Genomic DNA, 44,151 nt, shown 5'->3' on the forward strand with positions numbered 1-44,151 from the left:
GATGCCAGAGGGCAGCAGCGACAGTTTGTAGACTTTGCCTGCAATCACCAGCGTGTGACCGGCATTGTGACCGCCCTGAAAGCGCGCAATCACATCGGCGCGTTCGCTGAGCCAGTCAACGATCTTGCCTTTTCCCTCGTCACCCCATTGGGCGCCCACAACAACGACGTTGGCCATTTCTATATCCTAGTGTTCAGGAAAACCGCGGCCCGTATAGCCGCCGACGGGCGTCTATGAAACAGCTAATTCGATGCAAGGCTGGACACAGGCCCCTGATTTCGTCAAATCATAGGCAAAACAGGGCAGAACGGGAGACAAGATGTTCGGATTTTTCCTGCGATGGCTGTTTGCCTTTGCTCTTTTGGCGGTCACTTTCAACCCGACGCGCTGGAATTATACCCGCTGGGCGATGGAAAATTACCAGAGCCAGCTGTCGGTGACCGTGCTTGCGGGGCTGATATTGTTTATCGGCTACATCATCTACCTGCGCGCCACGCTACGCTCTATCGGTGGATTGGGCATGTTTCTTGTGGCGGCCGTGGTGGGTGCGCTGATCTGGGTGTTGATCGACTGGGGCATTCTGGCGCTTGGGAACCGCGACCAGAAGGTCTGGCTTGGACTTCTGGCGCTGTCGGTCGTTCTGGGCATCGGTCTGTCCTGGAGTTTTGCGCGGCGCGCGATGTCGGGACAGTTCGATGTGGACGAGACCGACGAATAGCCGCAATCTTGGGGTTGCGGGCGGGCGGCTGTCCGACTAGATAACCCCATCACAAGTAATAGGGCCGGTTTTCATGGAAAACGTCATCCTCGTCATCCACCTGATCCTCGCGATCTGCCTGATCGGCGTCGTTCTTTTGCAGCGCTCCGAAGGCGGCGGCCTGGGTATGGGCGGCGGTGGCGGTGGCGGTGCGATGTCCAGCCGCGCTGCGGCGACGGCATTGGGGAAACTGACCTGGATCTTTGCCATCGCCTTTATCGGCACATCCATCGCGCTGACGGTTGTTGCGGCCAAGAACTCTGCCGGTGGATCGGTTGTCGACCGTCTGGGCATTCCTGCGCCGGTTCAGCAGACCGCGCCTGTCGCACCGCTGGGGACAGACCTGCTGCCCCCGACAACGGGCGATGCCCCCCTGACGCCACCGCGTGCAGATAACTGATATCACACTATAGTTTGCCCGCAGGGCAGTCTTGCTCACATCATGTTGCGGTCTGGTTGCGGGCAGAGCGCAAATAGTCTATGTCTTAAATCCCGTGATACATCGATTCTGACGGATCGGCGCGATCAACAAAAAATGCAAAAGTTCACGGGGGCTTCCGACACATGGCACGCTATATTTTCATCACGGGCGGGGTTGTGTCGTCTTTGGGCAAAGGCCTTGCATCGGCGGCTTTGGGTGCCTTGTTGCAGGCGCGCGGCTATTCGGTCCGCCTGCGGAAACTTGACCCCTACCTGAACGTCGATCCCGGCACGATGAGCCCGTTCGAGCATGGCGAAGTCTTTGTCACCGACGATGGCGCAGAAACCGATCTGGACCTTGGCCACTACGAGCGGTTCACGGGTGTCTCGGCCCGCAAAACCGATTCCGTGTCGTCCGGGCGGATCTATTCCACCGTTCTGGAAAAGGAACGCCGCGGCGATTATCTGGGCAAGACCATTCAGGTGATCCCCCATGTCACCAATGAAATCAAAGACTTCCTGCATGTCGGTGAAGACGAGGTTGATTTCATGCTGTGCGAAATCGGTGGCACCGTCGGCGACATCGAGGGCCTGCCCTTTTTCGAGGCGATCCGCCAGTTTGCTCAGGACAAACCCCGTGGCCAGTGCATTTTCATGCACCTGACCCTGTTGCCCTATCTTGCTGCCTCAGGAGAGCTGAAAACGAAACCGACGCAGCATTCGGTCAAGGAACTGCGGTCCATCGGCATCGCGCCGGACGTTCTGGTGTGCCGGTCAGAACATCCGATCCCCGAGAAAGAGCGCGAGAAAATCGGGCTGTTCTGTAACGTCCGCAAGGAAAGCGTCATTGCGGCCTATGACCTTAAATCGATCTACGAGGCGCCGTTGGCCTATCACCGCGAGGGGCTGGATCAGGCGGTTCTGGATGCCTTTGCCATCAGCCCTGCGCCCCGCCCCGATCTGACTGTCTGGGAAGACGTGGCGGACCGCGTGTTCAACCCCGAAGGCGAGGTCAAAATCGCCATCGTCGGCAAATACACCCAGTTGGAAGACGCCTATAAATCCATCGCCGAGGCGCTGACCCATGGCGGCATGGCAAACCGCGTGCGGGTCAAGGTGGAATGGGTCGACGCAGAGCTGTTCGACCGCGAAGATCCCGCTGCCCATCTTGAAGGCTATCATGCGATCCTGGTGCCGGGCGGCTTTGGCGAGCGCGGAACAGAGGGCAAGATCAAAGCGGCGCAATTCGCCCGAGAGCGCAAGGTGCCCTATCTGGGGATCTGCCTTGGTATGCAGATGGCCGTGATCGAGGCTGCGCGCAATCTGGCGCATGTGGCCGATGCAGGGTCCGAGGAATTCGACCACGAATCCGGGAAAAAGCGTTTTACGCCCGTTGTTTACCACCTGAAGGAATGGGTGCAGGGCAACCATGTGGTCGAACGCAAGGTTGGCGATGACAAGGGCGGCACGATGCGCCTTGGGGCCTATACCGCCAAACTGTCCGAAGGGTCGCGGGTTGCCGGTATCTATGGCGCGACCACGATCGAGGAACGCCACCGCCACCGCTATGAGGTGGACACAAAGTTCCGCGAGCAGCTGGAGGCCTGCGGCATGGTCTTTTCCGGCATGTCGCCCGACGGCAAACTGCCCGAGATCGTCGAGATCAGGGACCACCCGTGGTTCATCGGCGTTCAGTATCACCCCGAACTGAAGTCGAAACCCTTTGCCCCGCACCCGCTGTTCGCCGATTTCGTGCGCGCCGCTGTGGAAACCTCGCGTCTGGTCTGACGCGTCACCGATCAGGCGGCGTCCAATCGGTCTGGACCGCCTTGCGCGCGCGCAGCCGCAGCGCAAGGCCGATCGACACGCCGACCCCGATGGCGACCGTCAGATCCACCAGCACCGTCAAGACAAGCGTCACCAACAGCAACATCTTGTCCGGCGTGGGCGCGGCCAGATAGCCCGCCCATTTGTGCGGCTCGCTCATATTCCATGCGGTCAGGATCAGCAGCCCCGCCAGCGCGGGCATCGCCAGCATCCCCACCGCAGGCCCGGCGACCAGCATGAACCCCAGAATAACCACGGCATGGATGATCCCGGCAACCGGCGTCCTCCCGCCCGCGCGGATGTTCGTGGCGGTGCGTGCGATGGCGCCGGTCACGGGCATCCCCCCGAAGACCGACGATGCGACATTGGCCACGCCCTGCGCCAGCACCTCTGCATTGGGGCGGTGCCTTGTCCCGATCATCCGGTCCGCAACCATGGCCGACAACAGCGATTCCACCCCCGCCAGAAAGGCGATGACAATGGCCGACGGCAGCAGCGATGTGATCCGGTCCAGCGACAGTGCCGGCAGATGCGGCGCGGGCAGGCCGGCGGGCAGCGCCCCGAACCGCGATGCGATGGTATCGACCTGCAGGGCCCCGGCCGCCACCAGCGCCGACCCGATGGCGACCGCCACGATCAACCCCGGCAATTTGGGTGCGGCGCGCCGAAAGGTGACGATCAGCACCATGGTCAACAGGCCCACCCCCAGCGCAGGCAGGTTGAAGGTGTCTTTTGCCCCCCATAATGCGGGCAGCTTTTCCAGAAAATCGGCGGGCACCGCGGCCATCTGCAACCCCAAAAGGTCCTTGACCTGCGACACCGCGATGATCACAGCGATGCCGATGGTAAAGCCGTTCACGACCGCCTCTGGCACGTATTCGATCAGGTTGCCGACCCGCAGGTATCCGGCCGCGATCAGGATCAGCCCCGCCATGAAAGTCGCAATCACCAGCCCGTCATATCCATGTGTGGCAATCACCCCGTAGATCACAACGATGAACGCCCCCGTCGGCCCGCCGATCTGCACGCGGCTGCCGCCCAATGCCGAAATCATGAAACCACCGACGATCGCCGTCACCAGACCTTGCGCCGGTGTCGCCCCCGAGGCGATGGCAATGGCAAGACTAAGCGGCAGCGCCACCATTGCCACGGTGACACCCGCGATCAGATCGGCGCGAAACAGCGCCCGGTTATAGGATTTCAGGCTTGAAACCAGTTCTGGCAACAACATTCGAACAGCCTCGCTTTATGGATGTGACCCGACGGCCATGGCCGCAACCTCTGCCCCTTTTTCCGGAATAGCAATCGCTGCAACATGGATGGTGCGTTGCAATGGCTGCGGAATTCCGGCTAGGTCAGGGCAACGCAAAGGGGTTAACATGCTTTCCTACCAACACAGCTATCACGCCGGAAACATGGCGGATGTCCACAAGCACGCGCTGCTGGCGTGGGTTCTGGATTATCTGACCCGAAAGGACAAACCGCTGTCCTATATCGAAACCCACGCGGGGCGCGGCCTGTATGATCTGACCGCCGAAGAGGCGTTGAAAACAGGCGAGGCGGCGCAGGGGATCAACCGCGCCGAGGGCTGGTTCGCCAAGGATCACCCCTATCTGCGGATGCTGTCGGAAACCCGCGCCGTGTTCGGGCCGGATGCCTATCCCGGCTCGCCCCTGATCGCGACTTTGGCGTTGCGGGCGGGCGACAGCCTTCAGTTGGCAGAGCTTCACCCGCAGGAAAACGCGGCACTGCGCGGCAATCTGGCGATGTATTCCGCCAAGGTGCACGACACCGACGGGTTCGCCATGGCGCAGGCCATCTGCCCGCCGACGCCGCGCCGTGGCCTGATGCTGATCGACCCGAGTTTCGAGGTAAAGGCGGATTACGACGCGATGCCGCGCTTTATCCAGACCATCCACCGCAAGTGGAATGTGGGCACGATTATCTTGTGGTATCCGATCCTGACCTCTGGTGCGCACCGTGTGATGGTCGCCGATCTGGAGAACATGGAGCTGAAGGACAGCTTTCGCCACGAGGTCACATTCGGCCCCGCCCGCGACGGCCACCGCATGACCGGAAGCGGTTTGTTCGTTGTCAACGCCCCCTACGGCATGCAGGATGAGGCAAAGCGCCTGACCAAGATGTTCGCCAAAGCCTGAAAGGACTGCCGATGCCCAAAGCCTATTGGATCGCCCATGTCGATGTGCGCGACGCGGCAGTCTACGACACATACCGCGCCGCCAATGCAGCCCCGTTTGCCAAATACGGTGCCAAATTCCTGATCCGGGCCGGTGCGCAACAGGTGCACGAAGGCGCGGCAAAGCCCCGCACTGTGGTCATCGAATTCGCCGATCTGGCCACGGCACAGGCCTGTTATGACAGCCCCGAATACAAGGCCGCGAAGGCGCTGCGCGATCCGGTGTCGGACGCGGATCTGGTGATTGTCGAAGGGTATGGCGACTGATCCCCGCCCCTGCTCCGCAAATATTTACCGGCGAAGGCCGTGAACCGTCTTTCCGCAGCCGCACCACCACTCTATATCTTTGGCCATGTTTGCAGATTTCCTGAAACGGCTGATCCAGCCGCAGCCCGCCCGCCTGAACGATATTGACGCCCGCCTTGCGCTGGCCGCCCTTCTGGTGCGCATCGCGCGATCGGACGGCGACTATGCCCCCGAGGAGGTCGGGCGGATCGACCGCATCCTGATGTCGCGATACGCCCTGTCGGCCTTCGAGGTGGTGTCACTGCGCAGAAATGCCGAAATACTGGAATCAGAGGCCCCCGATACCGTGCGGTTCACCCGCGCGATCAAGGACGCTGTGCCCTACGAGGACCGCGAAGGCGTGATCGAGGCGCTGTGGGATGTGGTGCTGGCCGACGGCGTGCGCGACACGGACGAAGACACACTGCTGCGCCTTGTGGCGAATCTGTTGGGGGTCAACGACCGCGACTCTGCGCTGGCGCGCCAAAGGGTCGAGGCAAAGCGCCCGTGATCGCCGCATTGCCGATGTACGACAGGGTCGAGACGGCAGCGGCAAACGACAGGTTCTGGGCGCTGATCCGCGACGCGCTGGGATACGGGCCTGCGGGCCTGACCCGCAGCGCTGATTTGCACGCCACATGGCTTTGCCCCGATCTGGTGCTGTCGCAGACCTGCGGCATGCCCTACCGAACCTTTCTGCATGGCAAGGTGTCGCGCATCGGCACGCCGGATTACGGCGTCGACGGGTGCCCGGCGGGCTACTACCACAGTGTGTTCATCAAGCGCGCCGATGATCCGCGCGACACGGTTGCCGAACTGGCCAACGCCCGGTTCGCCTATAACGACGCGGGGTCGCAATCGGGTTGGGCAGCCCCCTTTGCCCATGCGGCAGGCCTTGGGGTCACGCTAAGGACCACCATGCAGACCGGCGGGCATCGGGCATCCGCCCTGGCCGTTCATGAAAACCGTGCCGATTTCGCGGCGATCGACGCGGTGACATGGGCGATGATCCGGCGCTATGACGCCTATGCCAAAGACCTTGTGGTGTTTGACAGAACCACCCCCACCCCCGGCCTGCCCTATATTGCGGCCCTTGGCGCGAATACACAGGATCTGCGCCGCGCCATGGGTGCCGCAATCGACGCGCTTTCCCGCGAGGATCGCGACACGCTGTTGATAAAAGGGCTGGTGGCGATTCCCGATGACGCCTATCTGGCCGTTCCCAACCCGCCTGCGCCGTAATCTTTTGCCCGGAAATCGGGCGAAACTGTCGCGTTCCCTTGCGTCACCGGCGCTTTGAGCGTTGCAATTATGACTGTTTTACGACGTAATCCGGCGTGAACGGACCTAACAAAGACGAACAAGTGACTGCGAACACGCCCCCCGTCATCCAGATCAAGAACCTGCACAAGGCCTATGGGTCGTTAGAGGTGCTGAAAGGCGTCGACATCGCGGCAAAGCGCGGCGATGTGGTGTCGCTGATCGGGTCGTCGGGGTCCGGCAAGTCGACGCTGCTGCGGTGCTGCAACCTGTTGGAGGACAGCCAGCAGGGCGATATCCTGTTCGAGGGCGAGCCGATCACATGGCGCGGCAAAGGGCTGGACCGGCACCCCGCCGACAAGGCACAGGTGCTGCGGATCCGCACGAACCTGTCGATGGTGTTCCAGCAGTTCAACCTATGGGCGCATATGACCATCCTTCAGAACGTGATGGAGGCACCGGTGACGGTGCTGGGACAGGATCGCGCCGTGGTCGAAAAACGCGCCCGCGACCTGCTTGCCAAGGTCGGTATCGGCGACAAATGCGATGCCTTTCCCGCGATGCTGTCGGGTGGCCAGCAGCAACGCGCCGCCATTGCGCGTGCGCTGGCGATGGAACCCAAGGCCTTGTTGTTCGACGAGCCCACATCGGCCCTTGATCCAGAACTGGAGCAGGAAGTTGTGAAGGTTATCAAAGATCTGGCGAACGAGGGTCGGACCATGATCCTTGTGACCCATGACATGCGGCTGGCAGGCGACGTGTCCGATCACGTCGTATTCCTGCACCTCGGCAAGATCGAGGAGCAGGGCCCGCCGTCAGAGGTTTTCGGCAACCCGAAAACCGAAAGGCTGCAACAGTTCCTGAGCGCGACTGTCTCTGCCTAAGCAAAATAAAGCGTTCTATGATTGGGAGCTACCACGTGAAAAAACTGATTCTGGCGACAGCCCTTCTGGCCCTGACCGCGGGTGCATCGATGGCACAAACCGTGCGTCTTGGCACCGAGGGCGCCTACCCTCCGTACAACTTCATCAACGACAAGGGCGAAGTCGACGGATACGAGCGTGATCTGGGCGACGAGCTGTGCAAGCGCGCTGCGCTGACCTGCGAATGGGTCACCAACGACTGGGACAGCATTGTTCCAAACCTTGTCTCCGGCAACTATGACGTGATCATCGCGGGCATGTCGATCACCGACGAGCGTGATGCGGTCATCGACTTCACCCAGAACTACATCCCGCCTGCCGCCTCGGCCTATGCAGCACTTTCGGCTGATGTCGATGTCGCGGGTATCGTGGCTGCACAGGCCGCCACCATTCAGGCGGGCCATGTTGCAGAATCCGGCGCGACCTTGCTGGAATTCGCAACCCCTGACGAAACCGTCGCGGCGGTGCGCAACGGCGAGGCCGACGCTGTGTTCGCCGACAAGGATTTCCTTGCGCCAATCGTCGCTGAATCCGGCGGCGCGCTGTCGTTTGCCGGCACGGACGTGCAACTGGGCGGCGGCATCGGCCTTGGCCTGCGCGAGTCCGACGGCGAACTGAAGGGCAAACTGGACGCCGCCATCGGCGAGATGAAGGCGGACGGCTCGTTGAATGCGATGATCGTCAAATGGTTCGGCGCTGACGCCACCGTTTACTGATCAGGCAACGGGGCGGGGCCGAATGCGGTCCCGCCCCTCAGGCACCCATGTTCACCTATTGCACAGATCCCGCTGCCCTTGATGGCCTGACATGGCTTTCCTGTTATTTGACAACGGGAAAGCATATGGCGTTCTATTGGTCGTTCCTGACCGTTATGGCGCTGATGCTGGTCACCGCCCCCAGTGCGATGGTGCTGGGGTTTGGTGGCGCAATGGCGGCGCGGTCGCATATCGCTCCGCTGCGTTGGATCGGCAAAATCTATACCGCGATGGTGCGCGGCATTCCCGACATCGCGTTCTTCCTGTTTGTGCCGATCGCCATGGATCAAGGGTTCGAATACCTCCGCCACAAGGTGAAATGCCCCGACTGGGATCAGCCGATCCGGCAGGGCAGCGATTTCGTGGTCTGCGCGCAGGCGAAACTGCCGTTATCCTCGTCACCGCAATGGGTCCATGAATCCTATGGGTTTTTCCTTGCCGTGCTGGCATTTGCCATTGTGTTCGGCGCCTTTGCCGCCAACGTCCTGTCCGGCGCGATGCAGGCGGTTCCGCGCGGGCAGCTTGAAACAGCCGAGGCCTACGGCATGTCCCGCCGCCAGACATTCTGGCGGATCATGGTGCCGCAGATGTGGGTCTACGCCCTGCCCGGCCTATCGAACCTCTGGATGATCCTGATCAAGGCGACGCCGCTGCTGTTCCTGCTGGGCGTGCCCGATATTGTTTATTGGGCGAAAGAGTTGGGGGGATCTAAAACCTCGGCCTATGCCTACCCGCACCCGGACTGGCGGCTTTACTATTTCCTTGGGTTGCTGGTGTTTTATCTAAGCCTGACCAAGCTGAGCGAGGTCATTCTGGCCCGTTTGACCACCCGCCTGACCCTTGGGCAGGCCACGGTTGCCGGCGAAGCGCAGCGAAAGGCCCGCGCATGAGCTGCCTTCAGACCATCCAGGCCTATGGCCTAAGGTCCATCGGCATAGGCGAGCGGCTTTTGCCGCGATCGGATTTCGACCTTTGCCAGCAGTTCACGTTGATCGGGTCCGGCCTGATCTGGAACGTCTATTTCGGGATCATGGCGCTTGCCTTTGGGTTCATGTGCGCAATCGGGCTAGCCATGGCAAAGGCCAGCCCCCGCGCGTGGATGCGCAAACCGGCTGAATGGTTCATCTTTGTCTTTCGCGGATCACCGCTGTTCATCCAGTTCTTCCTTGCCTACGAAACCTTCGTCATGCTGCCCCGCGCCGGGGTCGAGATCAATCTGGGGCTGGTCGAACTGACGGTCCAGACCTCCTGGCTGACAAAGGCATGGGCAGGGGCGCTGATCGTTTTGTTCCTGAACACCTCTGCCTATTCCGCCGAGATTTTTTACGGCGCGCTGCGGTCGATCCCCAAGGGCGACGTCGAGGCGGCGGACGCATACGGCCTGACCGGCTGGACACGGTTCCGCAGGGTCATCTGGCCCACCATGCTGCGCCTGGCATGGCCCGCCTACACCAACGAGGCGATCTTTCTGTTCCACGCCACGACACTGGTGTTCTTTTCAGGCTTTCCCGCATGGCAGCAAAAGGGCGACGCCCTTTACTATGCCAGCTATTTCGCGGACAAGACATTCAACCCCTTCGTGGCATACCCGATCGTGGCCTTCTATTTCATTCTGGTGACACTGTGCATCATCACAGTTTTCGGGGCGATCAATTATCGCCTGAACCGTCACCTTCCCCAGGGCGCGCGCATGCGCCTCCGCATCCGACCACAGGTAATCAGATGAGCTCCTGGCTCCAAGACAACCCCGACGTAAGAACCATCCGTGTCGCCGCAGTGGACCTGAACGGTCAGGCCCGCGGAAAACGCATTCCGGCCCGTTTCGCCAGCAAAATCGAAGAGGACGGCACCCGCTTTCCGCTTTCGGTCATGAATCTGGATATCTGGGGCGAGGACATCGAGGACAGCCCGCTGGTGTTCGACAGCGGCGACCCCGATGGGGTTCTTCTGCCGACGGACCGCGGTTTTGTGCCAATGCCATGGCTGGACGCGCCGACGGCCTTGCTGCCCTTGTGGATGTATCACGAAGATGGCCGCCCGTTTGACGGCGACCCGCGCCATGCGTTGGCCCGCGTCGTGGACCGCTACAAGGCGCTTGGCCTGACGCCCGTCGTGGCAACCGAGATGGAGTTTTACCTGATCGACGACAGCGGCAAGAACCTGCGCGTGCCCCGCTCGCCGAAATCCGGCAAGCGCCGGACGGGGGCCGAGACGCTGGCGCTGCGGGCGCTTGATGCCTTTGACCAGTTCTTTACCGACCTTTACGACGCCTGCGAAGCCATGGATATTCCGGCAGATACCGCCATTTCCGAGGCGGGGCTGGGCCAGTTCGAGATCAATCTGGTGCATGTGCCCGATGCCCTGCGCGCCGCCGACGACGCCTATCTGTTCAAGATGCTGGTCAAGGGGCTGGCCCGCAAACACGGCTTTGCCGCCAGTTTCATGGCCAAACCCTACGAGGAATTCTCGGGCAACGGGATGCACACGCATTTTTCGGTGCTGGACCGCGACGACAACAACATCTTTGCCGATGGCACGGCGCAGGGCACCCCTGCCCTGCTGCACGCGATTGCCGGATGTATGGCTGCGATGCACGACAGCGCGCTGCTGTTCGCGCCCCACGCCAACAGCTACGAGCGGCTTGTTCCGGGCGCCCATGCGCCCACCGGCATCTGCTGGGCCTATGAAAACCGCACCGCCGCGATCCGCGTGCCGGGCGGCAGCCCCGCCGCGCGTCGCGTGGAGCACCGCGTGGCGGGCGGCGACATCAACCCCTATCTGATGCTGGCCGGTGTGCTTGGGGCTGCCCTGATCGGGATCGAGGACGGCCTGTTGCCGCCGCCGCCCATCACCGGCAACGCCTATAAGGCGGAACTGCCGCAACTGCCCGGCACATGGGCAGAGGCGATTGATGCCTTTGAGAAAAGCCCGGTCATCGCGCGGATTTTTCCGCCGATGATGATCGACAATCTGGTGCGGACCAAGCGGCAGGAAATGCACTATATGGCCGATCTCAGCGACGAAGAGCAGACAGAGCTTTACCTCGACACGGTCTGATCCGCAAAATCGACCCCCTTGCCGCGCGCGGCGGCGAGGGGTAGCATTTTGGCGACAACTCCTATTGGTGACCTATGAAAATCGGTATTTTACAGACCGGCCATGCTCCGGACGCGCTGCTGGAACCCTTCGGCGATTATGACCTCATGTTCAAAAAGCTTCTTGCCGGACAGGGGTTCACATTCGAGAACTACCGCGTTGTGGACATGGAATTCCCCGGCGGCCCCGACGCAGCCGACGGCTGGCTGATCACCGGATCACGCCACGGCGCCTACGAGGATCTGCCGTTTATCGCCCCGTTGATGGATCTGGTCCGCAACATCTATGCCGCGGCGATCCCCATGGTCGGCGTCTGTTTCGGCCACCAGATCATCGCACGGGCCTTGGGCGGCACGGTCGAAAAGTTCAAAGGCGGCTGGGCGGTTGGCCCGCAGACCTATGATATGAACGGCGAAAAGGTAACGCTGAATGCCTGGCATCAGGATCAGGTCACCGAACGACCCGCAGACGCGACGGTTGTGGGCCGCAACGATTTTTGCGAAAATGCTGCGCTGGTTTACGGCGACCGGGCCTTTACGGTGCAGGCCCATCCCGAATATGGCGCGGATTTCATCGAAGGGCTGATCAACACCCGCGGGCGCGGCGTCGTGCCCGACGCTCAGCTTGATCAGGCTCTTGCCGCACTGACCCCGGACGTGGACCAAGCCCGTCTTGTCCGGCAAATCTCGGACTTTTTCAAACAACCCCGCAAGGTGCCCCATGGCTGAATGGACAGACAAGCTTCCGATCCACGCGAAAAAGTTCATCGAAGGGCGGCGGCTGGACGAGGTTGAGTGCATCGTCGCAGACCTTTCGGGCATTGCCCGCGGCAAGGCGATGCCCGCAAACAAATTCAAGACACAGGCGCAGTTCTATCTTCCGAACTCGATCTTCATGCAGACCATCACCGGCGACTGGGCCGATTCAGCCAGCGACGGCTTTACCGAGCCGGACATGGTGCTGAAGCCCGATTTCAGCACCGCCAGCGCGGCACCATGGACCGCCGATGTCACGCTGCAAGTGATCCACGACGTGTTCGACCAGCAGGGAAAACCCGTGCCCGCCGCCCCGCGCAACGTGCTGAAACATGTGGTCGATCTTTACGCCGAACGCGGCTGGAAACCCATCGTCGCCCCCGAGATGGAGTTCTTTCTTGTCGCGCGCAACATCGACCCGAACCAGCCGATCGAGCCGCCCATGGGCCGCTCTGGCCGACGCGCCGCCGCACGACAGGCCTATTCCATGTCGGCGGTCGATGAATACGGCCCCGTAATCGACGACATCTATGATTTCGCCGAGGCGCAGGGCCTGGAAATCGACGGCATCCTGCAGGAAGGCGGTGCCGGACAGGTCGAATTGAACCTGCGCCACGGTGATCCGGTCAAGCTTGCCGACGAGATCTTTTTCTTCAAGCGCCTGATCCGCGAGGCCGCCCTGCGTCAGGACTGTTTCGCAACCTTCATGGCCAAGCCCATTCAGGACGAACCGGGCAGCGCGATGCATATCCATCATTCCGTGGTGGACCTGAAAACCGGGCTGAACATCTTCTCGAACGCCGATGGGTCGGAAACCGATGCCTTTATGCATTTCATCGCCGGCATGCAGAACCACATGCCCAGCGTGATCGCGGTTCTGGCCCCCTATGTGAACAGCTATCGCCGCTATGTCCGCGACTTTGCCGCCCCGATCAACCTTGAATGGGGCCGCGACAACCGCACAACCGGCATCCGCGTTCCAATTTCCGAACCCGAAGGCCGCCGTGTGGAAAACCGGCTGCCTGGGATGGATGTGAACCCCTATCTGGGCATCGCGGCGTCACTTGCCTGCGGGTATCTGGGGCTGATCGAGGGCAAGATGCCCCGCCCACAATTCACCGGCGACGCCTATGCGTCCGGTGCCGACATTCCCGGCACATTGGCCGACGCGCTGGACCTGTTCGAAGAGGCGACCGATATGCAGCAGGTTCTGCATCCCGATTTCTGCAGCGCCTATGCCGCCGTGAAACGCCTTGAAAACAACGCCTTCCTGCAAGTCATCAGCCCGTGGGAACGGGAACATCTGTTGATGAACGTATGAACCTGCTGCACGCCAACGACCGCCCCGGCGCCTATCCCGCCAGCTGGTACGCGGCGACGGCCATCGACCATGCGCCCTACCCCGCCCTGAAGGGCGAGGAGACGGCGGATGTCTGCGTGATCGGCGCGGGCTACACTGGGCTTTCGGCCGCGCTTCATCTGGCGCAGCGCGGCTACCGCGTTATCGTGGTCGAGGCGCAGCGGGTCGGCTTTGGCGCATCGGGGCGCAATGGTGGGCAGGTCGGCAGCGGGCAACGTCTGGAACAAGACGCGCTGGAAAAGATGGTAGGCAAGGACGACGCCCGCCGCCTGTGGGGTCTGGCAGAGGACGCCAAGGCGCTGGTTCAATCGCTGATCACCGATCACACCATCGACTGCGGCTATAAACCGGGCGTCGCCCATGCCGACTGGACCGCGAAACAGGTGGCGCACAGTCATGCCTATGCCGAGAAATTGCACCGCGACTATGGCTATGACCTGATCGAGACACTGGACCGCGACGCGATGCAGGCGCTTGTCGGCAGCCGCGCCTATCAGGGCGGGGTGCTTGATAGGGGCGCGGGGCACCTGCATCCGCTGAACTTTGCCCTTGGGCTGGCCCACGCCGCGACCGGGGCCGGGGCACAGATCTACGAGCGGTCAGAGGTGCACCATATCGACGAGGGCGCGACCTTGACCATCCGCACACAGAACGGACAGGTCAAGGCCGCCCATGTCGTGCTGGCCTGCAACGGCTATCTTGGCGGGCTGAACCGCAAGGTGGCGGCGCGGGTCATGCCGATCAACAACTTCATCATCGCGACAGAGCCGTTGGGCGAGCGTGCGTCAGGCATCATCGCGCGCGATGTGGCGGTGGCCGACAGCAAATTCGTGGTGAACTACTTTCGGCTGTCCGCCGATAAGCGCCTGCTGTTCGGTGGCGGTGAAACCTATGGATACCGCTTTCCATCCGACATCCGCGCCACGGTGCGCAAACCCATGCTAGAGGTCTTTCCGCAGCTGGCCGATGCCCGCATCGACCATGCCTGGGGCGGCACACTTGCGATCACGATCAACCGCATGGCCTGTTTCCTGCGGCCCGCGCCCAACATCCTGTCCGCCTCGGGGTATTCGGGGCATGGCGTTGCGCTGGCCACGCTTGCGGGGCAGGTCATCGCCGAGGCGGTTGCCGGACAATCCGAACGCTTCGACGTTCTGGCCCGCGTGAAAACGCCCGCCTTTCCGGGCGGCACCGCATTGCGCAACCCGCTGCTGGCGCTGGCAATGACATGGTATAGCCTGCGCGACCGGATCGGCATATAGCCGCCGTCCCCAAAGGTCCGTATGGAAACTGTTACAATTTTCGTTTACGGTTTTTCTGAAATCTACTTTCAGGAAAGACGAAAACATGGCTCTTGCCCCGAACGTCTATGACGCAGAACCAATCCCCGAAGCTGCCCGCGCAGAGATCGACCGTTTGCTCGCCAGCGGCGATCTGTTCCGCTACACCAGCCCCGAAGCGGCCCCCGTCGCCCTGCTAGAGGCCGAATTCGCCGCGTTCATGGGGGCGAAATACGCGCTTGCCGTGTCATCGTGCTCTGCCGCGCTGTTCCTGTCGCTCAAGGCGCTTGGCCTGCCGCACGACGCCCGCGTCCTGATCCCCGCGTTCACCTTTGCCGCTGTGCCCTCTGCGGTGGTCCATGCCGAATGCGTGCCCGTTCTGGTCGAGGTTGCCAGCAACTATCGCATCGACATGGCCGATTTCGAGGCCAAGCTGGATGACAGCATCAGTGCCGTCCTGATCAGCCACATGCGCGGTCATACATCTGACATGGACAGGGTCATGTCACTGGCCAATGCCCGCGGCATTCCCGTGATCGAGGATGCGGCGCATTCGCTGGGAACCCTGTGGAACGGCAGAAAAATCGGCACGATTGGCAAGATCGGCTGTTTCTCGTTCCAGTCCTACAAATTGATCAACGCGGGCGAAGGCGGCATTTTGGTGACCGACGACGCCGAACTGGTCGCCAAGGCCGTCATCATGTCCGGCGCATACGAGCATAACTGGCAAAAGCACGATGTGCTGGCCGCACCCTTTGCCGAATGGCAGAACCGGTTGCCGCTGTATAACTTGCGGATGCAAAACCTGAGCGCCGCCGTGATCCGCCCGCAAATTCCAGAGGTCGCGCGCCGGGTGTCGGATGGCCGCGCCAACCACGATTATGTGGCGGACCGGCTGAACACATCGACCTGGATCACCGTTCCGGACGCCCTGCCGCAAGAACTGCGCGCCCCGGATTCGATCCAGTTCAATCTGGATGGCCTGTCAGAGGCGGACGCCCGCGCCTTTGCCAAAGTGGCCGCCGCAAACGGCGTAAAGGTGCAGATTTTCGGCCTGAGCGCCGACAACGCGCGCGCCTTCTGGAACTGGCAGTTTCTGGGCGACCTGCCGGAATTGCCCCAAACCCGCGCGATGCTGATGCGGGCCTGTGACGTTCGCCTGCCCGCACGGTTGCAAAAGGCCGACCTCGACTTTATCGCAAACGCGCTGATTGCGGCGGCGGATCAGGTCATGGGCGAAACCCGCGCCGTGGCCTGACACCGGCCTGCATTCAGGCGCATCCCTGCGCAGAAAGTTGCGATGCCGACGAACACGGTTGTCAAAGCCCGCTAAACAGGCAAAGTCGCCTAAGAATTGTGATGCGGGGCAAAGACAATGTTCAAACGAACCAACGGCAGAGAGGCCTATCTGGTCATTCTGATTGCCGTTCAGGCCGCCTGTGCCGCGTTTTTCGTCTATGATGTGATCAAGGACATTCTGGAAGGCCACAGCGCGTCGGTCTTTTACCTGTTCATGGAAACGCTGGCGACACTGTCCCTGATCTCTGCGGCGGCGCTGGAGGCGCGGATGCTAAGGCGTCTGTTGATCGACAGGTCCGAAACCGCCCGCAGCATGAAAATCGCGCGGGGCGAGATGCAGAACGTGATCGACAGCTATTTCCGCGACTGGGCATTGACCCCCGCCGAGGCGGATGTGGCCGCCCTGACAATCAAGGGCTGTTCAATCACCGAAATCGCCGAAATGCGCGGGTCGCGGGACGGAACGGTCAAGACACAGCTGAACGCGATCTATCGCAAGGCGGGTGTCACGGGCCGAACGCAGCTTGCCACCATGCTGATCGACGATCTGATGGGCACGCCGCTGGTCCCGAATACTGGAAATGAGGCCTGACGCGGGCGGCGCCGCTTTCGGGCGATGCCTTGCCAATTGACCGGACCGATCCCCGCCAAAGCAGGCAAGCCCCCCTGCCCGCAGCGCGACGCGCCCCGGCACAACGGATATCATCACATACCAAAATATTTAAAGTTTCTAAAAATCAATATTTTGCATGGCGTCTCGCGTCAAAAAACGCACTGATCCGTCTGCGTCGTTCCTACGGTGATGCATCGACATAGTCCTGCGTATCACTCGGGTTACAGGCCCGTCATCCTTCAGTACAGACATACTGCCCTAAACCTCTGGCCTTTAGCACAGCGTCGAAATCCGCGGCTAGGGATTGGCCGTCGTAGGCGCGGTGCCGACGGTCACTCCCTCGTTAATCAAAGGACTTGCACCATGAAAAAGATCATCCTCTCGGCCCTGTTTGCCGCCCTCGCAGCCCCCGTTTTCGCCGAACCCGCCTGCTCTCGCGGCGAGGCGCTGAAACCGATGGGAAGCGGTCAAATCCTTCGAGGATCAGGGCGGAGCGGTCATCGCGGTCATGATCAACTCGGGTGGATGCTACGAAGTTTACGGCACGCTGAACGACACCAAACTGGAGTGTTCTTTGACCCGAACACCGGTGTTTAGATTGAGCGTATCGAAGCCTAAGCAACATAAAAAAGGGAGGCGCATCATGAAAACAGCTGCACAAATATCCAATACGCCCCACGTATCCGGGTCTGGGACGCAGGGGTACGCCTTTTTCACTGGTCAATGGTCGCGCTGTTCGCATCGGCCTATGTCATCGACACCCCGCGCGACCTGCACAGATATCTTGGATATGTGGTGGTCGGGCTGATCGGGGTTTCGGTTGATCTGCGGATTCATCCGCAGCAAACACGCCCGTTTCGCCGACTTTGTGTCCGACCCACGCCGCCTGCTGGGCTATCTTCGCGATATGCTGACCGGGCGCGAGGCGCGCTATCTGGGCCGTAATCCGGCGGGCGGCGCGATGATCATCGCCCTTCTGACAACGCTCGCCTCGATCGGGGCGACCGGATATATGATGGGCATGGATGCCTATTTCGGCGTCGAATCGGTCGAAAATTCACATAAAACGCTGGTCAACTGTGCGCTGGCGCTGATTACGTTGCATGTTTCGGGCGTCGTCTTTTCCAGCCTGCGGCACCGCGAAATTCTGGTTGTGTCAATGATAATGAGCGACTGAAGGCCCTACATCAGCTTTAGCGTCTCTCCCAGCCACGGCATACGCGCCAGGCCGGGGGCGACGATCATTTCCTGCAACAACCCGCGCAACTGAACGGCGGTTCGGGCGGGAATGTCCTTCAGCACCCCGCGCCGCGCGGTCAGGGAAATCGTGCGCGACAACGGCGCGAAGGGAAGCGGCAGCACATCGGCCATATCGCGGAACCGTTGCGCCCGCAGAAAGCCAAGCGGAGTAAGGATCGTCCAGCCCGCACCACTCGCCACCATCGCCATGATCGCGTGATAGCTGTCCAACTCGAACCGGTGTGCAAGCGTCAGGTTTTGCCGCGCCAGATGCGACGCGATCTGCCGACCCATATGATGGCGCTGGGTATACTGGATCAACGGCAACGCCTGCAATTGCGCCAGAACATCGCCGCCCGCATCCATCATTCCCTTGGGCACCGCCGCGACATAGGGCTCCGACAACAGCGGATGCACTTCCATCCAATCGGCCTCTGCCCCCATGTCGGCGGCGACGATCACGTCAAGCGCACGGCTGTCCAGAAGGTCGAACAGGCGGTGACTGGGGCCGGTTTCCAGCAAAAACTGGCATCCCGTCAGCTCGCTGGCCATATCCGACAACAGGCGCGGCGTCACATCGGCGTCGAAATCCTCGATCATGCCCAGCCTGAACCGCGTTAAACGGGTCAAATCCTGCATCGCCAGTTCGGCCCGCGCCACTGCGGCCTCGTTCAGGATCACATGCGCCCGGGAACGGAACATCTCGCCCGCGGGGGTCAGGGTCACGGGCCGTTCATTGCGGTGCAAAAGATCAACGCCAAGGGCGGCCTCGAGGTTGGTCAATTGTTGGCTGACGGCCGAGGGGCTTGCCCCCAGCCTGCGCGCCGCAGCGGAAATCGCGCCCTCTTCGGCGGTGGCCACGAACACCTCCATGCCCCAAAGGGTAATCCGTCCCGGTGTCTCGACCATCTGGTTGCCCTTTTCGGCTTCGGCTTGTCCCACGCTAGGGCCAACGTCCGGCTGGTGCAACGCAGAGACGGCAAAGTGCCGGATTTTAGCGGCGCTTTCCGGGCAGAATGAGCGAGGCGACGCACATTCTGGCAATCCACCCGACAGCTTGATTGAACCCCGTCGCACGCCGCGATACGCTCGGGCAAATGCTCTTATACAAAGGACGCAGATCATGCGTGACAATACACCCAACAGCTGGGAATCCCGCGCTGACGCAAACTCTTTCTACGGCTTCACCGATCTGCCCTCGGTCCACGAGCGCGGCGAGATCGTTCTGACCCATGGCGAAGGCCCCTATGTTTTCGACGTCCACGGGCGCAAGTTTCTCGACAGCAACTCGGGCCTTTGGAACATGGTCGCCGGCTTTGACCACAAGGGAATGGCCGATGCGGCCAAGGCGCAATACGACCGGTTTCCGGGGTACCACTCGTTCTTCGGGCGGATGTCCGACCAGACCGTGATGCTATCCGAAAAGCTGGTGGAGGTGTCCCCCTATGATCGCGCCAAGGTGTTCTACACCAACTCGGGGTCCGAGGCGAACGACACGATGGTCAAGATGCTATGGTTCCTCGGCAGGTCCGAAGGCAAGCCGGAGCGCCGCAAGATACTGACCCGCATCAACGGCTATCACGGGGTGACGGCGGTGTCCGCGTCGATGACGGGCAAGCCCTATAACTCGGTTTTCGGGCTGCCACTGCCCGGCTTTATCCACCTGACCTGCCCGCATTATTGGCGCAATGGCAAGGATGGCGAGACAGAGGCGCAGTTCACCGCCCGCATGGCAGCAGAGCTGGAGGCGACCATTCTGGAAGAAGGCGCCGACACAATCGCCGGTTTCTTTGCCGAACCCGTCATGGGCGCGGGCGGAGTTATTCCGCCGTCAGCAGGGTATTTCCAGGCGATCCAGCCGGTGCTGAAAAAATACGGCATCCCGCTGATCGCTGACGAGGTGATCTGTGGCTTTGGCCGGACCGGAGAGATGTGGGGCTCTGTCACCTATGATTTCGTGCCGGATGCCATCATCAGCTCCAAAAACCTGACTGCGGGATATTTCCCGATGGGTGCCGTTATTCTGGGGCCGGACCTGGCCGACCGCCTGCAAGCCACGTCGGAAGAGATCGAAGAGTTTCCGCATGGCTATACCGCGTCGGGCCACCCTGTCGGTTGCGCCATCGCGCTGGCCGCGATTGAATTGATCACCAAGGGCGGCCTGATGGAGAACGTCCGCGCCCTGACACCGAAGTTCGAGGCCGGTCTGGCCTATCTGGCGCAGAACAACAACATCGGAGAGGCGCGCGGCAAGGGCCTGATGGGCGCATTGGAGGCGGTCCGTGACAAGGACACGAAGACCCCGTTCGACGGGTCTTTGTCCGTGTCAGAGCGGATTGCGAACACCTGCACCGACCACGGGCTGATCTGCCGCCCGCTGGGTCAGGCCATTGTGCTATGCCCGGCGTTCATCATGACAGAGCCACAGATGGACGAGATGTTCGAAAAGCTGGAAACCTCGATCAAGAAGGTCTTTGCAGAACTGGCCTAAGGCCCGAAACGCCGCCCCCTGCGATACCGCCGGGGGGCGTGCGGTTCTACTTTTTCAGCCTGGACAGTTTGTCCTGCAATTCGGCCAGTTGTCTTTTGATGTCATCAAGGTCACCGCCGTCCGGCGCAGTGCCTTCGCCCTCGTCCGTGGGTGCGGTCGAGCCGGGCCAAGTGTTTCCCAGCCCGCCGGTCATCGCCTTGACGAAGGCCTCTTGCTGGCGCTGCATCGCCTCGAAACCGGGCATCTTCGACATCGGGTTCGGAACCTTGGTGATGTTTTCCATCATCTTGGACTGGCCATCGCGCAGCATGTCAAAGGACATTGCCAGAAACTGCGGCACAACGCTGTTGGCCTGCGTGGTGTAGCTGCGCACAAGATCGGTCAGCACGGCAAGCGGCAGAACGCTTTCGCCCTTGCTTTCGTGTTCCGCGATGATCTGAAGAAAATACTGGCGCGTCAGGTCATCGCCGCTTTTCAGATCGACAATCTGGACTTCGCGCCCGGCGCGGATGAATTTGGCGATGTCTTCAAGCGTAACGTAATCGCTTGTTTCGGTGTTGTACAAACGGCGACTGGCATAGCGTTTTATCAAGAGTGGTTTGTTGCTTTCAGCCACGGGAGTCTTCCTTTTTGCAGCGCAGAATAAAAGCCTAAGCCACCGCAGAACAAAAAGAAAGGGCAGGCTGAAACAGCCTGCCCTTCTGCGACACGTGATGGGAGGATCCCGATGTCAAATCATCTTATTTCGCAGCGGCTTTTGTCGCGGCCGAGGTCACATCGGAAGTCACTTTCTTGACAGCCGCAGTGGTCTCTTCGTTGATGTTCTTGCCAGCAGCCAGCATCAGTTCCACAGTTTCCATCTGGAATTTTTTCGCAACTTCAGCGAATGCGGCCATGTGCTCGGACGCTGCTTCGGACGCGGTTGTCGCGAAATCGGTGAATGCTTTTGCGTAGTCTGTCGGCTCTGCCTTGGCAGCGGTCACAGCGGCGAATTTCGCCAGCGTGTCTTTTGTCCACTTGGTGGACAGTTCTGCGGATTTCTCAGCGGCTTCGATCCCGACCTTCGACATTTTTTCGGCCAGAGTTGCCTGGGTTTTGAATGTGCCTTGCAGTGCGGACATATCAACCGGGAATGCGCCCATCATGTCTTTCATGATCGCAGTGTAATCTTGTGTCTTAGTCATGTGATTGATCCTAATACTGTGGGCGAAGGCCCGTGGGTTCTTGCCCGTCAATATACATACTGCGGTGCAGCATTTCAAGGAAATTTGCTGCGCTGCGGCGTGAACATTTGATGACAAAATGACGCTAGGTTAAGCCCTTAAATTTGCACCCGAAATTTCACAGGCGCCAACGCCGCCCAGGAACGCAAAAGGCAGGCCACGCATGGCCTGCCTTTCGAGACATCAACCGGAGGGAGGTCCGGAAGACGCTTTAACGACTCACTTCTGGCCGGATGCTTTTTTGGCCGCAGCGGTCATGTCATCGGTTGCTTTTTTCACAGCAGCAGAGGCTTCTTCGCCAGCGGACTTGCCAGCCGACATCATCAGTTCGACGGTCTGGGTCTGAACGTTTTTCGCGACTTCTGCGAAAGCAGCCATGTGCTGTTGCGCCATTTCGGCTGCAACTGTTGCGAAATCGGTCATTGCCTTGGAATAATCGGCAGGCTCTGTCTTCGCAGCGGAAACAGCGTTCAGCTTGCTCAGTGTCTCTTTTGTCCAGACGCTGGAAATCTCAGTCGACTTCTCGGCAGCGGCCAGTGCAACTTTCGACAGCTTCTCGCTGAGGTCGGCCTGTGTCTTGAACGCGTCCTGCATTGCGGACATGTCGACGGGGTAAGCCTTCATCATGTCCTGCATGATAGCGGTGTAATCTTGTGCCTTAGCCATTGTGGTTCTCCTGGGTGCGGGGCGCGCCGCCCCTTGTTTGTCTCTCCACACCAATATGCATGCTGCGGTGCAGCATTTCAAGTCTTTTCGCTGCATCGCAGCATAATTTTTAAAACCAAAGGAAATTCAGACGCTTGGCTTGGCCACAACATAGGTTCCGGGTGCGGGTGCCAGAACCGGATGGGTGGCTGACCCGGGCATACGGGCCGGAATCATCGCGCCGGACCGCTTTGCCAGCCACGCACCCCACCGGGGCCACCACGATTCCTGATGGAATTCTGCCGCCTCTTTCCATGCGTCGGGATCAACCAGCGGACCATCATTGGAATAATGCCCGTATTTGTTCCGCGACGGCGGATTGACGATCCCCGCGATATGCCCCGACTGCGACAGAACAAAGGTCTTGTCGATGCTGGCAAACTGACGAATCCCGTTAAAGCTGCTTTTCCACGCGGCGATATGGTCCGTCTCGCAGGCGACGGCAAAGACCGGCAGGTCGATATCGGTCAGCGTCAGATACGATCCCAGCATCGGGAACTTGCCCTGCGCCAGCAGGTCGCCCTGACACAGGCCGCGCAGGTATTCCATCGACATGCGCGCCGGAAGGTTGGTGCCATCGCCGTTCCAGAACAAAAGATCGAACGCGGGCGGTGCCTGCCCCATCATATAGCTGCGAATCGCAGGGCCATAGATCAGGTCGTTCGACCGCAGATAGGAAAACGTGCGCGACATGAAATAGGACGACAGCACACCATCGCGTGACACCTGCTCCTCGATCCCGTCGACAAAGTCGTCGTTCAGGAACACGCCCACCTCGCCCTGATCCGAAAAGTCGGTCAGCGTGGTAAAGAACGTCGCGGAATTGACCGAACCGTCGCCGCGCTGTTTCATCAGGGACAGCGTCAGCGCCAGGGTCGTGCCCGCGATGCAATAGCCGACCGCATTGACCTTATCCTCGCCGGTGATCTTTTTTACCTCGGCGATCGCCTCCAGATACCCCTCCTCGACATAGTTATCCATGCCGACATCCGCATAGGACGCATCGGGGTTCACCCAGGACACCACGAACAGGGTAAAGCCCTGATCGACGATCCATTTGATCAACGAATTGGCGGGCTTCATGTCCAGAATGTAGAATTTGTTGATCCACGGCGGGAAAATCAGCAAAGGCGTCGCATGTACGGTTTCCGTCGTCGGCTTGTACTGGATCAGTTCCAGCATGCGACTGCGGAACACGACAGAGCCTTCGCTTGTGCCGATATTCTCGCCGACCTTGAACGCGTCCTTATCCGCCAGAGTGACCAGAAGGTCGCCCCTGTTATGCTCCAGATCGCGCACAAGGTTCTCCAGCCCCTGAACCAGCGACGCGCCGTCGGTTTCCAGCGCAAGCGCAAGCGCCTCGGGGTTGGTGCCCAGAAAGTTCGAGGGGGCGAACATATCCACGATCTGATTGGAAAAGAACTCAACCCGCTTGCGGTCCTTGTCGTCCAGCCCTTCAAGGCCGGAAATGGCAGTCGCCACCGCCTCGGATGACATCATGTATTGTTGCTTGATGAAGTTGAAATAGGGGTGCGTCTGCCACAGCGGATCGGAAAAACGCCGATCTTTGGGTGTATTGTCCGGCGGGGCCTGCAATTTGCCGGCCTTCAGCGCCTCTTGCGCCTCGGCGTAATGCTTCAGCGACTTACCCCAGTAGGACACCTGATTTTCGATAATCTTGGACGGATGCTGCATCATCTCGGCCATATAGGCGGCGGCTGCCTTCATAAACAAATCCTGCCCCGGCCCTTCAAGGCTAGGGTTGGCCTGTTTTTTGGTCGTCATTGCCGCGACAAGACGCTGTGACAGCTCCTCGACCCGTGCCAAATTGGCATTCATCCGATCTAATTTTGCAGCTGCGTCATCATCATCAGTTGTCATCAAGCGATTTCCATCCTACTTTTCTGCTGTGCAGCATATTGTCGCCCACGCGGGAGGGCTAAGCGACGAATCGTCCGGGCACCCCCCGGAGAAGGAGTACCCGTTGAAGTATATGGCCACATACGACCTTATGGAAACCGCCCGTAACACCAATCAGTGGTTGGGGGCTTCGGCATTGGCCCTCGCCTCTTATCCGGTAACAGGGATGTTTCCCAACCCGTTCTTCCAGATGATGGCAGCCTGGGGCGAAGTCACCGAGCGGACCTTTGCCCGCATGATAGCGCGGCCCGACTGGGGCATCAGCGCGGTCACCGGCAAAGACGGACGCGACCATTCCGTGACGGTCGAGACTGTTGTCAAAAAAGATTTCGGCGACCTGATCCACTTCCACGTTCAGGGCCGCGACGCCAGCAAACGCCGCGTGTTGCTGGTTGCCCCTATGTCCGGCCACTATGCGACATTGTTGCGCTCTACCGTGATCAGCCTACTTCCCGATTGTGACGTCTATATTACCGACTGGCACAATTCGCGTGATATTCCGGTGTCGGCAGGTAAGTTCGACATCGAGGATTACACCCTTTATCTGGTCGATTTCATGCGGCATCTTGGGTCCGACATCCATGTGATTGCCGTGTGTCAGCCTGCCCCGCTTGCGCTGGCCGCGACCGCCTATCTGGCCGCCGAAGACCCAAGCGCGCAACCGCGCAGCCTGATCCTGATCGGCGGGCCAATCGACCCCGACGCCGCCGCGACCGATGTGACCGACTTTGGCCGCCGCGTCACCATGGGCCAGCTGGAGCAAAGCGCGATCCAGCGCGTCGGCTTCAAACATGCCGGCGTTGGCCGCATGGTTTACCCCGGCCTGCTACAGCTGTCGTCTTTCGTTTCGATGAACGCCGACCGCCACTCGCAAGCGTTCCACGACCAGATCCTGCGTACCGCAAAAGGCGAAGCGTCGGATCACGACGCCCACAACAAGTTTTATGATGAATACCTTGCCGTCATGGACATGCCTGCGGAATTCTACCTGTCCACGGTCGAGCGCGTGTTCAAAAACGGTGAAATCGCCAAGAATAAATTCATCGTCGAGGGCAAGCATGTCGACATCGGCGCGATCAACAATGTTGCCGTCATGACGGTCGAAGGTGCCAAGGATGACATCAGCGCCCCCGGCCAATGCGTCGCCGCGCTTGCGCTGTTGACCGGACTGCCCGACAGCAAGAAAGCCCAGCATCTGGAGCCTGACGCCGGGCACTACGGGATTTTCGCGGGGAAAAGCTGGCGCAACAATATCCGCCCGCTGGTTCTTGGCTTTCTCGACGCGAATGCGGCCGAAAAGCCCGCAGTCAAGCCCATCGTCTCCCCCATCGCAGCGCCTGCGCTCAAGTCGGTTGGAACCGCAGGCTAGCGCCAGCGATCAACGCAGAACAAGGGGCGCTGCCAGCCAGTCGCGCAGCGCCCTGTTCACCTCGTCGGGCTGCTCCAATGTGGGTAAATGACCGGCATCCGCCAGCACATTCAGTTTCGCGTAAGGGATCAGCTGCGCCATGAACTCGTGCCGCCGCACCGGGCACAGCGCGTCATGCGCACCGCACAGCACCAATGCGGGGCAGCGGATCGTGCGCAGGGTTTTCTGCTGGTCGGGGCGCCGTTGCAGCGCGCGGGACTGACGCACGAACACATCCTTGCCCATCGACATCCCCATGTCCATCACAAGGTTCATCACCTCGACACGGCCCGGCCCCGGCGCAAGATAGGTGGGACGGATCATATCGCGCACGGCCTCCTGAAGGCGACCTGCCCCGGCGGCGACAATCATCGGCTCTCGTTCGGCCGCGATCGACGGGGTTTCGGACTGTGGATTCGTCGACATCAGGCAAACGCGCGTCACACGGTCCGGCGCACGGCGCAGCACATCCATCGCAACGATCCCGCCCAGTGACAGCCCCACCAGCGCGAATTTCGCAGGGGCCGCCGCCAGCACAGAGGCAGAGATCTGCTCGATGGTGTCGCCCAGCGTCATCGGCGCGACATGCACCGACCGCTCTGCCGAAAACGCCATGATCTGGGGCATGAACAGCCGGATATCGGCCATCATATCCGGTAAAAAGACCAATGGTTCCAACATGAAATTATCCCGAATGCAATCTGGGGCCACATTCGCACAGGCAGGGGCGGGGTCAACCTGCATTCACCTGCAAGGCCCTAAATCCCGCGCACCCAGTCCAGAATTGTGGCAATGGCGGCATCCGTCTGGTCCGGGCTTAGAATGTCGCCCGCAATCACATGTGAATAGGGGTCGTCGTCCGCACCCGGCGTGACGGTTTGCACGGTGACCGGCCCGCCCCATTGCGTTGCCACCTGCGCCGTGGCGGCGGGTGATGCCACGCGGTCCTCGTTAGAATAAAGGAACAGCGCGGGCACGGACGCGCGGGCAAAATCCAGCCCCAACGCGTGTTTCACAAGGGCCGCCATCGGGAACAGTGCGGCTGTCGGATAGCGCGTTGTCCAATACTTTGCATGCAGGGCATTCACCGGCTCAAAGCTGCGTTCCGCCCCGGCCACGACCGGCCCCCACCGGCGCACCAAGGGCCAGGTCAGGATCGTTGAGGCCGGACTGGCAATCCCGAAATTGGGCGAGACAAAGGTGATCCCCTTGACCCGTTCCATCGCCGCCGGGTCAGTCGCCGCGATCGCCGCCAATGTGCCGCCGGTAGAGGTGGACAGGACGATCACCTGATCGCCGATGGCCCGCCCGATGGCCAATGCCTCGGCTGTATCGCGGATCCAGTCGTCCGCCACCGGCTCTGCCATAGCGTCGCCGCCGCGGCCATGTCCCGAAAGGCGGGCGAAAAACAGGTTCGCGCCAAGGGCCCGCGCCACCCGGTCGGGCACGGGGCGGATCTCTTCCGAGGTGGCCGAAAAGCCGTGCAGATAAATCACCGAAACGGCGGTTTTTGTCCCCGCCGCCCCTGCCCAGACGATACGTTTCTCGGTTCCGGGGGTGATATCGCTGAACTGTGCTTCCGATGCGGCCAGATACGCGTCAATGTCATCCCCCAAGACCTTTGGATCAAACGAGAAATCGACGTTGACCTGCTCTGACGGGGCGATGGCCCAGACTCCGCCGGAAATCAACACAGAACCTAAAATGATACCGATCAGCCATTTTCCCATCAAACGCATCCTAAATCCTGCCACTCGATGCCAGCGCCTCGGCCACGGCGGTTTCGATCAGCCCCAGACAGGCAGGGGAGGAGAACCGATGATCGGCCCCCTTGACCAACGTCAGCCGGATGTCGTCGCCGCTGGCATGGTCCAGCAATCGCAGGGCCACCGACGGGTCTACATCCGTGTCCGCCGTGCCTTGCAGAAGGCGCACGGGAAACGGCAGGGACAGCGGCGCGCGCAGGACCAACTGGTTGCGGCCATCCTCGATCAGCCGCCTTGTGATGATGTAGGGCGCGTCATAGTCCGACGGCAGCGCGACCTGTCCGTCGCGATCCAGCCCGGCTTTTTGCGCGTCGGTGAACCCGCCCCACATACTGTCCTCGGTAAAATCGGGTGCGGCGGCGATCCCGACAAGGCCGCACAGACGTTCGGGAATGGCCCTCGCCAACAACAGCGAAATCCACCCCCCCATGCTGGACCCGACAAGCACCTGCGGCCCCTCGGTCAGCGATGTGACAACAGCCCGCGCGTCCGCCGCCCAGTCGCCAATGCAACCGTCGGTGAACGCCCCCGACGATGCCCCGTGACCCGAGTAGTCGAACCGCAGAAAAGCCCGCCCCTGCCCTGCGGCCCAAGCCTGCAGATGAACCGCCTTTGTGCCGTCCATGTCGGATTTGAACCCGCCCAGAAACACGATGCCGGGTCCGCGCCCTTGGGTCTGGTGATAGGCAATGCGACGCCCCTGCGGGGTTTCCAGAACCTGTGGCATCGCTCTCTCCTTGTCAGACCTTTTCCCCAAAGGTCTACCGCCGCCCCACCGAAATGCAATCGTTACGCGGCGGATCATGCCTCTTTCAGTCCAATCGCGGACATGGCAACGGCACGGCTTATCAATGTTTTTCGCCAGGGTTCCGGTTGACTTCACCTTTCGGCAGGGTAAAACCGCCGCACATATAACCCGCAACCGGGCGCTTCGTGGGCGCCAAACCGACGAGGAGGCCCGGATGGCCCAAATCTCACTCACCTTTCCCGATGGCAATGCACGACGTTACGAGGCTGGCATCACCGCCGCCGCCGTTGCTGCGGATATCTCCACATCGCTGGCCAAGAAGGCCATTTCGGCCACGGTGGACGGTGCGCATTTCGATCTGGCATGGCCGATCAATGCCGATGCCCAAATCGCCATCAACACGATGAAGGACGATACCGCCGCGCTGGAACTGATCCGCCACGATTGCGCCCACATCATGGCCCGCGCGGTTCAGGCGCTTTGGCCCGACGTGAAGGTCACGATCGGGCCGGTCATCGAGAACGGCTGGTATTACGACTTTGACCGCGCGGAACCGTTCACGCCAGAAGATCTGGGCGAGATCGAAAAGAAGATGAAAGAGATCATCAACAAACGCGACCCCGTGCGCACCGAGGTCTGGGACCGCGCCCGCGCGATCCGCTTCTACACCGACCGGAACGAGCCCTATAAGGTCGAACTGATCGAGAGCATCCCCGGCAACGAGGATCTGCGGATGTATTGGCACGGCGACTGGCAGGATCTGTGCCGTGGCCCGCATTTGCAGCATACCGGCCAAGTGCCCGCCGACGCGTTCAAGCTGATGTCGGTTGCCGGTGCCTATTGGCGCGGCGACAGCAAACGCCCGATGCTGCAACGCATCTACGGCGTCGCGTTCCAGAACCGCGACGACCTGAAGGCGCATCTGACCATGCTGGAAGAGGCCGCCAAGCGCGACCACCGCAAGCTGGGCCGCGAGATGGATCTGTTCCACATGCAAGAAGAGGCCCCCGGCCAGATTTTCTGGCATCCGAACGGCTGGCGTATCTACACCGGCCTGCAAGACTATATGCGCCGCCGTCAGAACGCCGGTGGCTATGTCGAGGTGAACACACCGCAGGTTGTTGACCGCAGGTTGTGGGAGGCCTCGGGGCACTGGGAGAAGTATCAGGAGCATATGTTCATCGTCGAAGTGGACGAAGAGCATGCCCGCGAAAAGACGATCAACGCGCTGAAGCCGATGAACTGCCCCTGCCATGTGCAGATCTTCAACGTCGGTATGAAATCCTACCGCGACCTGCCCCTGCGCATGGCGGAATTCGGATCGTGCAACCGCTACGAGCCGTCAGGCGCCTTGCACGGCATCATGCGCGTGCGCGGCTTTACGCAGGACGACGCGCATATCTTCTGCCGCGAGGACCAGATCGAATCCGAAACCAGACGGTTCATCGAATTCCTGTCGTCGATCTACCAAGACCTCGGGTTTACCGAATTCCGCGTGAAATTCTCGGACCGCCCGGAAAGCCGCGCTGGCAGCGACGAGGTCTGGGACAAGGCAGAGGCCGCCCTTTTGAACGCGACCAAGGCGGCAGGCTACGAGGTAGAGCTGAACCCCGGCGAAGGTGCGTTCTACGGTCCCAAGCTGGAGTTCGTATTGACCGACGCCATCGGCCGTGACTGGCAATGCGGCACGCATCAGGTGGACTTTGTCCTGCCCGAGCGTCTTGACGCCAGCTATATCGCCGAGGACGGCCAGAAACACCGGCCCGTCATGCTGCACCGCGCGGTTCTGGGATCGTTCGAGCGGTTCATCGGCATCCTGATCGAGAACTACTCGGGCAAGCTGCCGTTCTGGCTGGCCCCGCGTCAGGTGGTTGTGGCCGCGATTGTGTCCGACGCCGACGACTACGTCTATCAGGTGGTCGACGCCCTGCGCGCCCGTGGCATCCGCGCCGAGGCCGACACCCGCAACGAAAAGATCAACTACAAGATCCGCGAACACTCTGTCGGAAAGGTGCCCGTGATTCTGGCATGCGGCATGAAAGAGGTCGAGGACCGCAGCGTTTCTGTGCGCCGTCTGGGGGACAATCAGACCTCTGTAATATCGCTGGACGAGATTGTTACAGTTTTGACCGACGAGGCGCGCGCCCCCGACCAGCGCGGATAACACCCCAAAAGCGGGCGGATACAGCAATTTTCATGCAGTTTCCGCCCCTTTCTTTGTTCGAATATTTCATTTTGACACGCCCCCGTGTTGCACACCCATGTGAGTGGCCCGTGACCCTTTTCGACAGGTAGGACTATGGCATCGCCTTTGAATGGCGTGTTCCACAACCAAACGAAAAGGATTTCAAAATGTCTTCTCACGTCAAAACCTTCGCCGTTGCCGGTGCTGTTGCTGCGGCTTTGGCCGGTCATTTCGCCACTCCCGCTTCGGCGCAGGCCATGGAAAAATGCTACGGTGTGTCGCTGGCCGGGCAGAACGATTGCGCCGCCGGTCCCGGCACCACTTGCGCCGGCACCTCTAAGGTCGACTATCAGGGCAACGCCTGGAAGTCGGTCGCTCAGGGCACCTGCACCACCATGGAACTGCCCGACAACCGCATGGGCTCGCTGGAGCCGCTGGAGCGCGATATGGCCGGCTAAGGCCGCCAGCGTCCCCGCCACATCGGCGGGGACACCCCCCCACACGCCAGAGGTCGCCATGTTGGACACCGCATCACATCCCCACCTGCCGAACCGCCCCGGCGTCGGATACAAGCCGCAGCATTTCAACGCCATCATGCAAGATGCAGGCTGTGTGGAATGGCTGGAAATCCACGCCGAAAATTATATGGGCGATGGCGGTCGCCCCCTCGCGCAGTTGCGCCACCTTGCCGAGCGGTTTCCCGTTTCGGTGCATGGTGTCGGCCTGTCGATCGGCGGCGAAGGCCTGCTTGATCCGGGCCATCTTGCGCGCTTGAAACATCTTGTCGACTGGTTGAACCCCGCCAGCTTTTCCGAACATCTGGCCTGGTCCACCCATGACGCGCATTTCCTGAACGACCTGTTGCCTCTGCCCTATACCGCCGCCACCCTTGACCGCGTTTGCACCCATATCACACAGGTGCAGGACACGCTGGGGCGGCAAATGTTGCTGGAAAACCCGTCGACCTATCTGGCCTTCGCAGCGTCCGAGATGCCCGAGACAGAGTTTCTGGCCCGGATCGCGCAGCGCACAGGATGCGGATTGTTGCTGGACGTGAACAACGTCTTTGTTTCGGCCACCAATCAGCAAACCAGCCCGCGCGATTACATCGACGCCTTCCCGTTATCGGCTGTCCAAGAGATCCATCTTGGCGGCCACGACGAGGATCAGGACGACCAAGGCGCCCCCCTGCTGATCGACAGCCACGGCACGCAGGTCGGTGATCCGGTCTGGGATTTGTATCATTACACCATCGGTGTCGGCGGGCGGCGCCCGACCCTGATAGAATGGGACAATGACGTGCCCGACTGGGACGTGCTGGAAGCAGAAGCGCGCCGCGCCGCCGCACTGCTGGCACGCGTGACGGCATGAGCGACACCCAATCCTCCTTTGCCGCGGCGGTCCTTGATCCAGCCCTTGCCACCCCCGCCGGCCTGACAGATCCGCAGGGACGCCCCGCAGGCAAGCGGTTCGACGTTTACCGCAACAACGTCGTCGTCAGCCTGACAGAGGCGTTGAAAACCGCCTTTCCTGTTGTGCTAAAGCTGGTCGGGGACGCGTTTTTTACCGCGCTTGCCGGTGTATTCCTGCGCGGAAACCCACCAAAATCCGCGCTTTTGATGTTCTATGGCAGGGAATTTCCCGAATTTCTTTCCAATTTCGAACCTTTGGTGCATTTCCCCTATATGCCAGACATCGCCCGACTGGAGCTGGCAATGCGCCACAGTTATCACGCCGCCGACGTCGCGCCGATTGATCCCGCGCTGCTGCAGACCACGCCACCAGAGGTGCTGATGGCGTCTCGCATTGCTCTTGCGCCGGCGGTGCATATCATCCGGTCCGATTATCCGATCCATGGCATTTGGCGGTTCAATACCCAAGACGGTGCGCCCAAGCCATTGATGCAAAACGAGGATGTATTGATTACCCGCTTGGGCTTTGATCCTGTGGTCGATCTTTTGCCCGCTGGTGCCGCCGCTTTTATCACGGCCTTGCAGCGCGGGCATCGCTTTGACGAGGCGCTTGAGGCCGCGACAGGCAATGCACCTGAATTTGACCTGACAGCCACGCTGGGCCTGCTGCTTTCGGGTGGTGCAATGGTCGAACTGAAACACGAGGAACAGCCATGACCCAACTGATAACCCTGCATAATGCCGCATTTTCCAGACTTGAAAGCTGGCTTGCCCCGTGGCTGTTGCCCAGCCTTGCGCGATTGACCTTCGCGGGCGTTCTTCTGGTCTATTTCTGGTCTTCGGCCAGCACAAAGATCGACGGGATTTTCACCCTGTCCAGCGGCGCCTATTTCCAGATTTTCCCGAAGGCGATAGAGGCGGCAGGCTATGACCCAAGCCAGTTGAGCACGCTGCACTGGCTTGTCGCACTTGCGGGCACCTATGCCGAATACACCCTGCCCGCGCTGCTCGTTCTTGGCCTGTTCACGCGGCTGGCGGCGCTTGGCATGATCGGGTTCATCGCGGTGCAAAGTATTGTAGACATCACCGGCCATATGGCCGACGCCGCCACCATCGGCGCATGGTTCGACAAGGAATCTGCCGCGCTGATTCTGGATCAGCGGGCGTTCTGGGTTTTCGTCCTGGTCACGCTTGTCCTGCGCGGCGCGGGGCCGCTGTCACTGGACCGCATCCTGAAGGTTCAATGAGGGTCGGGCTTTACCGCTGCAAGCGCCAGAACGCCACCAAGGGCACAAAAGGCGATCGGGAACATCGTGGTGAACCCGTAGCCAAAGGCATAATACATGCCCACGGACGACACCAGCATCAACGCTCCGCCGATGCGGGGCTGTGACCGCGCCATGGCACCGCCCGCAATCGCCAGCAAGGGAGAGAACAGCGCCATCGCGCGCACCAGCTGCACGTTGTCCACCTGTTGCAAAAGGTCAGGCACATCCGCACCGATGCGGTCCACAAGCACCGTGTAGCCGTATCCGAAAAACCCGACGATCATCCCGATGATCCCGCCGATAACACCCAACATCAGGGCCGCATTGCGCATGGTCGTCTCCTGTTACCTGATGCCCACATAACCATGCGGGTCGGATTAGCCAAGCAGTGCCGCCTGAACATCCTTGCCCCAGCCAAGATAAAGCCTGCCATCCGCCTCTATCACGGGCCGCTTCATCAGCGTCGGATGCGCCGCTAACAATGCCAGCGGGGCCTGATCGCGTTCAGAATCGGATAGCCCGCGCCATGTGGCAGAGGCACGATTGACAAGTTTGTCACCGAATGTGGCATAGAACCGCGCAAGATCGTCCTGCGCCACGCCATCGGCCCGCACATCAATCACTGTTACGCCGTTGCCCAATGATTTCAATGCTTTGCGGCAAGTATCGCAGGTTTTCAATCCGTAGAACCGCATCGTTCCTCCCAAAACAGGCCCGACAGCGTTAAACAGGTCTGGCGCAGAATGCAAAGGAAAGACTTGCAATTTGGGTAAAAAGCGCCCATGTAGACGTTTGTGACAAACAGACTTTACGTTCGCCTTCTATCACTAGCGGCCGGATCACTAAAGAAACTGGCTGCACCATACCGCCGCATGTCGTGGGCGGTTCTTGATAGGAGATACGGATATGGCCACTGGCACCGTAAAATGGTTTAACTCGACCAAAGGCTTCGGCTTTATTGCACCCGACAACGGCGGCAACGACGTTTTCGTTCACATCTCTGCTGTCGAGCGTGCTGGTCTGACCGGCCTTGCCGACAACCAGAAGGTTGAGTTCACGCTGGAAAACGGCCGTGATGGCCGTGCGTCCGCTACGGACCTGAAAACGCTGTAATAGCGCTTTCGATCAAATAGAAGGCCGGTTCACGCATGTGAGCCGGCCTTTTTTGTTGGCAAAAACTGGCGAAATCAGGCCCGTTCGGGCATAATTCTTTCAGAATACTTGATTTCAGGCGCGAATCCCGCATCCTTTCGTCCCGTGACATACAGACTTTACGACCCTGCCTTCTATTTCTAGCGGCCGGACATACTAAAGAAACTGGCTGCACCAAGCCGCCGCATCCTGCGGGCGGTCCAGAAAAGGAGAGACGGGATGGCCACTGGCACCGTAAAATGGTTCAATGCCACCAAAGGCTTCGGCTTTATCGCCCCTGATGGCGGCGGCAATGATGTTTTCGTTCACATTTCAGCAGTCGAGCGGGCGGGGTTGACCGGCCTTGCCGACAATCAAAAAGTGTCTTTTGATCTGGAGCAGGGCCGCGACGGCCGTGCGTCGGCATCCAACCTGAAAGCACTTTGATCCGAACGAATAGACCGTGATCGGCCCGCCAGAATCCGTCTGGCGGGCCTTTTTGACCTGCCCCTGCCGGTTCAACTGCCCTAGGCGAACCGGATGTGTTTGTTCAGCGGAAGTTCCCGAATGCGCTGACCCGTCGCCGCGAAAATGGCATTTGCCAGCGCCGGCGCGGCGGGCGGCACAGATGGCTCTCCCACGCCTTTGATTCGGTCGCTGTTTTCCAGCCCGCGCACCTTTATCAGCGGGGTCTGATACAGGCGCATGCCTTCGAAGTCATGAAAGTTTGTCTGCTCGATCATTCCGTCGGCATAGGTCAATTCGCCATTCATGGCGTGGCCAAGCCCCCAGATCACCCCGCCCTGCACCTGATTTTCAAAATTCACGGGGTCCAGCACGCGACCGACCTCCAGCGCGACAAAGACCTTGTCGATCCTGATCCCGTCCGGCGTGTTGGTCACCTCGACCACCTCTGCGACGGGAACGCCGAACGACAGCGTGAACGCCACGCCACGTCCCCGGTCTGGGCCCATGTCGCTGCCCCAGTCCGACATTTCTGCCACGGCCTCCAGCACTTTGCGGGACGGATCGTGCCAGCACAGGCGCAGGCGCTCTTGCATCGGGTCGGCCCCCGCCGCATGGATCAGTTCGTCCAGAAAACTGTCATGAAGAAAGCCGTTGCCCGACGCGCCCACCGACCGCCATGAGCTGATCGGCGCCAGCGGCGGCACGCGGTATCCGGTGACGCGGTAGTGCGGAATGCTGAAGGGTTGATCCCACGCCCCCGCCACAATCGCGACATCGGGGCCGGGAATTGACTGGTTCAGCCGCCCCGTCTGCGAGGCAGAGACAGAGGGGCTGGCGATACCCAGATCATAGGCATGCACATGGCCGTCCTTGACCGCGCCGCGCGCGCGGCTCATCTGGATCGGGCGGGGCACATCGTGGGTCATGTCCTCCTCGCGGGTCCATGTCATCTTGATCGGCACGCCCTGATGCGCCATCGCCAGTTCGATCGCCTGCCGGACATAGTCGTCTTCTAACCGGCGGCCAAAGCTGCCCCCGGATATCTGGTTGTGAATGTGGATGTTTTCGGCACCCAGCCCGGTCAGATCCTGCGCCGACGCCATCAAGAACAACGGAATCTGTGTGCCGGTCCAGATATCCAGACGCCCGTCTTTCAACTGGACCACCGCGTTCATCGGTTCCAGCGGGGCATGCGCCAGATAGGGAATGCGGTATTCCGCCTGCACGATTGCGTGGCCGGAAAGGGCGGTCTCGACGTTGCCTTCATCTTTGAACCGGCTGTCCTGCCGATCATCGGTGAATGATGCGCCGACGTCATCCCACATGGCCGCCATATCGGCGGGATAGGTGGCCGGCCCCCAGTCGAACGTGATGTCCCCCGCCGCCCTGAAGGCGCGCCAGGTGTTATCCGCGATCACCCCGACGCCGCCCGTGACCGGCACCACCTTCAGAACACCGCGCGCGCCGGTTGCGGCACTGGCATCATAGCCCGTCATCGCCCCGCCGATGCGCGGGTTGGTGCGCACCGTGGCGTAGACCATGCCCGCCATCCTCAGGTCGATGCCGTAGGTGGCCGTGCCCGTCACCTTGGGCAGCATGTCGATCCGCAGCATCGGTTTGCCCAGATAGCGCCATTCCGCCTCGGGTTTCAGTGCGACGCCGGAGGGCGGATCAATGGTCGCGGCGATGCCGGCCAGCGTGGCATAGCCAAGCGCCGTGCCATCGGGCAGCAGCACAAAGCCGTCTTTGGTTGTCAGTTCGGTGCGCGCGATGCCGCTGTGCTGTGCGGCCGCCAGCAGCAGAACCTCGCGGGCGGTTGCGCCTGCGACCCGCAGCTTTTCATAGGCATCCGGCACGGTGCTGGACCCGCCGGTAATCTGAAGGCCCATGAATTTCCCGATCACATCCCCGAAGGCACGCGCATTCTTGGCGACGAACCCATCGCTGGTCGCGGCTATGGGAAAGCCTTCGGCGGCGACGGCACCATTGTAATAGGCGGGGCTTGGCACGCCGGGATCAACGCGGATGTCGCCCCATGCGATGTCCAGTTCCTCGGCCAGCAGGGCGGCCTGCACCGAATAGGCCCCCTGCCCCAGATCGGCGCGGGGTGTGATCAGCGTGACACCTTGCGCATTGATCAGCACATAGGGCGTCAGCGCGGCCTCGCCCGCACCCAGATCCTTTAGCAAGGGGTTGGCGGCGGGTGTCTTGTAGGCATAGACGCCAAACACGACGCCCCCCGCCACAGCGGCAGAGCCGATAAGGAAGCTGCGGCGTGCGATGGTTCCAATGCGGCTCATCCTAGGCCTCCTTCAGCTTGAGGGCTGCGGTTTTGACCGCAGCGCGGATGCGTGGGTAGGTGCCGCAGCGGCACAGGTTCGCGGACATTGCCTGATCTATATCCTCGTCCGTTGGGCTGCTATTGGTGGCCAGAAAGGCCGCCGCTGTCATGATCTGGCCTGACTGGCAGTATCCGCATTGCGCGACCTGATGCTCGGCCCAGGCTGCCTGGACCGCATGCAACGCCGTGGCGCTGCCAAGTCCCTCAATTGTGGTGACCGCACCGTCGACATCGCCCACCGGAACCGAACAGGACCGCACGGCGACGCCGTCGATATGCACAGTGCAGGCGCCGCAATAGGCGATCCCGCAGCCATATTTCGGCCCGGTGATCCCCAGTTCGTCGCGCAACACCCACAGCAGTGGCATATCGGGTTCGACATCCACGTCGAAAGCTTTTTCATTCACGGTCAACTGCATCTGATGTCTCCGGTTTTGCCTGTGCTATAGGTTGCACTTAGCGAGAGGCCAGCGTGATTATAAGTCGCAGATCGCGCCAAACAACTAACTGATCGCGCCAAACAGCAATTGACAGATGGCGCGATTCACCCCGCAATGTCACAAGGTCGCATTAAGACAGCATCACGGGCGAACACCAAAAATATGGCACACAAGGACCAATATCTGGTCGCGACAACGATCCGGCAGCTTTGCGCGGTGTTGAGACTGTCGCCAGACCGTGTTCTGCGCCGCGCAGGTCTGCCCGCCGATTATCTTGAAAACGAGCGGAAAGGCATCCCCGCCAGTCAGGTTTTCCACGTCTGGGATGCCGTCGAGGAAGAGGCAAAACGCCCTGATCTACCGCTGCATCTGGGTCAGGCTATGGCCAACGGACCATTTGCAACGCCACTTTTTGCCTTTTCGTGCAGCCCAGATGTCCGGACGGGATTGACGCGCCTGTCCCTGTTCAAGCCTTTGATCGCGCCGATCATACTGCATCTGGAACCACACCCCGACAGGCTGGATATATCGTTCTCGTCCCTTGATCCCGATCATCCCCTGCCACCGGGTTTCGCGGTGTTCGAACTGGTGTATTTTCTGGAAACCACCCGCAGCCTTACGGCAGAACGCATCATACCGCTTGCCGTGGGCCAGCCGGTTTTCATGGCGGATCAGGCGGTCTTTGATGCGTTCTACGGGACTACGGCGCAGATTTCCGTCCGTCCGATGCTCAGCCTGGCACGTGCCGATGCGGACCGTCCGCTTGTCTCGCAGAACGCGGCGTTCTGGGCCGGTTTCGAACCGGAACTGCAACGCCAGCTTGCCGATAAGCAGATTGAAAACACCACGCCAGAACGGGTAAGGCAGACCCTGCTGGAGCTTCTTCCAAGCGGTCGCACGACGGCGGAAGACGTCAGCAAGGCGCTTGGTCTCGGCAAACGAAGCCTGCAACGCCATTTGCACCGCGACGGGGAAAGCTTTCAATCCATACTGGATTGCACGCGGTCCGATCTGGCGCTGCATTACTTGTCGGACGACCAGATCGGCATTGCTGAAATCTCTTATCTGTTGGGCTACCGCGACCCCAATTCATTTTACCGCGCATTTCAGGGATGGACAGGACTGACCCCGCAACAGGCCCGCAGGCGTAAACGCGCCTGACCAGCGCCCTGCACCGCGCACCGCCAAAGCATTGCGCCGCATCACAAACGATTGACCTGACGCAGCCGTTGCTTGCGCGGGATCATGTGAAAGTGCTTATTGCGCGGACCTTGCCAAGCCACCAACCGGGAGCCACGCCGACATGTCCGATGCCGACCACGGGCCAAACCATGCTTGACCGACACCTGCTGCCGCTTGTCAAAAGGGCGCTGCGTCCGGTGGCGCGTGCCTGTGTGACACGGGGTATCAGTGCAGACAGCGTCACCATTGCGGGGTTCATACTGGGGATGCTGGCGGTTCCGGCGCTGGCGGCGGGGCTTTACAAGACCGCGCTTGTCCTGATCGCGCTGAACCGCATCGCAGACGGCCTTGACGGAGAAGTGGCCCGCATGACCACCCCCACCGCGCGGGGTGCGTTTCTGGACATCGCGCTTGATTTCTTCTTTTATGCGGCAATTCCCTTGGGCTTTGCCCTGGCCGATCCTGCCGGCAATGCCCTGCCCGCCGCCGTTCTGATCACCAGCTTTGTCGGCACCGGTTCCAGCTTTCTGGCCTTTGCCGCAATCGCGGCCCAGCGCGGCCTGACCGCCGCCGAGTACCCGACCAAGGGTATTTACTATCTGGGCGGCTTGACCGAGGGCGCCGAAACCATCGCGCTGTTCGTCGCCATGTGCCTTTGGCCCGGCCTTTTTGCCCCGCTTGCCCTGATCTTTGCCGCCGCCTGCCTGTTGACGACGGCTTTGCGATGGCATCAGGGCTGGCACGCCTTCAAAACCGATTGATATCAACCAACAAAGGATCACCTATGCGCCTTCCCCTGATTGCCACGCTGGCCATGACACTGGCCACCCCCGCCCTTGCCGACTGGCAGCAGACGCTGGACGCCGCCAAAGGCCAGACCGTGTTTTTCAACGCATGGGGCGGCGACGAGCGCACCAATGCCTTTATCGCCTGGGTCGACACGCAGGTGTCTGAAAAATACGGTGTGCATGTGCAGCAGGTCAAACTGTCCGACACTGCCGAGGCCGTAACGCGTGTGATTTCGGAAAAGGCCGCAGGCAAGACTGACAATGGGTCGGTCGACCTGATCTGGATCAATGGCCCGAATTTTCTGTCGATGAAGGAGCAAGGCCTTTTGTTCGGGCCGTTCGTGGCCGAAATGCCCAACGCCAGATACCTTGATCTGTCGCCTACCTCTGCGGCATCGGTCGATTTCACAGTGCCGGTCGAGGGCATGGAATCCCCGTGGCGGCTGGCCAAATTCGTGTTCAACTATGACAGCGCCCGAGTGATGGAACCGCCGCGCAGCATCGACGCCTTTCTGGCGTGGTCCAAGGCGAACCCGGGCCGCTTCACCCACCCTGCGGTCAGCAATTACATGGGCGCCACGTTCCTGAAACAGGCGCTGATCGAACTGGCCCCTGACGCGTCCGTCCTGCAAAAGCCGGTCACCGACGCGACCTTCGACGCCACGGTTGCCCCGCTTTGGGCCTGGTATGACGACCTGCGCCCGACCCTGTGGCGCGGCGGAGAGACCTTCCCCGAAAACGGATCGGTTCTACAACAGATGCTGAACGACGGCGAGATCGACATCTCGATGGCCTTCGACCCGGCCAGCGCCGCCGCCGCGATCGAACAGGGCCTGCTGCCTGAAACCGTGCGCACCTATGCGCTGGATGGCGGCAGTATCGGCAACATCAGCTTTGTCGCGATCCCCTTCAACGCCGCCAACGCCGAAGGCGCACAGGTCGTCGCGAATTTCCTTCTGGAACCGGCGACACAGGCCCACGCGCAGGACATCACCGTCATGGGCAGCTTTTCGGTCCTCGACCCGGCCAAACTGGGCGATGATGACAAGGCGCTGTTCGCCGCCCTGCCGTCCTCTCCCGCCTTGCCCACGAACGAGGATCTGGGCGCGACCCTGTTGGAACCCCACGCCAGCTGGATGACCCGCCTGACCGAGGCCTGGGCGGAACGCTATACCAAATGAGGCCAACCGACGGCCAAACTCTTCGTCTGGCCGTACTGGCACTGGTGATGGGCGGGCTTGTCCTGCCCATTGCGGCGGGCCTGTGGGAAACGGGCCGCGCGGCGTTCGGCATCTTGCCCGCCATCGGGGAAACCACGCTGTCGCTTGACCCTTGGCGCAGGCTGGCCGGTCTGCCGGGGTTTGTCACAAGCCTGCGGCTGACGGTCTTTGTCGGCCTCGCGTCGACCCTGCTTTCCCTTGCGCTTGCCACCGGATTTTGTGCTGCCGTTCACGGGCGCCTGTCGCAACAGGCGGGCGCACGGATGCTGACGCCGTTTCTGGCCGCCCCCCATGCCGCCATCGCCATCGGGCTTGCGTTCCTGATCGCGCCCTCGGGGTGGTTGTCGCGGCTAGTCAGCCCCTGGGCTACCGGCTGGCAGGTGCCGCCCGACATCGCCACGGTGAACGATGTCTGGGGCCTGTCGCTGATCCTTGGGCTTATGGTCAAAGAGGTGCCGTTTTTCCTGTTGGTGATCCTTGCCGCCCTTGGCCAGTTGCCGGTGCGCCAGCATCTTGCAGCCGCGCGCGCGCTTGGATACGGGCGCGGGGTGGCGTGGATCAAGGTGATCATGCCGCAGGTCTATCCACTGATCCGCCTGCCGATCTACATCGTGCTGGCCTTTGCCCTGTCCGTGGTGGATGTGGCGATCATCCTTGGCCCATCGAACCCGCCTGTGCTGGCGGTTGCGGTCACGCGGTGGTTCACCGCACCCGACACATCGCTGATCCTGCCCGCCTCTGCCGCCGCGATCCTGCAAACGGGTCTGGTTGTCGCGGGCATCGCCCTGTGGGCACTGGCAGAGCGGGCCATCGCCCTGCCGGGCCGCTGGTGGATCAGGCGCGGCGGGCGCGGCGTGTCGGCGGAACCGGGGCTGTGGGCCGCAAGTGCCGCGACGATCACGCTGATGATGCTGGGCGGGCTTGCCCTGATCGGCCTGCTGGTCTGGTCCGTCGCATGGCGCTGGCCCTTTCCCGAACCCCTGCCCACGCAATTCTCGGTCAGGGTCTGGTCCAACCCCGCAGGCGGATGGGGCAAGGCGCTGCAAAACACCGCGCTGATCGGCATAGCCTCGACCGCCGCCTCGCTGACCCTTGCCATCGCCTGGCTAGAGGGCGAGGACCGCGCCGGACTGACCCGCGCCCGCTGGGCCGCCGCATTGATCTATCTGCCGCTGCTGATCCCGCAGATCGCGTTTCTTTACGGGCTGAACACCGTGTTCCTGCGGGCGGGCCTGTCCAGTGGCACAACCGCCGTGATCTGGGCGCAATCGCTGTTCGTCTTTCCCTATGTCATGATCGCCCTGTCCGACCCGTGGCGCGCGCTGGACCCGCGCCTGATCCGCGCGGGTGCCGCCCTTGGCGCCTCACCCTTGCGCCGCCTTGTGACCCTGAAACTGCCGATCCTGCTGCGCCCGATCCTGACCTCCGCTGCCATCGGCTTTGCCGTCTCAGTCGCGCAATACCTGCCGACGCTGTTCCTGGGTGCGGGCCGCGTGGCGACCCTGACAACCGAGGCCGTCACGCTCTCCTCCGGCTCTGACCGCAGGGTCGTGGGCACCTACGCGGTGTTGCAGGCCGCCCTGCCCTTTGCCGCCTATGCCGCGGCCCTGCTGCTGCCCGCCCTGATCCACCGCAACCGCCGCGACCTGAACGGAGCGCATCCATGACCACGCTAGACCTGACCCGCGTGACCATCACGCCGAAAGGCGCCGCAACCCCACTGTTCCCGCCGCTCAGCCTGTCGGTTCCGGCGGGGCAGATCGTCACCGTCATGGGGGCCTCGGGTGTCGGGAAATCGACGCTGCTGGACTATGTCGGCGGCCACCTGACGGCGGGGTTCCACGCGACGGGGGGCGTCACGCTGGGCGGGCAGGACATGACCCGCCTGCACGCCGAGGCGCGGCGCATCGGCATCCTGTTTCAGGACGCGCTGATGTTCCCGCATCTGTCGGTGGGCGACAATCTGGCGTTCGGGCTGCGGGCGCATGTGCGAGGCCGCGCCGCCCGTCGCGCCGCCGTGGACGCGGCACTGGAACAGGCGGGGCTTGCGGGTTTTGCGATGCGCGACCCCGCCACGCTATCGGGCGGGCAAAGGGCGCGGGCAGCGTTGATGCGCACCCTGCTGGCCGAACCCGCCGCCCTGCTGCTGGACGAGCCGTTCTCGAAGCTGGACACCGATCTGCGCGAAGACGTCCGCGGTTTCGTCTTTGACCACATCCGCGCCCGCGCCATCCCCGTCCTGATGGTCACCCACGACGCCAGCGACGCCAAGGCCGCAGGGGGAGAGGTTGTGGTGTTGTGAGGGGGGGGCGTAGACTATTTAAAAGAAAACTGATTTACTACTCTTGGATGCAATTTTCTTAACTCGTCCACCATCAGAATCTTGTTGTAGCTCTCCTTCGCTGACAATTTCAAGTATACGCTTTGACGCACCTTCAATATTTGAAGTGTCTAGCACCATTTGAATGCAGGTGCCACTAAACCTCCAATCATGACGTGTCTTTGTCGTGCCTTTACATGTAAGTCCAGCGGTTCCACTTATAATACGGAAGCGCCCGCGTTCAGCAAAAAAACTGCTGGTTACGTAAAGACCAAATCCAGAGTTTCTCCATTGCTCATCCTGATATTTCATTTCAGTTTCGGACACTCCAGAAACTCCTGGCTTTATTGCCTCGAGAAGCGCCAATTTGTCATCTGCTACCACAATCCCAGAACCTGAGAGTGTTGCTCTAATGCCAACCCCAGTATCGAATAAAACAATTTCAGCCAATGATTTAGCAGGCCAATATTGTCCGAAAATAACTAGCGAGTTTCCCAAACTGTGTTCTGCCGAATTCCTCATCATTTCACGAAGTGAATACTGGATTGCAGAAAAAAGGTCGCCGCGCTGCTGTTGAGTTAGAATGCGAGCAAGTTCTGTTGATTTTTCCTCAACAATTTCAGCATATGGTCGCCCTGCGGATGCTTCACGCAGTTTGTTTAGATCAACCACTTGGATAGGGATATAGTTAGCTGAACCTAAGGCTTGACCGGGGCTATTACCCCGATCAAAACCAATGAACCGAAATAAACCGATATGATCTGCGTATCCACGAAACTCACCTTTCTGAGAACGTGCTGTGATTTTTAAGTAATTATTATTTTTAAAAAGCAACCTAATTTCACAACCTAAAAGCAACATTGGCAATGGCTCTCCAAAACTACAATTGGTAAAATCAAATTCACAAGACTCATATTTCGAAAGATCTAAGATGCCAAGTTTCATACCCAAAATTTCTGTAACGCTCGTAAGTCTGCGCGGTACAACTACTTTAGGGCACCTCTAAAAATTGCGCCTGATCTGACGGCGGTGTAGACATTGGGCCAGTGTGAGATGGAGGCTGGTTGTC

Annotated in this window: 48 protein-coding genes (1 of these 48 only partly in view); 33 read left to right on the forward strand and 15 right to left on the reverse strand. The window is 60.8% G+C overall.

Going from position 1 to position 44,151, the window contains the following annotated elements; genetic code table 11:
• Nucleotides 1-177 carry the beginning of an adenylosuccinate synthase gene (locus tag ACEN2R_RS13570; protein ID WP_442043075.1) on the reverse strand. It extends 1,116 nt beyond the left edge of the window, so only the first 177 of its 1,293 coding nucleotides appear in the window; the start codon lies at nucleotides 175-177; the stop codon falls past the left edge of the window.
• A 142-nt stretch (nucleotides 178-319) separates the two neighbouring features.
• On the opposite strand from ACEN2R_RS13570, the gene ACEN2R_RS13575 reads away from it, so the two are divergent.
• The 3 genes from ACEN2R_RS13575 to ACEN2R_RS13585 all read left to right on the forward strand — a co-directional run bounded on the left by ACEN2R_RS13575 (nucleotide 320) and on the right by ACEN2R_RS13585 (nucleotide 2,965).
• Nucleotides 320-718 (forward strand): DUF6524 family protein, encoded by a 399-nt coding sequence (locus ACEN2R_RS13575; protein ID WP_442043077.1) that lies wholly within the window; start codon nucleotides 320-322, stop codon nucleotides 716-718.
• Between the two features lie 73 nt (nucleotides 719-791).
• Nucleotides 792-1,157, forward strand: a complete 366-nt coding sequence (gene secG / locus ACEN2R_RS13580) for a preprotein translocase subunit SecG (protein WP_442043079.1) — start codon at nucleotides 792-794, stop codon at nucleotides 1,155-1,157.
• Nucleotides 1,158-1,321: 164 nt separating this feature from the next.
• Nucleotides 1,322-2,965 carry a CTP synthase gene (locus ACEN2R_RS13585; protein WP_442043081.1) on the forward strand — a complete coding sequence of 548 codons (1,644 nt, stop codon included), beginning with the start codon at nucleotides 1,322-1,324 and terminating at the stop codon, nucleotides 2,963-2,965.
• Between the two features lie 4 nt (nucleotides 2,966-2,969).
• Here ACEN2R_RS13585 and ACEN2R_RS13590 read toward each other — a convergent pair whose 3' ends face one another.
• Complete coding sequence (locus ACEN2R_RS13590) at nucleotides 2,970-4,235, reverse strand: SulP family inorganic anion transporter (protein ID WP_442043082.1); 1,266 nt, start codon at nucleotides 4,233-4,235, stop codon at nucleotides 2,970-2,972.
• Nucleotides 4,236-4,383: 148 nt separating this feature from the next.
• On the opposite strand from ACEN2R_RS13590, the gene ACEN2R_RS13595 reads away from it, so the two are divergent.
• From ACEN2R_RS13595 to ACEN2R_RS13670, 16 genes are all read left to right on the forward strand, one after another.
• Nucleotides 4,384-5,163: a 23S rRNA (adenine(2030)-N(6))-methyltransferase RlmJ gene (locus tag ACEN2R_RS13595; RefSeq protein WP_442043084.1), complete on the forward strand. Its 780-nt coding sequence runs from the start codon at nucleotides 4,384-4,386 to the stop codon at nucleotides 5,161-5,163.
• 11 nt (nucleotides 5,164-5,174) lie between these two features.
• Nucleotides 5,175-5,468, forward strand: a complete 294-nt coding sequence (locus ACEN2R_RS13600; protein ID WP_442043086.1) for a DUF1330 domain-containing protein — start codon at nucleotides 5,175-5,177, stop codon at nucleotides 5,466-5,468.
• Nucleotides 5,469-5,553: 85 nt separating this feature from the next.
• Nucleotides 5,554-5,997, forward strand: coding sequence for a TerB family tellurite resistance protein (locus ACEN2R_RS13605; protein ID WP_442043088.1), 444 nt, complete (start codon nucleotides 5,554-5,556; stop codon nucleotides 5,995-5,997).
• A complete protein-coding gene (locus ACEN2R_RS13610; protein WP_442043090.1) occupies nucleotides 5,994-6,728 on the forward strand; it encodes a phosphate/phosphite/phosphonate ABC transporter substrate-binding protein in 735 nt (244 codons plus the stop codon). Before ACEN2R_RS13605 ends, ACEN2R_RS13610 begins: the two co-directional genes overlap by 4 nt.
• Before the next feature lie 122 nt (nucleotides 6,729-6,850).
• Nucleotides 6,851-7,630 (forward strand): ABC transporter ATP-binding protein, encoded by a 780-nt coding sequence (locus ACEN2R_RS13615; protein ID WP_442043092.1) that lies wholly within the window; start codon nucleotides 6,851-6,853, stop codon nucleotides 7,628-7,630.
• Nucleotides 7,631-7,665: 35 nt separating this feature from the next.
• Nucleotides 7,666-8,385 (forward strand): transporter substrate-binding domain-containing protein, encoded by a 720-nt coding sequence (locus ACEN2R_RS13620; protein ID WP_442043094.1) that lies wholly within the window; start codon nucleotides 7,666-7,668, stop codon nucleotides 8,383-8,385.
• A gap of 47 nt (nucleotides 8,386-8,432) precedes the next feature.
• Nucleotides 8,433-9,314 (forward strand): ABC transporter permease, encoded by an 882-nt coding sequence (locus ACEN2R_RS13625; RefSeq protein ID WP_442043096.1) that lies wholly within the window; start codon nucleotides 8,433-8,435, stop codon nucleotides 9,312-9,314.
• Nucleotides 9,311-10,150, forward strand: a complete 840-nt coding sequence (locus tag ACEN2R_RS13630) for an ABC transporter permease (RefSeq protein WP_442043098.1) — start codon at nucleotides 9,311-9,313, stop codon at nucleotides 10,148-10,150. Before ACEN2R_RS13625 ends, ACEN2R_RS13630 begins: the two co-directional genes overlap by 4 nt.
• Complete coding sequence (locus tag ACEN2R_RS13635) at nucleotides 10,147-11,481, forward strand: glutamine synthetase family protein (RefSeq protein ID WP_442043100.1); 1,335 nt, start codon at nucleotides 10,147-10,149, stop codon at nucleotides 11,479-11,481. The genes ACEN2R_RS13630 and ACEN2R_RS13635 overlap by 4 nt, the downstream gene beginning before the upstream one ends.
• 74 nt (nucleotides 11,482-11,555) lie before the next feature.
• On the forward strand, nucleotides 11,556-12,248 hold the full coding sequence (locus ACEN2R_RS13640) for a type 1 glutamine amidotransferase (RefSeq protein ID WP_442043102.1): 693 nt from the start codon (nucleotides 11,556-11,558) through the stop codon (nucleotides 12,246-12,248).
• Entirely contained in the window at nucleotides 12,241-13,596 is a 1,356-nt protein-coding gene (locus ACEN2R_RS13645; RefSeq protein WP_442043104.1) for a glutamine synthetase family protein, read from the forward strand. The genes ACEN2R_RS13640 and ACEN2R_RS13645 overlap by 8 nt, the downstream gene beginning before the upstream one ends.
• Nucleotides 13,593-14,897: an NAD(P)/FAD-dependent oxidoreductase gene (locus ACEN2R_RS13650; protein ID WP_442043106.1), complete on the forward strand. Its 1,305-nt coding sequence runs from the start codon at nucleotides 13,593-13,595 to the stop codon at nucleotides 14,895-14,897. The genes ACEN2R_RS13645 and ACEN2R_RS13650 overlap by 4 nt, the downstream gene beginning before the upstream one ends.
• 85 nt (nucleotides 14,898-14,982) lie before the next feature.
• A complete protein-coding gene (locus tag ACEN2R_RS13655; protein WP_442043108.1) occupies nucleotides 14,983-16,173 on the forward strand; it encodes a DegT/DnrJ/EryC1/StrS family aminotransferase in 1,191 nt (396 codons plus the stop codon).
• Between the two features lie 117 nt (nucleotides 16,174-16,290).
• Nucleotides 16,291-16,806: a helix-turn-helix transcriptional regulator gene (locus ACEN2R_RS13660; RefSeq protein ID WP_442043110.1), complete on the forward strand. Its 516-nt coding sequence runs from the start codon at nucleotides 16,291-16,293 to the stop codon at nucleotides 16,804-16,806.
• 384 nt (nucleotides 16,807-17,190) lie between these two features.
• Nucleotides 17,191-17,424 carry a hypothetical protein gene (locus ACEN2R_RS13665; RefSeq protein WP_442043112.1) on the forward strand — a complete coding sequence of 78 codons (234 nt, stop codon included), beginning with the start codon at nucleotides 17,191-17,193 and terminating at the stop codon, nucleotides 17,422-17,424.
• A gap of 223 nt (nucleotides 17,425-17,647) precedes the next feature.
• Nucleotides 17,648-18,004, forward strand: a complete 357-nt coding sequence (locus ACEN2R_RS13670) for a cytochrome b/b6 domain-containing protein (protein WP_442043114.1) — start codon at nucleotides 17,648-17,650, stop codon at nucleotides 18,002-18,004.
• Nucleotides 18,005-18,009: 5 nt separating this feature from the next.
• On the opposite strand, the gene ACEN2R_RS13675 is transcribed toward ACEN2R_RS13670, so the two are convergent.
• Complete coding sequence (locus ACEN2R_RS13675) at nucleotides 18,010-18,975, reverse strand: LysR family transcriptional regulator (protein WP_442043116.1); 966 nt, start codon at nucleotides 18,973-18,975, stop codon at nucleotides 18,010-18,012.
• Nucleotides 18,976-19,189: 214 nt separating this feature from the next.
• Here ACEN2R_RS13675 and ACEN2R_RS13680 point away from each other — a divergent pair, with 214 nt between their 5' ends.
• Nucleotides 19,190-20,557 carry an aminotransferase gene (locus ACEN2R_RS13680; protein WP_442043118.1) on the forward strand — a complete coding sequence of 456 codons (1,368 nt, stop codon included), beginning with the start codon at nucleotides 19,190-19,192 and terminating at the stop codon, nucleotides 20,555-20,557.
• 46 nt (nucleotides 20,558-20,603) lie between these two features.
• Here the strand turns inward: ACEN2R_RS13680 and phaR are convergent, their stop codons facing one another.
• From phaR to phaC, 4 genes are all read right to left on the reverse strand, one after another.
• Complete coding sequence (phaR, locus tag ACEN2R_RS13685) at nucleotides 20,604-21,173, reverse strand: polyhydroxyalkanoate synthesis repressor PhaR (RefSeq protein WP_442043120.1); 570 nt, start codon at nucleotides 21,171-21,173, stop codon at nucleotides 20,604-20,606.
• Nucleotides 21,174-21,297: 124 nt separating this feature from the next.
• Nucleotides 21,298-21,741: a phasin, PhaP gene (locus tag ACEN2R_RS13690; RefSeq protein WP_442043122.1), complete on the reverse strand. Its 444-nt coding sequence runs from the start codon at nucleotides 21,739-21,741 to the stop codon at nucleotides 21,298-21,300.
• A gap of 258 nt (nucleotides 21,742-21,999) precedes the next feature.
• The gene (locus ACEN2R_RS13695; RefSeq protein WP_442043124.1) at nucleotides 22,000-22,446 is read right to left on the reverse strand and encodes a phasin, PhaP; all 447 of its coding nucleotides are present in this window, start codon (nucleotides 22,444-22,446) and stop codon (nucleotides 22,000-22,002) included.
• Between the two features lie 126 nt (nucleotides 22,447-22,572).
• Nucleotides 22,573-24,366, reverse strand: coding sequence for a class I poly(R)-hydroxyalkanoic acid synthase (gene phaC / locus ACEN2R_RS13700; protein WP_442043126.1), 1,794 nt, complete (start codon nucleotides 24,364-24,366; stop codon nucleotides 22,573-22,575).
• A gap of 103 nt (nucleotides 24,367-24,469) precedes the next feature.
• Here phaC and phaZ point away from each other — a divergent pair, with 103 nt between their 5' ends.
• The gene (gene phaZ, locus ACEN2R_RS13705; RefSeq protein WP_442043127.1) at nucleotides 24,470-25,774 is read left to right on the forward strand and encodes a polyhydroxyalkanoate depolymerase; all 1,305 of its coding nucleotides are present in this window, start codon (nucleotides 24,470-24,472) and stop codon (nucleotides 25,772-25,774) included.
• A 9-nt stretch (nucleotides 25,775-25,783) separates the two neighbouring features.
• On the opposite strand, the gene ACEN2R_RS13710 is transcribed toward phaZ, so the two are convergent.
• The 3 genes from ACEN2R_RS13710 to ACEN2R_RS13720 all read right to left on the reverse strand — a co-directional run bounded on the left by ACEN2R_RS13710 (nucleotide 25,784) and on the right by ACEN2R_RS13720 (nucleotide 28,306).
• Nucleotides 25,784-26,494, reverse strand: coding sequence for an alpha/beta fold hydrolase (locus ACEN2R_RS13710; RefSeq protein WP_442043129.1), 711 nt, complete (start codon nucleotides 26,492-26,494; stop codon nucleotides 25,784-25,786).
• Between the two features lie 77 nt (nucleotides 26,495-26,571).
• The gene (locus ACEN2R_RS13715) at nucleotides 26,572-27,543 is read right to left on the reverse strand and encodes an alpha/beta hydrolase (RefSeq protein ID WP_442043130.1); all 972 of its coding nucleotides are present in this window, start codon (nucleotides 27,541-27,543) and stop codon (nucleotides 26,572-26,574) included.
• Between the two features lie 10 nt (nucleotides 27,544-27,553).
• A complete protein-coding gene (locus ACEN2R_RS13720; RefSeq protein WP_442043132.1) occupies nucleotides 27,554-28,306 on the reverse strand; it encodes an alpha/beta fold hydrolase in 753 nt (250 codons plus the stop codon).
• Between the two features lie 235 nt (nucleotides 28,307-28,541).
• On the opposite strand from ACEN2R_RS13720, the gene thrS reads away from it, so the two are divergent.
• The 5 genes from thrS (at nucleotide 28,542) to ACEN2R_RS13745 (ending at nucleotide 33,171) form a co-directional block, all read left to right on the forward strand.
• The gene (thrS, locus tag ACEN2R_RS13725; RefSeq protein ID WP_442043134.1) at nucleotides 28,542-30,491 is read left to right on the forward strand and encodes a threonine--tRNA ligase; all 1,950 of its coding nucleotides are present in this window, start codon (nucleotides 28,542-28,544) and stop codon (nucleotides 30,489-30,491) included.
• Between the two features lie 188 nt (nucleotides 30,492-30,679).
• Nucleotides 30,680-30,970 (forward strand): BufA1 family periplasmic bufferin-type metallophore, encoded by a 291-nt coding sequence (locus tag ACEN2R_RS13730; protein ID WP_442043136.1) that lies wholly within the window; start codon nucleotides 30,680-30,682, stop codon nucleotides 30,968-30,970.
• A 58-nt stretch (nucleotides 30,971-31,028) separates the two neighbouring features.
• The gene (bufB, locus tag ACEN2R_RS13735) at nucleotides 31,029-31,883 is read left to right on the forward strand and encodes an MNIO family bufferin maturase (RefSeq protein WP_442043138.1); all 855 of its coding nucleotides are present in this window, start codon (nucleotides 31,029-31,031) and stop codon (nucleotides 31,881-31,883) included.
• The gene (locus ACEN2R_RS13740; RefSeq protein WP_442043140.1) at nucleotides 31,880-32,641 is read left to right on the forward strand and encodes an HvfC/BufC N-terminal domain-containing protein; all 762 of its coding nucleotides are present in this window, start codon (nucleotides 31,880-31,882) and stop codon (nucleotides 32,639-32,641) included. The genes bufB and ACEN2R_RS13740 overlap by 4 nt, the downstream gene beginning before the upstream one ends.
• On the forward strand, nucleotides 32,638-33,171 hold the full coding sequence (locus tag ACEN2R_RS13745) for a DoxX family protein (RefSeq protein WP_442043142.1): 534 nt from the start codon (nucleotides 32,638-32,640) through the stop codon (nucleotides 33,169-33,171). The genes ACEN2R_RS13740 and ACEN2R_RS13745 overlap by 4 nt, the downstream gene beginning before the upstream one ends.
• Here ACEN2R_RS13745 and ACEN2R_RS13750 read toward each other — a convergent pair.
• Together ACEN2R_RS13750 and ACEN2R_RS13755 are read right to left on the reverse strand one after the other, a co-directional pair.
• Entirely contained in the window at nucleotides 33,165-33,524 is a 360-nt protein-coding gene (locus tag ACEN2R_RS13750) for a hypothetical protein (protein WP_442043144.1), read from the reverse strand. The genes ACEN2R_RS13745 and ACEN2R_RS13750 overlap by 7 nt on opposite strands.
• Nucleotides 33,525-33,569: 45 nt before the next feature.
• Nucleotides 33,570-33,887, reverse strand: a complete 318-nt coding sequence (locus ACEN2R_RS13755) for an arsenate reductase family protein (protein ID WP_442043146.1) — start codon at nucleotides 33,885-33,887, stop codon at nucleotides 33,570-33,572.
• A gap of 211 nt (nucleotides 33,888-34,098) precedes the next feature.
• Between ACEN2R_RS13755 and ACEN2R_RS13760 the strand changes: the two genes are divergently transcribed.
• Complete coding sequence (locus ACEN2R_RS13760) at nucleotides 34,099-34,305, forward strand: cold-shock protein (RefSeq protein ID WP_442043148.1); 207 nt, start codon at nucleotides 34,099-34,101, stop codon at nucleotides 34,303-34,305.
• A gap of 258 nt (nucleotides 34,306-34,563) precedes the next feature.
• The gene (locus ACEN2R_RS13765; RefSeq protein ID WP_442043150.1) at nucleotides 34,564-34,770 is read left to right on the forward strand and encodes a cold-shock protein; all 207 of its coding nucleotides are present in this window, start codon (nucleotides 34,564-34,566) and stop codon (nucleotides 34,768-34,770) included.
• 80 nt (nucleotides 34,771-34,850) lie between these two features.
• Here ACEN2R_RS13765 and ACEN2R_RS13770 read toward each other — a convergent pair whose 3' ends face one another.
• Together ACEN2R_RS13770 and ACEN2R_RS13775 are read right to left on the reverse strand one after the other, a co-directional pair.
• Nucleotides 34,851-37,091: a molybdopterin cofactor-binding domain-containing protein gene (locus ACEN2R_RS13770; protein ID WP_442043152.1), complete on the reverse strand. Its 2,241-nt coding sequence runs from the start codon at nucleotides 37,089-37,091 to the stop codon at nucleotides 34,851-34,853.
• A 1-nt stretch (nucleotide 37,092) separates the two neighbouring features.
• A complete protein-coding gene (locus tag ACEN2R_RS13775; RefSeq protein WP_442043154.1) occupies nucleotides 37,093-37,551 on the reverse strand; it encodes a (2Fe-2S)-binding protein in 459 nt (152 codons plus the stop codon).
• A gap of 183 nt (nucleotides 37,552-37,734) precedes the next feature.
• Here ACEN2R_RS13775 and ACEN2R_RS13780 point away from each other — a divergent pair, with 183 nt between their 5' ends.
• The 5 genes from ACEN2R_RS13780 to ACEN2R_RS13800 all read left to right on the forward strand — a co-directional run bounded on the left by ACEN2R_RS13780 (nucleotide 37,735) and on the right by ACEN2R_RS13800 (nucleotide 43,064).
• The gene (locus tag ACEN2R_RS13780; RefSeq protein WP_442043156.1) at nucleotides 37,735-38,733 is read left to right on the forward strand and encodes a helix-turn-helix domain-containing protein; all 999 of its coding nucleotides are present in this window, start codon (nucleotides 37,735-37,737) and stop codon (nucleotides 38,731-38,733) included.
• A 170-nt stretch (nucleotides 38,734-38,903) separates the two neighbouring features.
• Complete coding sequence (locus ACEN2R_RS13785; protein WP_442043158.1) at nucleotides 38,904-39,515, forward strand: CDP-alcohol phosphatidyltransferase family protein; 612 nt, start codon at nucleotides 38,904-38,906, stop codon at nucleotides 39,513-39,515.
• Nucleotides 39,516-39,538: 23 nt separating this feature from the next.
• Entirely contained in the window at nucleotides 39,539-40,723 is a 1,185-nt protein-coding gene (locus ACEN2R_RS13790; protein WP_442043160.1) for an ABC transporter substrate-binding protein, read from the forward strand.
• A complete protein-coding gene (locus tag ACEN2R_RS13795) occupies nucleotides 40,720-42,429 on the forward strand; it encodes an ABC transporter permease (RefSeq protein WP_442043162.1) in 1,710 nt (569 codons plus the stop codon). Before ACEN2R_RS13790 ends, ACEN2R_RS13795 begins: the two co-directional genes overlap by 4 nt.
• Nucleotides 42,426-43,064, forward strand: coding sequence for an ATP-binding cassette domain-containing protein (locus ACEN2R_RS13800; protein ID WP_442043164.1), 639 nt, complete (start codon nucleotides 42,426-42,428; stop codon nucleotides 43,062-43,064). Before ACEN2R_RS13795 ends, ACEN2R_RS13800 begins: the two co-directional genes overlap by 4 nt.
• A gap of 18 nt (nucleotides 43,065-43,082) precedes the next feature.
• On the opposite strand, the gene ACEN2R_RS13805 is transcribed toward ACEN2R_RS13800, so the two are convergent.
• Nucleotides 43,083-44,027, reverse strand: a complete 945-nt coding sequence (locus ACEN2R_RS13805) for a hypothetical protein (RefSeq protein WP_442043166.1) — start codon at nucleotides 44,025-44,027, stop codon at nucleotides 43,083-43,085.
• Nucleotides 44,028-44,151: the final 124 nt, after the last annotated feature.

The organism is Pseudogemmobacter sp. W21_MBD1_M6, from assembly GCF_052119585.1.
GTDB lineage: Bacteria > Pseudomonadota > Alphaproteobacteria > Rhodobacterales > Rhodobacteraceae > JBGQOJ01.

Coding starts and splice junctions, on each gene's coding strand:
- ACEN2R_RS13755 (WP_442043146.1), bottom strand. CDS start 33,887: ATGCGGTTCTACGGATTGAAAACCTGCGATACTTGCCGCAAAGCATTG.
- secG (WP_442043079.1), top strand. CDS start 792: ATGGAAAACGTCATCCTCGTCATCCACCTGATCCTCGCGATCTGCCTG.
- thrS (WP_442043134.1), top strand. CDS start 28,542: ATGGCCCAAATCTCACTCACCTTTCCCGATGGCAATGCACGACGTTAC.
- ACEN2R_RS13650 (WP_442043106.1), top strand. CDS start 13,593: ATGAACCTGCTGCACGCCAACGACCGCCCCGGCGCCTATCCCGCCAGC.
- ACEN2R_RS13805 (WP_442043166.1), bottom strand. CDS start 44,027: ATGAAACTTGGCATCTTAGATCTTTCGAAATATGAGTCTTGTGAATTT.
- ACEN2R_RS13625 (WP_442043096.1), top strand. CDS start 8,433: ATGTTCACCTATTGCACAGATCCCGCTGCCCTTGATGGCCTGACATGG.
- ACEN2R_RS13600 (WP_442043086.1), top strand. CDS start 5,175: ATGCCCAAAGCCTATTGGATCGCCCATGTCGATGTGCGCGACGCGGCA.
- ACEN2R_RS13750 (WP_442043144.1), bottom strand. CDS start 33,524: ATGCGCAATGCGGCCCTGATGTTGGGTGTTATCGGCGGGATCATCGGG.
- ACEN2R_RS13745 (WP_442043142.1), top strand. CDS start 32,638: ATGACCCAACTGATAACCCTGCATAATGCCGCATTTTCCAGACTTGAA.
- ACEN2R_RS13635 (WP_442043100.1), top strand. CDS start 10,147: ATGAGCTCCTGGCTCCAAGACAACCCCGACGTAAGAACCATCCGTGTC.
- ACEN2R_RS13800 (WP_442043164.1), top strand. CDS start 42,426: ATGACCACGCTAGACCTGACCCGCGTGACCATCACGCCGAAAGGCGCC.
- ACEN2R_RS13710 (WP_442043129.1), bottom strand. CDS start 26,494: ATGTTGGAACCATTGGTCTTTTTACCGGATATGATGGCCGATATCCGG.
- ACEN2R_RS13695 (WP_442043124.1), bottom strand. CDS start 22,446: ATGGCTAAGGCACAAGATTACACCGCTATCATGCAGGACATGATGAAG.
- ACEN2R_RS13715 (WP_442043130.1), bottom strand. CDS start 27,543: ATGGGAAAATGGCTGATCGGTATCATTTTAGGTTCTGTGTTGATTTCC.
- ACEN2R_RS13660 (WP_442043110.1), top strand. CDS start 16,291: ATGTTCAAACGAACCAACGGCAGAGAGGCCTATCTGGTCATTCTGATT.
- ACEN2R_RS13795 (WP_442043162.1), top strand. CDS start 40,720: ATGAGGCCAACCGACGGCCAAACTCTTCGTCTGGCCGTACTGGCACTG.
- ACEN2R_RS13675 (WP_442043116.1), bottom strand. CDS start 18,975: ATGGTCGAGACACCGGGACGGATTACCCTTTGGGGCATGGAGGTGTTC.
- ACEN2R_RS13665 (WP_442043112.1), top strand. CDS start 17,191: ATGAAAAAGATCATCCTCTCGGCCCTGTTTGCCGCCCTCGCAGCCCCC.
- ACEN2R_RS13775 (WP_442043154.1), bottom strand. CDS start 37,551: ATGCAGTTGACCGTGAATGAAAAAGCTTTCGACGTGGATGTCGAACCC.
- ACEN2R_RS13790 (WP_442043160.1), top strand. CDS start 39,539: ATGCGCCTTCCCCTGATTGCCACGCTGGCCATGACACTGGCCACCCCC.
- ACEN2R_RS13585 (WP_442043081.1), top strand. CDS start 1,322: ATGGCACGCTATATTTTCATCACGGGCGGGGTTGTGTCGTCTTTGGGC.
- ACEN2R_RS13770 (WP_442043152.1), bottom strand. CDS start 37,091: ATGAGCCGCATTGGAACCATCGCACGCCGCAGCTTCCTTATCGGCTCT.
- ACEN2R_RS13640 (WP_442043102.1), top strand. CDS start 11,556: ATGAAAATCGGTATTTTACAGACCGGCCATGCTCCGGACGCGCTGCTG.
- ACEN2R_RS13595 (WP_442043084.1), top strand. CDS start 4,384: ATGCTTTCCTACCAACACAGCTATCACGCCGGAAACATGGCGGATGTC.
- ACEN2R_RS13760 (WP_442043148.1), top strand. CDS start 34,099: ATGGCCACTGGCACCGTAAAATGGTTTAACTCGACCAAAGGCTTCGGC.
- ACEN2R_RS13645 (WP_442043104.1), top strand. CDS start 12,241: ATGGCTGAATGGACAGACAAGCTTCCGATCCACGCGAAAAAGTTCATC.
- phaC (WP_442043126.1), bottom strand. CDS start 24,366: ATGACAACTGATGATGATGACGCAGCTGCAAAATTAGATCGGATGAAT.
- ACEN2R_RS13605 (WP_442043088.1), top strand. CDS start 5,554: ATGTTTGCAGATTTCCTGAAACGGCTGATCCAGCCGCAGCCCGCCCGC.
- ACEN2R_RS13780 (WP_442043156.1), top strand. CDS start 37,735: ATGGCACACAAGGACCAATATCTGGTCGCGACAACGATCCGGCAGCTT.
- bufB (WP_442043138.1), top strand. CDS start 31,029: ATGTTGGACACCGCATCACATCCCCACCTGCCGAACCGCCCCGGCGTC.
- ACEN2R_RS13630 (WP_442043098.1), top strand. CDS start 9,311: ATGAGCTGCCTTCAGACCATCCAGGCCTATGGCCTAAGGTCCATCGGC.
- ACEN2R_RS13765 (WP_442043150.1), top strand. CDS start 34,564: ATGGCCACTGGCACCGTAAAATGGTTCAATGCCACCAAAGGCTTCGGC.
- ACEN2R_RS13785 (WP_442043158.1), top strand. CDS start 38,904: ATGCTTGACCGACACCTGCTGCCGCTTGTCAAAAGGGCGCTGCGTCCG.
- ACEN2R_RS13730 (WP_442043136.1), top strand. CDS start 30,680: ATGTCTTCTCACGTCAAAACCTTCGCCGTTGCCGGTGCTGTTGCTGCG.
- ACEN2R_RS13690 (WP_442043122.1), bottom strand. CDS start 21,741: ATGACTAAGACACAAGATTACACTGCGATCATGAAAGACATGATGGGC.
- ACEN2R_RS13680 (WP_442043118.1), top strand. CDS start 19,190: ATGCGTGACAATACACCCAACAGCTGGGAATCCCGCGCTGACGCAAAC.
- ACEN2R_RS13655 (WP_442043108.1), top strand. CDS start 14,983: ATGGCTCTTGCCCCGAACGTCTATGACGCAGAACCAATCCCCGAAGCT.
- ACEN2R_RS13720 (WP_442043132.1), bottom strand. CDS start 28,306: ATGCCACAGGTTCTGGAAACCCCGCAGGGGCGTCGCATTGCCTATCAC.
- ACEN2R_RS13590 (WP_442043082.1), bottom strand. CDS start 4,235: ATGTTGTTGCCAGAACTGGTTTCAAGCCTGAAATCCTATAACCGGGCG.
- ACEN2R_RS13740 (WP_442043140.1), top strand. CDS start 31,880: ATGAGCGACACCCAATCCTCCTTTGCCGCGGCGGTCCTTGATCCAGCC.
- ACEN2R_RS13575 (WP_442043077.1), top strand. CDS start 320: ATGTTCGGATTTTTCCTGCGATGGCTGTTTGCCTTTGCTCTTTTGGCG.